This window comes from Maridesulfovibrio sp., from assembly GCF_963666665.1.
Taxonomy (GTDB): Bacteria; Desulfobacterota; Desulfovibrionia; order Desulfovibrionales; family Desulfovibrionaceae; genus Maridesulfovibrio.
In genome coordinates this window covers 3,014,266-3,071,936 of sequence record NZ_OY762999.1, presented here as the reverse complement: position 1 = coordinate 3,071,936, position 57,671 = coordinate 3,014,266, and the positions used below count along the sequence as shown (strand labels likewise).

General features: G+C 48.2%; 53 protein-coding genes and 1 tRNA gene (2 of these 54 only partly in view). 28 read left to right on the top strand and 26 right to left on the bottom strand.

From position 1 onward, the window contains the following. The 14 genes from ACKU40_RS14080 to modA (ACKU40_RS14015) form a co-directional block, all read right to left on the bottom strand. Nucleotides 1-576: the beginning of a DVU_1553 family AMP-dependent CoA ligase gene (locus tag ACKU40_RS14080; RefSeq protein ID WP_320173431.1), read on the bottom strand. Its footprint begins 759 nt before the window's first position; only the first 576 of its 1,335 coding nucleotides appear in the window; the start codon lies at nt 574-576; the stop codon falls past the left edge of the window. Continuing rightward, entirely contained in the window at nt 569-1,918 is a 1,350-nt protein-coding gene (gene trsS, locus ACKU40_RS14075; protein ID WP_320173430.1) for a radical SAM (seleno)protein TrsS, read from the bottom strand. The genes ACKU40_RS14080 and trsS overlap by 8 nt, the downstream gene beginning before the upstream one ends. Further along, entirely contained in the window at nt 1,908-2,372 is a 465-nt protein-coding gene (locus ACKU40_RS14070; RefSeq protein ID WP_320173429.1) for a DVU_1555 family C-GCAxxG-C-C protein, read from the bottom strand. The genes trsS and ACKU40_RS14070 overlap by 11 nt, the downstream gene beginning before the upstream one ends. Before the next feature lie 25 nt (nt 2,373-2,397). Continuing rightward, nucleotides 2,398-3,048: a DVU_1556 family methyltransferase gene (gene trsM, locus ACKU40_RS14065; protein ID WP_320173428.1), complete on the bottom strand. Its 651-nt coding sequence runs from the start codon at nt 3,046-3,048 to the stop codon at nt 2,398-2,400. Then, on the bottom strand, nt 3,048-3,263 hold the full coding sequence (locus ACKU40_RS14060) for a DVU_1557 family redox protein (RefSeq protein ID WP_320173427.1): 216 nt from the start codon (nt 3,261-3,263) through the stop codon (nt 3,048-3,050). Before ACKU40_RS14060 ends, trsM begins: the two co-directional genes overlap by 1 nt. After that, complete coding sequence (locus tag ACKU40_RS14055) at nt 3,260-5,539, bottom strand: pyridine nucleotide-disulfide oxidoreductase/dicluster-binding protein (RefSeq protein ID WP_320173426.1); 2,280 nt, start codon at nt 5,537-5,539, stop codon at nt 3,260-3,262. Before ACKU40_RS14055 ends, ACKU40_RS14060 begins: the two co-directional genes overlap by 4 nt. Nucleotides 5,540-5,639: 100 nt before the next feature. Beyond that, a complete protein-coding gene (locus ACKU40_RS14050; RefSeq protein WP_320173425.1) occupies nt 5,640-8,363 on the bottom strand; it encodes a molybdopterin-dependent aldehyde oxidoreductase in 2,724 nt (907 codons plus the stop codon). 66 nt (nt 8,364-8,429) lie between these two features. Continuing rightward, nucleotides 8,430-9,449, bottom strand: a complete 1,020-nt coding sequence (locus ACKU40_RS14045; RefSeq protein ID WP_320173424.1) for a molybdopterin-binding protein — start codon at nt 9,447-9,449, stop codon at nt 8,430-8,432. Between the two features lie 649 nt (nt 9,450-10,098). Beyond that, on the bottom strand, nt 10,099-10,830 hold the full coding sequence (locus ACKU40_RS14040) for a Rossmann-like domain-containing protein (RefSeq protein ID WP_320173423.1): 732 nt from the start codon (nt 10,828-10,830) through the stop codon (nt 10,099-10,101). Nucleotides 10,831-10,842: 12 nt separating this feature from the next. Further along, entirely contained in the window at nt 10,843-11,517 is a 675-nt protein-coding gene (locus ACKU40_RS14035) for an ABC transporter permease subunit (RefSeq protein WP_320173422.1), read from the bottom strand. Nucleotides 11,518-11,521: 4 nt separating this feature from the next. Continuing rightward, entirely contained in the window at nt 11,522-12,247 is a 726-nt protein-coding gene (gene modA, locus ACKU40_RS14030) for a molybdate ABC transporter substrate-binding protein (RefSeq protein ID WP_320173421.1), read from the bottom strand. Further along, nucleotides 12,247-12,951 (bottom strand): ATP-binding cassette domain-containing protein, encoded by a 705-nt coding sequence (locus ACKU40_RS14025; protein ID WP_320173420.1) that lies wholly within the window; start codon nt 12,949-12,951, stop codon nt 12,247-12,249. The genes modA (ACKU40_RS14030) and ACKU40_RS14025 overlap by 1 nt, the downstream gene beginning before the upstream one ends. Beyond that, nucleotides 12,948-13,613: a molybdate ABC transporter permease subunit gene (gene modB / locus ACKU40_RS14020; RefSeq protein WP_320173419.1), complete on the bottom strand. Its 666-nt coding sequence runs from the start codon at nt 13,611-13,613 to the stop codon at nt 12,948-12,950. Before modB ends, ACKU40_RS14025 begins: the two co-directional genes overlap by 4 nt. Next, nucleotides 13,613-14,359, bottom strand: a complete 747-nt coding sequence (modA, locus tag ACKU40_RS14015; RefSeq protein WP_320173418.1) for a molybdate ABC transporter substrate-binding protein — start codon at nt 14,357-14,359, stop codon at nt 13,613-13,615. Before modA (ACKU40_RS14015) ends, modB begins: the two co-directional genes overlap by 1 nt. 136 nt (nt 14,360-14,495) lie before the next feature. Between modA (ACKU40_RS14015) and ACKU40_RS14010 the strand changes: the two genes are divergently transcribed. The 15 genes from ACKU40_RS14010 to ACKU40_RS13940 all read left to right on the top strand — a co-directional run bounded on the left by ACKU40_RS14010 (nt 14,496) and on the right by ACKU40_RS13940 (nt 27,391). Continuing rightward, nucleotides 14,496-15,575, top strand: coding sequence for a TOBE domain-containing protein (locus ACKU40_RS14010; RefSeq protein WP_320173417.1), 1,080 nt, complete (start codon nt 14,496-14,498; stop codon nt 15,573-15,575). Between the two features lie 212 nt (nt 15,576-15,787). Beyond that, nucleotides 15,788-16,831, top strand: a complete 1,044-nt coding sequence (locus tag ACKU40_RS14005; RefSeq protein ID WP_320173416.1) for an ABC transporter substrate-binding protein — start codon at nt 15,788-15,790, stop codon at nt 16,829-16,831. Between the two features lie 92 nt (nt 16,832-16,923). Further along, a complete protein-coding gene (gene tpx / locus ACKU40_RS14000; protein ID WP_320173415.1) occupies nt 16,924-17,439 on the top strand; it encodes a thiol peroxidase in 516 nt (171 codons plus the stop codon). 115 nt (nt 17,440-17,554) lie between these two features. Continuing rightward, nucleotides 17,555-17,630, top strand: a tRNA-Thr gene (locus ACKU40_RS13995). 304 nt (nt 17,631-17,934) lie between these two features. Continuing rightward, nucleotides 17,935-18,981 (top strand): hypothetical protein, encoded by a 1,047-nt coding sequence (locus ACKU40_RS13990; protein ID WP_320173414.1) that lies wholly within the window; start codon nt 17,935-17,937, stop codon nt 18,979-18,981. Nucleotides 18,982-19,101: 120 nt separating this feature from the next. After that, entirely contained in the window at nt 19,102-19,353 is a 252-nt protein-coding gene (locus tag ACKU40_RS13985) for a hypothetical protein (RefSeq protein ID WP_320173413.1), read from the top strand. Continuing rightward, complete coding sequence (locus ACKU40_RS13980; RefSeq protein WP_320173412.1) at nt 19,340-20,326, top strand: hypothetical protein; 987 nt, start codon at nt 19,340-19,342, stop codon at nt 20,324-20,326. Before ACKU40_RS13985 ends, ACKU40_RS13980 begins: the two co-directional genes overlap by 14 nt. Then, complete coding sequence (locus tag ACKU40_RS13975; protein WP_320173411.1) at nt 20,313-20,630, top strand: hypothetical protein; 318 nt, start codon at nt 20,313-20,315, stop codon at nt 20,628-20,630. The genes ACKU40_RS13980 and ACKU40_RS13975 overlap by 14 nt, the downstream gene beginning before the upstream one ends. 611 nt (nt 20,631-21,241) lie before the next feature. Continuing rightward, entirely contained in the window at nt 21,242-21,610 is a 369-nt protein-coding gene (locus ACKU40_RS13970; RefSeq protein WP_320173410.1) for a hypothetical protein, read from the top strand. 50 nt (nt 21,611-21,660) lie between these two features. After that, nucleotides 21,661-22,566 (top strand): hypothetical protein, encoded by a 906-nt coding sequence (locus ACKU40_RS13965; protein ID WP_320173409.1) that lies wholly within the window; start codon nt 21,661-21,663, stop codon nt 22,564-22,566. Further along, nucleotides 22,566-23,570 carry a type IV secretion system protein gene (locus ACKU40_RS13960; RefSeq protein WP_320173408.1) on the top strand — a complete coding sequence of 335 codons (1,005 nt, stop codon included), beginning with the start codon at nt 22,566-22,568 and terminating at the stop codon, nt 23,568-23,570. The genes ACKU40_RS13965 and ACKU40_RS13960 overlap by 1 nt, the downstream gene beginning before the upstream one ends. Continuing rightward, nucleotides 23,571-23,933, top strand: a complete 363-nt coding sequence (mobC, locus tag ACKU40_RS13955) for a plasmid mobilization relaxosome protein MobC (RefSeq protein WP_320173407.1) — start codon at nt 23,571-23,573, stop codon at nt 23,931-23,933. It begins immediately after the preceding gene. A gap of 390 nt (nt 23,934-24,323) precedes the next feature. Then, entirely contained in the window at nt 24,324-24,782 is a 459-nt protein-coding gene (locus ACKU40_RS13950; RefSeq protein ID WP_320173406.1) for a hypothetical protein, read from the top strand. A gap of 309 nt (nt 24,783-25,091) precedes the next feature. Further along, nucleotides 25,092-26,954 (top strand): DEAD/DEAH box helicase family protein, encoded by a 1,863-nt coding sequence (locus ACKU40_RS13945; protein WP_320173405.1) that lies wholly within the window; start codon nt 25,092-25,094, stop codon nt 26,952-26,954. 8 nt (nt 26,955-26,962) lie between these two features. Beyond that, nucleotides 26,963-27,391 (top strand): hypothetical protein, encoded by a 429-nt coding sequence (locus tag ACKU40_RS13940; RefSeq protein WP_320173404.1) that lies wholly within the window; start codon nt 26,963-26,965, stop codon nt 27,389-27,391. Between the two features lie 109 nt (nt 27,392-27,500). On the opposite strand, the gene ACKU40_RS13935 is transcribed toward ACKU40_RS13940, so the two are convergent. Both ACKU40_RS13935 and ACKU40_RS13930 read right to left on the bottom strand, forming a co-directional pair. Further along, nucleotides 27,501-28,442 (bottom strand): hypothetical protein, encoded by a 942-nt coding sequence (locus tag ACKU40_RS13935; RefSeq protein ID WP_320173403.1) that lies wholly within the window; start codon nt 28,440-28,442, stop codon nt 27,501-27,503. 71 nt (nt 28,443-28,513) lie between these two features. Next, a complete protein-coding gene (locus tag ACKU40_RS13930) occupies nt 28,514-29,041 on the bottom strand; it encodes a hypothetical protein (RefSeq protein WP_320173402.1) in 528 nt (175 codons plus the stop codon). A 119-nt stretch (nt 29,042-29,160) separates the two neighbouring features. Here ACKU40_RS13930 and ACKU40_RS13925 point away from each other — a divergent pair, with 119 nt between their 5' ends. Both ACKU40_RS13925 and ACKU40_RS13920 read left to right on the top strand, forming a co-directional pair. Then, nucleotides 29,161-30,090, top strand: coding sequence for a hypothetical protein (locus ACKU40_RS13925; RefSeq protein WP_320173401.1), 930 nt, complete (start codon nt 29,161-29,163; stop codon nt 30,088-30,090). Next, nucleotides 30,065-30,775: a hypothetical protein gene (locus tag ACKU40_RS13920; RefSeq protein WP_320173400.1), complete on the top strand. Its 711-nt coding sequence runs from the start codon at nt 30,065-30,067 to the stop codon at nt 30,773-30,775. The genes ACKU40_RS13925 and ACKU40_RS13920 overlap by 26 nt, the downstream gene beginning before the upstream one ends. Here ACKU40_RS13920 and ACKU40_RS13915 read toward each other — a convergent pair whose 3' ends face one another. The 7 genes from ACKU40_RS13915 to ACKU40_RS13885 form a co-directional block, all read right to left on the bottom strand. After that, on the bottom strand, nt 30,776-31,972 hold the full coding sequence (locus tag ACKU40_RS13915) for a tyrosine-type recombinase/integrase (RefSeq protein ID WP_320173399.1): 1,197 nt from the start codon (nt 31,970-31,972) through the stop codon (nt 30,776-30,778). It lies immediately after the preceding gene. A gap of 481 nt (nt 31,973-32,453) precedes the next feature. Next, nucleotides 32,454-35,453, bottom strand: a complete 3,000-nt coding sequence (locus tag ACKU40_RS13910) for a hypothetical protein (protein WP_320173398.1) — start codon at nt 35,451-35,453, stop codon at nt 32,454-32,456. 60 nt (nt 35,454-35,513) lie between these two features. After that, on the bottom strand, nt 35,514-36,455 hold the full coding sequence (locus ACKU40_RS13905; protein ID WP_320173397.1) for a glycerophosphodiester phosphodiesterase family protein: 942 nt from the start codon (nt 36,453-36,455) through the stop codon (nt 35,514-35,516). A 14-nt stretch (nt 36,456-36,469) separates the two neighbouring features. Next, nucleotides 36,470-37,750 (bottom strand): TRAP transporter large permease, encoded by a 1,281-nt coding sequence (locus ACKU40_RS13900; RefSeq protein WP_320173396.1) that lies wholly within the window; start codon nt 37,748-37,750, stop codon nt 36,470-36,472. Nucleotides 37,751-37,753: 3 nt separating this feature from the next. After that, complete coding sequence (locus ACKU40_RS13895) at nt 37,754-38,251, bottom strand: TRAP transporter small permease (RefSeq protein WP_320173395.1); 498 nt, start codon at nt 38,249-38,251, stop codon at nt 37,754-37,756. Between the two features lie 58 nt (nt 38,252-38,309). Beyond that, complete coding sequence (locus tag ACKU40_RS13890; protein ID WP_320173394.1) at nt 38,310-39,311, bottom strand: C4-dicarboxylate TRAP transporter substrate-binding protein; 1,002 nt, start codon at nt 39,309-39,311, stop codon at nt 38,310-38,312. Between the two features lie 66 nt (nt 39,312-39,377). Next, nucleotides 39,378-40,415 (bottom strand): LacI family DNA-binding transcriptional regulator, encoded by a 1,038-nt coding sequence (locus tag ACKU40_RS13885; protein ID WP_320173393.1) that lies wholly within the window; start codon nt 40,413-40,415, stop codon nt 39,378-39,380. 207 nt (nt 40,416-40,622) lie between these two features. Between ACKU40_RS13885 and ACKU40_RS13880 the strand changes: the two genes are divergently transcribed. The 10 genes from ACKU40_RS13880 (at nt 40,623) to hydE (ending at nt 51,854) form a co-directional block, all read left to right on the top strand. Then, the gene (locus ACKU40_RS13880; RefSeq protein ID WP_320173392.1) at nt 40,623-41,909 is read left to right on the top strand and encodes an MBL fold metallo-hydrolase; all 1,287 of its coding nucleotides are present in this window, start codon (nt 40,623-40,625) and stop codon (nt 41,907-41,909) included. Further along, entirely contained in the window at nt 41,894-42,034 is a 141-nt protein-coding gene (locus ACKU40_RS13875; RefSeq protein ID WP_320173391.1) for a hypothetical protein, read from the top strand. Before ACKU40_RS13880 ends, ACKU40_RS13875 begins: the two co-directional genes overlap by 16 nt. Before the next feature lie 178 nt (nt 42,035-42,212). Beyond that, nucleotides 42,213-44,321, top strand: a complete 2,109-nt coding sequence (gene fdhF, locus ACKU40_RS13870; RefSeq protein WP_320173390.1) for a formate dehydrogenase subunit alpha — start codon at nt 42,213-42,215, stop codon at nt 44,319-44,321. Continuing rightward, nucleotides 44,306-44,896, top strand: a complete 591-nt coding sequence (locus tag ACKU40_RS13865) for a 4Fe-4S dicluster domain-containing protein (protein ID WP_320173389.1) — start codon at nt 44,306-44,308, stop codon at nt 44,894-44,896. Before fdhF ends, ACKU40_RS13865 begins: the two co-directional genes overlap by 16 nt. Further along, nucleotides 44,896-46,284: a [Fe-Fe] hydrogenase large subunit C-terminal domain-containing protein gene (locus ACKU40_RS13860; RefSeq protein ID WP_320173388.1), complete on the top strand. Its 1,389-nt coding sequence runs from the start codon at nt 44,896-44,898 to the stop codon at nt 46,282-46,284. The genes ACKU40_RS13865 and ACKU40_RS13860 overlap by 1 nt, the downstream gene beginning before the upstream one ends. 2 nt (nt 46,285-46,286) lie before the next feature. After that, complete coding sequence (locus tag ACKU40_RS13855) at nt 46,287-46,793, top strand: 4Fe-4S dicluster domain-containing protein (RefSeq protein ID WP_320173387.1); 507 nt, start codon at nt 46,287-46,289, stop codon at nt 46,791-46,793. Continuing rightward, the gene (locus ACKU40_RS13850; RefSeq protein WP_320173386.1) at nt 46,790-47,899 is read left to right on the top strand and encodes an ATP-binding protein; all 1,110 of its coding nucleotides are present in this window, start codon (nt 46,790-46,792) and stop codon (nt 47,897-47,899) included. The genes ACKU40_RS13855 and ACKU40_RS13850 overlap by 4 nt, the downstream gene beginning before the upstream one ends. A 5-nt stretch (nt 47,900-47,904) precedes the next feature. Beyond that, nucleotides 47,905-49,356 (top strand): sigma-54 dependent transcriptional regulator, encoded by a 1,452-nt coding sequence (locus ACKU40_RS13845; protein WP_320173385.1) that lies wholly within the window; start codon nt 47,905-47,907, stop codon nt 49,354-49,356. Nucleotides 49,357-49,391: 35 nt separating this feature from the next. Next, a complete protein-coding gene (gene hydG, locus ACKU40_RS13840; RefSeq protein ID WP_320173384.1) occupies nt 49,392-50,801 on the top strand; it encodes a [FeFe] hydrogenase H-cluster radical SAM maturase HydG in 1,410 nt (469 codons plus the stop codon). Between the two features lie 36 nt (nt 50,802-50,837). Further along, a complete protein-coding gene (hydE, locus tag ACKU40_RS13835) occupies nt 50,838-51,854 on the top strand; it encodes a [FeFe] hydrogenase H-cluster radical SAM maturase HydE (protein WP_320173383.1) in 1,017 nt (338 codons plus the stop codon). 155 nt (nt 51,855-52,009) lie between these two features. Here hydE and nhaB read toward each other — a convergent pair whose 3' ends face one another. The 3 genes from nhaB to ACKU40_RS13820 all read right to left on the bottom strand — a co-directional run bounded on the left by nhaB (nt 52,010) and on the right by ACKU40_RS13820 (nt 56,293). Further along, a complete protein-coding gene (gene nhaB / locus ACKU40_RS13830; RefSeq protein ID WP_320173382.1) occupies nt 52,010-53,632 on the bottom strand; it encodes a sodium/proton antiporter NhaB in 1,623 nt (540 codons plus the stop codon). A gap of 208 nt (nt 53,633-53,840) precedes the next feature. Continuing rightward, nucleotides 53,841-55,640 carry an SLC13 family permease gene (locus tag ACKU40_RS13825; RefSeq protein ID WP_320173381.1) on the bottom strand — a complete coding sequence of 600 codons (1,800 nt, stop codon included), beginning with the start codon at nt 55,638-55,640 and terminating at the stop codon, nt 53,841-53,843. 41 nt (nt 55,641-55,681) lie between these two features. Next, on the bottom strand, nt 55,682-56,293 hold the full coding sequence (locus ACKU40_RS13820) for a hypothetical protein (protein WP_320173380.1): 612 nt from the start codon (nt 56,291-56,293) through the stop codon (nt 55,682-55,684). A 501-nt stretch (nt 56,294-56,794) separates the two neighbouring features. Between ACKU40_RS13820 and ACKU40_RS13815 the strand changes: the two genes are divergently transcribed. Beyond that, nucleotides 56,795-57,671, top strand: the 5' end (the start) of a protein-coding gene (locus tag ACKU40_RS13815; RefSeq protein WP_320173379.1) for a S16 family serine protease. The gene runs 1,172 nt beyond the window's last position; 877 of the gene's 2,049 nt are visible here — the first part of the coding sequence; the start codon lies at nt 56,795-56,797; the stop codon falls past the right edge of the window.

Here is a 57,671-nt window from a genome sequence, read left to right as displayed (position 1 = left end):
TAAAATGCAGCTGGCATGGCTGTCGAGCAGCAGGTTGAGCAGGGTGCTGATATATGAAGGATTGACCGGAAGCACGGTTTCGCCGCCCAGTAGTGAAATTGATTCCGCGAAGAGTGAGCCTACTCCTCCGGGGCGGGAGTCAGGCAGGATTGCCAGAATGGTTTCCCCTTCCTTAAGCATGGGGGACATTCCGTACTGGAAAAATTCGATGGTCCGCTCAAGGTCTCCGGCTGTGAAAAATAGTCTTTTGGGCGGGCCGCTGGAGCCGGAGCTGGCCAGAGTGACGGCTCGGGCAACTTCGTCCTGTGAGACACAGAGAAAATTCTCGGGACCGTTGCGCAGGTCTTCCGCGGTGGTGAAGGGAAGTTTTTCGAGGTCCGCAGGATAGTGTACGGCTCCGGTTTGAACTCCGGCCAGTCGCTCATGATAGAAGGGACAGTTTCTTACTGCTTGAAACAGTGTCTGGCGCAAAGACGCAAACTGCCATTCCTGCAGTTCGCGCACAGAGACAGGTTGCATCTCGGGATCACGGCCCATGCGTAGATTGAGCCATTTACCCAGCGGGCGTTCAGTCATCAATCATCCTCCTGTATAAGGTGGAGCCGTCCATGGCAGTAAGATTGTAGGCACAGAAAGGAATAAGCCTGCCGTCGGGATCGGCCACGTGGATACAACACCCTTTTAAGCGGTCAAGGTCAAGTGTCCATGCATCTTGAAATGCCATTCCGGATATTGCCAGAATGTGGGTCTTGGCCCGGTTCAAAAAGCGGTCGAGATCGTCCAGCGGTTTTTGGCACTCGCAGGTTTCCCCCGGTGCTGACCACTGACGGCGCACGAAAGCCTTGGATTTATCTGCCCCTTCGGAAGCCGGTTTAGGGGTGCAGCAGCCTTCCTTTTTGGCGGACAGTTTTTTTAAGCTGCCGTCTTCCATTACCAGATAATTCGCGTGGAAGGAGCACAGGGAGTGTTCACAGCCCGGAGGCATGAAATCCTCCCGATGGACCAGCGTCCCGCTCTGTTCCTCTAAGGCGGTCATGATTTCGGGCAGGGTAATGCGCATGTCGTCTGAAGGCGGGGTGGGATAGCGTCCGAAATAACTGACCGGCTGGAAATGTACCCCGCGAACTCCCGGAGCGTATGAAACAGCCAGTTTCAGGATTTCTCCGATGTCATCGTCGTTTACGCCGGGAACAACCGTAGGCACCAGTACTACCCCGATCCCCGCCGCAGTGAGGTTCTCAATTGCTTTAATTTTCTCTTCCAGCAGGTTGCGGCCCCTGATGGTCTTGTAAATATGGTCATTGGTGCCGTCGAATTGCAAAAATGCGGAATCTACCCCGCTTGCAGACCAGCGTTTTGCCAATCCGGGGGCTTGGGCTACTCTCACTCCATTTGTATTGACCTGCACAAATGGAAAACCATGCCTTTTGGCCAGTTCGGCAATGCGTGGCAGATCGTCGCGTACAGCCGGTTCGCCGCCGGAAAGCTGCAGGTTGCACGGTCCGGCAGTGGCGCGGACTTTTTGCAGCAGTTTGTCCAGTTCAGGAATGGTCGGATCAGCCGGGACTTTCTGTCCTGCTGATGCAAAGCAGACCTTGCAGTTTAAATCGCAACGCCATGTTATTTCAACCAATGTGGTGCAGGTGTGCTGGTTGTGGTCCGGGCAAAGACCGCAATCAAAAGGACAACCCTTGCTTTCAGTTGTATCCATCACCGGGGGAGCCGAGGGGATTTTAGGACGTGACCAGCCGGAAATTGCGGGGTCACCCCGCCAGAAGGGAGTGCTGAATTTCCCGTGTTCCGGACATTCTTTTACAATGCGGCTTTCGCCGTTTTCAGTAACTCTATGCGCAGAAATTTTTTTCAGGCAGACCGGGCAGAGGGATTCTGTCGCAGCAACATCAAAACTAATATCCATCAGAATCATCCCTTCCAACAGCCGGATCAAATCCGTTTTCCAGTAAAATATTCACCAGTTGAGCATATGCTTCGCCGAGCAGAACTCCGCAACGGTCCGCCCTCGGTGCTCCGCATTCCCCGTCCAGAATATCGCTGCATTTTATGCCGCCGAATTCTGTGCTGACCCTTTCCTTGAACCATTCCCGAAAGGTTTCCACCAGCAGGGGATAATTATCTTCAGCCGTCTCAACGTCAGTTCCCTTGCCCGCATAAAGTCCCAGCGCGCAGAGACCTCCGCTCAATATGCCGCAGGTTCCGGCACAGTCGCCCATGCCCATGCATAAGCCTTGCGCTGCTCGCACAAGGTCAGGATTTTCCTGCTGCAGGTTATCAAGGCAGAGGATGATCATTATCTGGGCGCAGCAGTAACCAGCGCCGTTAAGTTGCATTATTCTGATATCTGTGTCGGTCATTTAGTAGTCTCCGGCGTCGAAGCCATTAATATTCAGCGATCAACAACATATAACCGGGGCGGTCGCAGCAATTCTGCCCTGCTGTGGGATTCTTTTCTCCGGCGAAAACCAATTTTGCGGCCAATTCAACCAGCAGTCTGGAATGGTCTTCGATTGTCGTTATCTGCATTTCGTTTTCTTTAAAAATCTGTTCTATGCGTCCCAGATAAAGCGGCGTACTGGCACATGATCCGTCACTGCATTTATTCTGCCCTTTTCCACGTTGGTAAAGGTCACTGATAATCAGTTTTCCACCTTTTGTGAGTACTCGCTTGAATTCTAGAATAGATTTTTCCTTACTAGGCATTAACGAGAGCACGCATTCGCAGAAAACGGCGTCAAAACAGGAGTCTGCATAGGGCAGGTTAGAGCCGTCAGCGCGGGTCAGCGGCAGATATGTCGGTGCTTCGGAAAGCTGGCGCGGGGAATAATCCATGCCGAAGGCTTTGAAACCGTGTCTGTCATGCAGATGTTCAACCGTTGCGCCCAGCCCACAGCCCACATCCAGAACCCGTGCACCGGGCTTCAGCCGGGACAACTTAGCGGCACGGTCGGTGAGGGTAAATCCTCCGGGGCGCAGGGTGTTTCCGGCGGCATTGCGGAGGATGGATTTTTCCCAGAGCGGCGTTCCGGTCATTATTTATCCTCCAGCATCCGTTCCACTTCAGCCATTTTGCCCAGTGCCAGTTCTTCGGGAATAAGTACCAATCCACAAGCAGGGCAGGCGGGTAATTCCACATTGAACCTGCTGTCCAGATATTCCAGCTCCACTGGTGATGGTTTCAGGTTGTGGCCGCATGTTGCACATTTCCATGAAGAAAAATCTTCATCCAGAACTTTTAAAGTACTCATGAACTACCTCCTATCCCCAACACCCGCATACGATGGGACCAGACCCGGTGAACCAGATAGGTCCCGCCATTCATTTCATATTCGATCCAGTAGGTAACCGTAACGGGCCGGAACTGAACAAGTTTGTGTCCGCTTTCTGTGTTCTCCAGCACTTTCGCTGAATCCTGCATTGCATGCAGTGTCTTCTGCACGTCTGATAAAAGGATGCGCCGTTCCTCCATCATCTTTGCGGCTTCAGCTGTGAATTCAACGGCAAGGGATTCATAATCGCTGCGCGGTTCGGGCTGTTCGTTCCATGTTTTGCGGAGCAGTGTTTCTTTCAGGCGGACCCTGTTTTCACGGCGGGCGGAAGATCCGGGCGCAATACGACCTGCCGGGTCTTTTTTGCCTTCAGGGAAAAGAATGTCGAGAATGTGCTGGCAGCGTTTTCCGGCTTTGGCGAGCATGTCCCGGCACATGGCACAGTAAGTTATGCCGTCATGGGCCAGTTTATCGGCCCTGCGCTCAGCAGTCTTGCGGGAAAGCGGTTCATTGGCATTGGCAAGAAGTCCGCCGAAGCCGCAGCATTCGGTATGCGTGCCGGAAAGTTCCGGTTCATCAAAAGCAATATCCAGTTCGCTGAGCAGTAAACGCACATCAGTCATAAGTTCATGATTGTCGCGTGCAGAACAGGGGTCCTGTAATGAAAGCAGTTCAGCTTCCGGGGATTGTTTAAAATGTCCGGCATTCGAGCTTAAGATCGCCCAGAGGGAAATGACATCCGCTTCGGGCAATCCCTTATGCAGGCTTTCCATACAGGATGGGCAGGCAGCGATAATCTGCGGGCGTCCAAGTGATTCCCAGTCCCGTTTCAGAGATTCCATTTTACGTTCAAACATTTCTTTCTGCCCGGCCCAGTCTGCGGGTGCACCGCAGCAGCGCAGCAGAAGTCCGGTTCCGCCATCCAGAGTGGAGCAGAGATGTTCGTATGTCCGTTCAATGGCTTCGGGGTCTGATGCACTCAGCTGGCAGCCGGGGAAGAAAACCCGGGAACTTGTAGATGTTCCCGGCTGGTGTCTGACCAGCGCACAGACTGAGGAATCTGCAAAATCCATATCGCGGAAGGCGAATTCATGAGCAGAAGGCGGCATATGTCCTTTAACAACAAGATCCTGCCGGGCTTCGAGACAGAGATCCTGCATGGCAAAATTTTCAGGACAGACTTTTTCACACAGTCCGCAGAGCATGCAGGAATTGATCATGGTGTTAGCCATGCGGGTGCCCATGACAATGGCGGCGTTGTTGTAAATCTGGCGGGCGTATGCCTTAGGGTAGCTCTTGAATTCTTTCAGATAAGCACAATTGTTCACGCATTCCATGCATTCACAGAGCATGCATCGGGAAGCTTCTTCACGGGCCTGTTCCGAAGAGAAACCTTCGGCAGGAACTTTTACCGGGGGAACAGCTTCAACCTTGCTGATATTGGTAAAAAGCCTTGTTTCAAAAGGGGCTTCGCGGTCCCGTCCGGCAGTGAGAGAGGCATTTTGTAATTTACGTTCAATGGAAAGGGCGCCCTTGCGACCGATGGCGAGAAGTTCGATGAGTGATTTTCCGTTTGCTTCCGGAGATGCGAACAGGAATTCAATGCTGGTTTGTAACGTGGCAGGGTCCACTTCACTTATTCCCAGCTGCGCACTGTTGTATACCAAGGGATCAATGAATACAGCATCGAAACTTTCGCAGGCGGCCATAATTGTTTGCGGGTCGGGTTTGCCGTGTTCCGCAAAGGAAACATTCATTTTGCTTAGCTGGGCCATTTCCTTTTCAATAACTTCATTGCTGACCCTGTCTGCCGGGAGACTTTCGAACCCTTGAAGCTTGTCTTCACAAAAAACAATAACGGTAAATCCCTTTTTGCCGAGGTCCCACGCAGCGGCCATACCTGCTAGATGGGCTCCGAAAACGGCAATGTTTTTGCCTTTGGGAGGCAATGCCCGGATCATGGGCGAGCGTTTGGCATTTTCTGCGGCAAAGCGCTCTAACGCGGCCAACTCAATACCGCCGCCTTTTTGAGAGCGCAGACAGTCGCTTTGACAGTCCCCCCCACAGATGCGGGCGGTGACCGCAGGAAAGGGCATGGTCTTGCAGAGTACGGCCCAAGCTTTATCTATCTGGTCTGCTGCCAATAAACGGCAAAATTCCCGACCATCCACATGCAGCGGACAGCGGGCTTTACATTTAGGCGGCTCTTCCTGAGTACACCTAGCTTCCCAGTCGCGTAAATTTTTTTGATCCATAGCGGCGAAGCCTCGATATAAAGTTTGATTCGTCTCGTCCTGAGGCAAAAAAAATCCAGATTCGGGTGCATGCACCCGAATCCGGATTACATTCAACTAATTAGCCTTTCATAGCAGCGAGAACCTTCTCGGGGCGAGCCGGGAGATGGGTTACGCGTGCGCCGCAGGCATTGTAGATAGCGTTGATAATGGAAGCGTGCGGGGTGGTCAGCGGAAGCTCACCAACACCGGAGGCACCGTGGGGGCCGTCGGGACGTTCGGTTTCAACGTATACCAGTTCGATATCATCGGGGATCTGCTGGATGTAGGGGAAGCCTGCACCGACCATGGTGGAGTGCTTCTTGATGTCTTCGTAGTCCTCAGTGAGGGCCAGACCGACACCCTGTGCCAGACCGCCGTACATCTGACCGTCAACAGCAAGTTTGTTGTTGATCTTACCGATGTCGGCAACGAGTTTCATCTTTTCAACCTGAACTTTACCGGTTGCAATTTCAACTTCTACGCCGGACATGAACAGACCGTACATGTAGCAGGCAAAGGGGCTACCCTGACCGTTTTCGTCACAATCGGTTGCCGGAGCTGACCATTTACCTTCGTAACGGAGAGCTTTGCCGGCTGCGACCATTTCGTCGTAGTTCATGTAGGAGTTGTCTGCCTTGCGCATGGCATCCATCAGGTTGCGGCATGCTGCGATGATAGCGTTACCTACAACAACCTGTGAGCGGCTACCGCCGGCGGGACCGCCGTTGGGGCAGTTGCGGGTGTCGTTCATGACCAGATGAATCTGCTCAGGCTTGAGGCCGAGGGGACGCAGGGTTTCGTGGGCAGTGCCCAGACAACCGATGTCTGCACCCTGACCGTGGTCATGCCAGCAGTTGAAGAGGGTTACGGAACCGTCTTTGTTCAGTTCGATTGCGGATTCTGCGGTGTCAGGACCGTCAAGACCGGAACCGTAGATACCTACTGCGATACCAACGCCGCGTTTGAAGCCTTCAGCAGCATCTTCAGCAGCCCATTTCTTCAGCTCTTCATACTTGGGGCGACCGGCGGTGAAGATGTCTTCCATGCAGTAAACCTCAGGTTTACAACCGGTGGGAGTGGTATCTCCCTGGCTTTCACGGTAGACGTTCTTTTCACGCAGATCGAAGGGGTCCATACCGATTTTTTCAGCCAGTTCGTCCATCATGACTTCGTAGCCGAATTCGGATTCAGGAGCACCGTAACCGCGGAAAGCGGAGCCCCAAGCGTGGTTGGTGCAGACTGTTTTACCGAGGCCGCGGATGTTTTCCAGTTTGTAACCGGCACCGATGAACTGAGCACCGCGCAGGGTCAGCAGGTCACCGAATTCGGAGTAGGGACCGTGGTCGCAGATCCAGTCGGTTTCCATGCCGAGCAGTTTACCGTCTTTGCTTGCGGCAAGGCGGATGTCGGTGAAGAAGGGAGAGCGTTTACCGGTGTACTGCTGCTGCTGTTCCCAAGTGTAGTTCAGGAATACAGGCTTTCCGGTTGCGAGGCAGGCTGCGCCGACCAGTGCTTCCATGGTGGGGGAGAACTTGTAACCGAAGGTACCGCCGGCGTAGTTCTGAACCATGATCAGGTTTTCCAACTCGATACCGAGACCGGGTGCGATCATGGCTGCGTGCAGATGCAGGCCGATGGATTTGGAGTGGATGTTGAGCTTGCCGTCATCATCGAGGAAAGCAAAACCTACGTCCGGCTCGATGGGCATGTGCGGCTGGCGCTGTACATAGTATGAACCTTCGAGAACAACGTCTGCTTTGTCGAAGATGGGAGCGGTTTCTTCGCCCTTAACGATCTTCTGTTCAAAGTAAACGTTGGGGGTGCCGGGATGAATTTCAATGGCGTCTTCAGCCATAGCGGAAGGAGCGTCCATGTATTCGGGCAGCTGTTCCAGCTCAACTTTAACTTTCTTGGCTGCTGCTTTCGCGATTTTTTCGGAAGTAGCGCAGACGATGGCGATAGCGTCACCGTACTGGAAGATTTTTTCATCTGCGAGGATGGGGCGATCCCAACCGTCACCTTTGTTGGTGGGGAAGGTGATCAGACCGGTAATGCGGTTTTTACCCTTGATGTCTTTGTAGGTAACAACTTTTTCAACGCCTTCCATTGCTTCTGCTTCGGAAGTATCAATGGAGATAACGTTGGCGTGGGAAACTTCAGCCTGTACCAGAGCGCATTTGAGGGAACCTTCAGGCATATTCAGGCCGAGGTCTGCACCGTATTCGAGAGTACCGGTAACTTTGGCAACTGCGGTGGGGCGGGGATATTTGGAGCCCCAGATGCGCTGGTCTTCGGGCATTTTGAACATCAGTTCTTCTTTGCTCATGTCGCCGCGCATAACTGCTGCTGCGTCCTGAACTGCGTCAACCAGCGGTTTGTAACCGGTGCAGCGGCAGGCGTTGCGATGCTTCTGGAACCATTCGCGGATATTTCCACGGGTCGGTTTGGGATTAGCGAGAAGCAGGGCATAGGTGGAAACAACAAAACCGGGGGTACAGAAACCGCACTGTGCGCCGCCGTGGGCAATCCATGCGAGCTGGATGGGGTGCAGATTGGTGGGGGTACCGATACCTTCAGTGGTGAGGATTTCGGTGAAATCTTCAACCCGTTTCATTTTGAGGGCGCAAGTACGCTTGAGTTTACCGTCGATGATGACGGAGCAGCTACCGCACTGTCCGGTTCCGCAACCGATTTTAACACTCAGCAGACCGAGCTTTTCGCGCAGAACACTGGCGAGAGTATCATCATTGTCGCAAATGATGAATTTCTCTACGCCGTTAACTTTTAGAGTCCGTTTGAGCATGGGGAGAACCTCCTTGAATTACTGCTGTTTATTAGCAGGCGTCCGAAAAGGACGTCGAACTATCCTCTATTTACCGAAAGAACACAGCGGGTAGCGGCAGGTATCGCAACCGGCACAGAAACCACCGTGGCCCAACTCGGCGATTTCCTTACGGGTGGGGCGTTCGCCAGCCACAATCCGCGGAACTATAAGGTCGAAAATACTGGCCCGGTAGTACATGACACAGCCCGGTAGACCTACGATGGGTACACCGTTCAGATAGCCGAGCATGAACATTACTCCGGGAAAGGTGGGCGAGCCGTAGGTGACTATTTCAGCACCTGTGGCCCGGATGGATGCCGGGGTCTGGTCGTCGGGGTCGACGCTCATGCCTCCGGTGAGCACCACCATTTGCGCTCCGTCATCAATTGCTTTGAGGATCGCAGTGCTGGTCATGTCGGGGTCATCGCTGACAAAGGTCTGGCCGATGACTTCCGAATTGAGTCTGGAAAATTTTTTACGGATAACCGGACCGAATTTGTCCTTGATACGTCCGTGATAAACTTCGCTTCCGGTTGTGATCAGACCCACTTTGAGATTGCGGAAAGGCTTCACGCTGACAATGGGACCGCATTCCCGACAGATTTCTTCAACCTGCTCGATCTTGCTTTCGTCGATAACCAGCGGAACAACCCTGGTTCCGGCAACTTCGCGTGATTCAGTGATCTGGATGCCGTTGTGCAGGGTGGCCAGCACAACTTCGTCAATACAGTTGATGCGGTTCAGGGCTTCCACGTTGATACAAAGCAGGCCCGGTGAAGCGATCATGTTAATACGCCCCTCGCTGATATCAGTGAGAGTAATCCCTGGTCCGGCGGCAGCTTTGGCAATGCGTCTTGCGGCATCGTTTTCGTGCAGCTGTCCGTCTTCGAGGGTAAGGATGTAAACATGCTCCTTGCCGATTTCTAAGAGTACCGGAATATCTTCCGGGGTGATGATATGTCCTTTCTTAAAGGCAGGGCCTTTGTATTCTCCGGGGACGATTCGGGTCATGTCATGACAGAGGACATTTCCGATGGAGTCCTGAACAGGAACAGTTTTCATCATGAGTTAAGGCTCCGGGTTGAATTTGTGAGTGACGGCTGTATTGCGATCTGAAGCAGCCTGATCCGTTCTTCGTTTCCGCTAAATCTTTTCCGATATATCAAAAAAGACATAATTTTAGGTGCTGGATCATCGAGAAACACTATGAATGTGACTCTATGAGCTTGGGGTTTATATGTCCAACTGGATACAATAAGTCAAGGAACACCAACATATTGGTGGTTTGGAATAGTTCCATTCAGGACAAACTTGCACAGCCTTTGATTCATAAGGGCTGTCTGGGACGCACCTCAATTGAATGGAATCTAGAGCAAAATTAGGTCCAAAATGATATAATTAATAAAAACAGGCAGTTGATAAAATTAGAGATTTCTGAACTGGATCAATATTTTTAAAAATAATTTTTACAGTGATTAATTCGTCTGCTATGATACTTGGTTTAATGTGCGAAAGTTCGCATAAAAAGTGGGTGCATCGGGGGTGTGTCATTTTGGGACAGCCGTTGTAAGGTAATGTGTCAGAAGATGACTGTGCAGAATTGAAACAATCTTAGATCAGGTAACAGGCGGGTTGTGCGGAGTTGCAACCTATGTGTGCAGAATGGAAACCTGCCGGAAAATGGGGGTAAATTCCGGCAGGTCATTTGGATTAATTAAGAACTCTGGCAGCAGAATCGTTGCCAGCCCATCATTTCTGCTGCCGCAGAGACGGTGGTTCCGAAGAAAATAGTCGGTTTGTCATCACGCAGGAAGTTGCCGATGGTATCGTTAACTATGGTTGACCCGGTGACAACCAACAGGTTTACATCATCGAGCACTTCCGTTGTGTTATCCGGTCCTTCCACATTGATTCCACACTTTACCGTTCCGATATTGTCAGGGTCGAGATCTACGATGCGCATTTCAAAACGACCGGAAAGAGCTTTGATCATGGCCGGTTGGTAGCCGATGAGTCCCAGTTTGGGGGTGCCGTATTCTTTTGCAATATAATCGCCTAATTTTGGAGCGCAGAGAGCCGGACCTTCGTCTTTACAGTGAATGGTCCGTTCGGCTTTGCCGAGGCTGCATTGCACAGCATTCAGCGCGGATACAAATATGGCCCGGCGAAAATTATTGGTCAGGTCCATTTCCGCTATTTCACGCAGGGTATTGCTGAAATTTCCATAGCGGTCGGTGAAGGCCTGTCCTTTGTAACCGCGGAACTCGGCTTCCATGAGTTTTTCCTTACCTCGCAGAAGCGGGAAGTCGTCACCCTCAGGATTGCCGATAGCTTCTTCAGTACTCAAGGTCCGTGCTTTCACTTCAATACTTTCGTCAAGTATGCCTTCCGATTTCCAGATGTCGTAGACCCGGGACTGGACCTCTTTCAAAATTGATTTACTCATTGTGGTTCCTGTTTATTCTGCGTCAGAAAATTTTTTCAACGCGCTGAAGATGGTTATGGAAGCGATGCCGATGATGGACGAGAGAACAGCCGCCCGTTCAAATTCACCGTTGAAGACCGCGTTGTATATTTCAAGAGAAAGGGTGTTGGTGCGTCCTATCACGTTGCCGCCAAGCATGAGGCTCATGCCTACTTCTCCAAGTGAACGGGCCAAGGCCAGCAGGGTTCCGGCTGCGATAGCCCTTTTGGTGCAGGGAAGCAGAACTTTCAGGAATATCTCTGTTTCGGATTTTCCTAAGACTGCTGCAACCTCATGCAATTTTGCTGCTTCGGCTGATTTCAAGGCTGCCTGCACCGGTTTGACCAAGAGCGGCAATCCGGCGATGAAAGCAGCCACCACCAGACCGGGAAAGCCGAAGATAATGCTGTCCCCGAAAAGTTCGGCTGCCGGGCCGCGTCTGCCGAGCAGGAAGAGGAGCACGAATCCCGTTGCCACCGGAGGAAATACCAGCGGCAGGGTCACGGCAGTATCCACGAAATTATGCAGCATCCCTTTGCTCCGCGAAAGCCAGAATGCCAACGGCACTCCTGCAATCAGCTGCAACACACCCGCTACCCCCATGACCTTGGCGGAGAGGGCTAGCGGGCTGAGTGTTGCGCTGTCGGAGATGATAGCCGCAATATCCATGCTGTTAGTCCTGCATACCGTGGGCTGCTACGATTTTGCGGGCTGTGTCAGATTTCAGGAAATCCATAAATGCAGTGCATTCAGCCTTGTTACCAGAGCTGCTCATCTGCTCCACTATAATGGTGATGGGCGAGTAGGCTGTTTCATCCACGATAACGAATCCGCCTATGGAATCCTTGATTTTGCGGGCATGGGTCAGGTTGATAAATGCATAATCAACTTCTCCGGCCACCACGTATGATGCAGATTGCGGCACAGTGGCAACCATGAGCAGTTTGGGCTCAAGGCTGGCGAGAAGGTTTTTGTTCTTCAGGTATTGCTGTGCTGCTTTGCCGTAAATTGCCCGTTTGGTATCTGGTAATGCAATGCGTGAGACGTCTTTAGAAAGAAGGTCGTCCGCGCCGTTAAAGCTTTTGCCTTTGGGATAGGCGATAACCAGTCGTCCCCGGCCTACTTTCTGGGTCGCGCAGCAATCCAGTTTGGACTTTTCCAGAAAAGATTTGTCGCCGAGGACCATATCAACAGAACCGCTGTTGCGGGCCTGAGCAGTAACCCGGGCCATGTTTCCGTATACACGTTCAACCTCGTTTCCTGATTGGTCCGTATAGGTTGCAGTCAGTTTGTCCACCAGTGAACGGTATCCCGCCCCTGAAGCAATGACAATTTTAGCTTGGGCTGCAGCGGGTACAGCGAGCAGGATCAGAAGCAGCAGGGCAGATATTTTTTTCATTACATATTACCTACAAGTTCAAGATGTGGATGGGGTTTAGGCTCAGGGCAGAATCGGTTGCGCTGACGTTCAAGCCACTGCGGTGATTCCTGTCCGTTTTCGAGCACAAAGATGGAGTCGGCCAGATAGTAGGCTTCCTCCAAATCATGGGTCACATGGATAATGGGGATGTTCAGCTCACTTTTCAGCTCGCGTAATTCCCTACGCAGTCCTTCGCGGGTGGCAATATCCAGCGCTGAAAACGGTTCATCAAGCAACAGCAGTACAGGTTCGCGGGCCAGAGCCTGACAAAAGGCTGCTCTCTGGCGTTCTCCGCCGGAGATATTGGACGGTTTGCTTTCCGCAATATGGGAGATTCCGAATTTCTTCAGCAAACCGTGAACGCATCCTTTGTCCTTTGCTGCAAAGGCTACGTTTTTGCGCACATTCAGATGCGGGAACAGGGTGTATTCTTGAAAAACAAGCCCCAGTCCCCGCTGTTGGGGTTTGGCAAAGTTTTGAGTCGCTGTATCTATCCAGACATTGCCGGCAAGTGAGATGCTTCCGCTGTCCGGTCTTTCCAATCCGGCGATGATGCGTACCAATGTGCTTTTTCCTGCACCTGATGGCCCCACGATAGCGGTCAGGGTGCCGGGTTTACAGTCCAGAGCAACGTCCAGCGCAAAATTAGGCAGCTGTTTTCGGATATTAATTTTCAGGGTCATGATCTGCTCCGGCTGACTTTGTTGAGTCGGTTTATGGCTAAGAGGGCCAGAAAACTGACCGGGATGATTGCCAGCGACATGTACAAGGCGTCGCCATAACGCATGGCTTCTACTGCTTCGTAAATGGCGATGGAGGCGACCTTTGTTGAGCCGGGAATGGAACCGCCGACCATGAGGATTACTCCGAATTCGCCAAGGCTGTGGGCAAAGACCAGCATGGCCGAGGCCGCTAGTCCGGGTAGGCTGTTGGGAAGCACTACCCGGAAAAAGGTGGCTGTAGAAGAAAGGCCCAGCACAGCCGCGTTTTCCAGCAGCCGTATATCCAGTTTTTCAAAAGCCGCACGCATGGGCTGCACCGCAAAGGGCAGGTTATACACCAGCGAAGCCAGCAATATTCCGGAAAAGCTGAATACCATGCGTTCTCCGGTAAGGTCATTCCAGAATCCTCCCAGCGGTCCTTGCGGACCCATGACTATGAGCAGTCCGAAGCCGAGGACCGTGGGAGGAAGCACCATGGGGAGAGAAACAACAGCATCAATCAAGCTTTTGCCTTTGAAATCAACGAAAGCAAGGATGTAAGCAATAGGCGCGGCTACAACTGGAATAAACAAGGTTGTAGCCACAGCCAGTTTAGCCGAGATATAGAGCGGGTAAAAATCCATTAGTCATACCCGTATTTTTTCTTGATGGCAGTAGCCTCGGGGCCGGACAGAAATTCAACAAATTTTATGGCCGCAATTTTGTGTTCGGATGATTTGAGAACGCAGGCAGCCTGAATTACCGGAGGCGCTTCTTTTACTACTGCAAAACCGCCTTCTTTGCCTGTGGGGGTGAACATGGATGAATAAGCACAGAATCCGGCGTCTGCTGCTTCCGTAGATGCAAACTGGAAAGTCTGAGCAATAGACTGGGCATAAACAAGTTCAGGTTTGACCAGATCCCAGAGCTTTGCCTTCTGTAATGCCACCATGGCTGCTGTGCCGTATGGAGCTGTCTCTGTATTGGCAATAGCAATTTTTTTGAGTTTGCCGTCCATGATGGTTTTTTGCCAGTTCTCTTCAATTTTAGTTTTGTCTTTGGACCAGAGAACTACTTTGCCTTTAGCATAGACAAAAGGAGTTTCAGCTAAGCCGTCATTAAAAAGTTTTTTAGGACGACGTTCATCTGCAGCCAGAAATACGTCAAAAGGGGCACCGTTCACTATCTGCCCATAGAGTTTTCCTGTGGAAGTATAAGTCGCTTGTACTTCAATACCGCTCGCTTTTTTGAAAGCCGGAATGATTTCTTTCATGGCGGGCATAAAGTTGGCTGCCTGTGCGATCATAAGGTCGGCAGCGTTTGCTTTAAGCGGTAAAGCAAGCAACAGGGTTAGAAGCGGGGTGAGGATGAGGGCACTGATTCTTTTCATTATCTGTTCTCCATTTTGAAATTGAGGTCTTCCTGAATTGGCTTTATCAGTATCTTATGCTTATGCAGGGAGCGGTAAAAATTTCAAATCGGTCACGCATTCTTATAAAAACGTGACTGCTCGAAGGGTTATTCAAGTGCAGAATAAAGGAACCGGAAATAAGAAATCTCAGGCCGGAGAAAGCAGGTTAGCTCTTGCGGAAGTATTTGATGTTCCTGAGAATATTCTCCATCTTGACGGTCGTGAACTTTCGGCCCTCGAAGATGAATTCCGCCGTTGGAAGAACGGGGGTACACGCGCTGATTACGTCCGGTCCCGCACAAGGGTTTACTGCTTGTTTTTGGTTTTGCGGCATACCGGAGCCAAACTTGGCGAGATTCTCGGACTTGATGAGCGCAAAAATATTGATCTTTCCAAGGCCGTTGTCAGGCTCGGCAGGGACGGACATGAACGGGAAGTTCCCTTGCCGCAATCGGTCTGTCGTGAGCTTAAAGGGTTAATTGACGGTCCCATGGGGGCTGGTCTTGAGGGTGGAATTTTTCATTTGGACCCCGGCTATGTGCGGAGAATTTTTTATGAGCGGGCAGGTGCCTGCGGTTTGGAGCGTAAAAAAGGTGCACCATCGGTGCTGCGCCGTTCAAGGGCTGTGGAATTATTGCGTAACGGTGTACCGCTGGGAGTAGTTCGCAAAGTTCTCGGACAGTCTTCCGCCGATCTTGCTGCGGTATATCAGGAATGGTCTTCCGGTGATGTGAAGAACATTGTCCGCCGCATGGCCCTTGAGGAGACCTCGCTTAAATCCAGTGCCCGTAATACTTTTATCGGTCAGGTGAGTTCTGTGCGTCGGGACGGTGTGCTGGCTGATGTAGAATTTGAGACCGCCGAAGGTTTCACCATCAGTTCGGTCATCACCCTTGAAAGTCTATACAAGCTTGATCTGGAGGCCGGAGTATCCGTTTCGGCTACAGTTAAAGCCCCGCTGGTGGCGGTTCGCCCGTTGAAGGGAGAGGGTACGAGTTCGCGAAATTGTGTTCCCGCCAAAGTCACATCAATTAAGCAGACAGAAATTTTGGCAGAAGTTTCCGGTGAATCTAAAGGCGGGGTCCAGATGTGCGCACTGGTGACCTCGTGGTCAGTTGAAGAAGAAGGTTTGGTTGAGGGTGCTGATGTGGAATTTTGCTTTAAGGCTTTATCTGTAGTTCTGCATGCAGTCTGATTTTTATTTATCCCCTGCTTATGTTATAATGTCATATTGAGTTTATTTGGGCATATAATGTTCATTTGTATTGATGGATAATTGTCTTTTCATGTGAGCAGCAGGTGGTGCGCGTGCGTTATTTTTTCTTTCTATTTGTTACGCTTTGCGTTTCTTTTTTTACCCTCCCTACGACAGCTTCTTGTGAGGTTGGCAAAGAATCGACTGGCAGGATGGAAGTCGTCTTCTTAAATCCCGGTAAGTCTGATCCAAGTGACCCCACTGGTGGATTCTGGCGGGAGGTCAGCTCTTTTATGCAGGCCGCTGCAGAGGATCTGGGTATTGATTTGGAAGTCCTCTATTCTGAACGTAACCATGTGCTGATGGTTAAAGAGGCTGAGGAAGTACTTAGTCGCGAGCACCTTCCAGATTATCTGATAGTGGTCAACGAGAAGCTTGCTGCAGGGAAGATACTTGCCCATGCTGATGCAAAAGGTGTTAAAGTTTTCAACTTGTTATTGGATTTTTACGGAGATCAGGCCGAGACCTTGGGCGTTCCGAGGGGAAAATTTAAAAATTGGATTGGCGGTCTGGTCCCTGATAACCGTTGGGCCGGATACAATCTGGCGAAGAAACTGATAGAAAAAGCAGCAGAGCAGGGGATTGCTGAAAATGATGTAAAGCTTTTGCCCATTGCCGGAGACTATGTCACTCAGTCAACCCTGCTCAGGAATGCTGGATTGGGTTATGCTCGTGCTGATTTCTTTGAAGCAAAAATTCTTCCTGAGATTCATTGCTTGTGGCGTGAGGACAAAGCCTTTGATCTGGTTAGCAAATTTTTAGTACGTGACCCAAAAGTAAATGTTATCTGGTCCGCTAATGATCCTATGGCGCTGGGTGCTATCGAGGGTATTAAAAAGAACGGTTTGATTCCTGGCAAGGATGTCTTGGTAGGTGGAATAAATTGGGATAAGCCGGCTCTGGAGGCAGTAAAAGAAGGCTCTCTAGCTTTTTCCGTGGGCGGTCATTTTATGACAGGAGGCTGGGGGCTGGTCATGCTTTACGACTACCATCACGGCTATGATTTTATTGGAAAAGCCGGACCGTTGATCAGGAAGAGGATATTTTGCGTCATTGGTGAAAATAATGTGGAGCGCTTTTTAGATAGGTTCGGTTCCCGTGACTGGTCCAATATAGATTTCAGGAAATTTTCAAAGGCATACAATAAGACAAACGCTGATTACGATTTTTCAGTGAAGGCTTTATTAAAGAATTAGGGCTGTGATTATTAATTTCGGATGGTTGTTGTCGGAATTTCCCGGTTGTGCTATCGGTTAATCAACTAGAAATAAATCAATGGAGTTGAACCATGAATGAAAGAACAGGAATAATTACTTTTCAGGGTAATCCCCTGACCCTTCTTGGCAATGAAATTAAAGTGGGCGACAAAGCTCCCCAATTCAATGTGACTGATAACGGCCTTGCTCCTAAAGCTCTGGCGGACTTTGCAGGTAAAGTTTTGATCATCAGTGCCGTTCCCTCCCTTGATACCCCGGTCTGTGATATGGAGACCCGCAGGTTTAACAACGAGGCCGCGGCTCTTGGTGAAGATATCAAGATCCTGACTCTGTCAATGGACCTGCCCTTTGCTCAGGCCCGCTGGTGCGGTGCTGCCGGAGTCGAAGCGGTGCAGACCCTTTCCGATTACAAAGAATCCTCTTTTGGAGAAGCTTACGGCGTGTTGATCAAAGAACTGCGCCTCCTCAGCCGTGCTGTTTTTGTAGTCGATAAGTCCGGTGAAGTTCAGTACGTGCAGTATGTAAATGAAATCACTGAGGAACCTGATTACGATGCAGCCCTCGATGCTGCGAAAAAACTGGTTTAGCTCTAAGCATAAAAAACTTAAAAGCCTCTGTCCGTATTCCCGGTAGAGGCTTTTTATGTCAGCTTTAGACTTGACCACAAAATATGTACTGATATAAAGACTACTTCAACCAAAAGCCAACGTAGCTCAGTCGGTAGAGCAGCTGATTCGTAACCAGCAGGTCGTCGGTTCAATTCCGATCGTTGGCTCCATAATAAAATCAAGGGCTTACACTTAATGTGTAAGCCCTTTTGTTTTGCCTAAAATATGAGTTGTCCCCGTTTTTGTCCCCTTTTTTGTTGTGGGTTTCGTATTTGTCGATTAATAATGCATTTGAACTCACTAAATAGAGTGGCGTGATGTGAAGCGTTATTTAGATGTAGACTGAGATCAAATATCGCAGCACAAAGTGAATGCAAATGAAATAGATAAATTTGATGAACGCCTCTTTTGGCATTTAGATGGTATTGATACTGACCATGAAAATATATGTGTAGGTTTAGTATGAGAATGAAATTGACTAAGATAGAAATTGAAAAATTCAAATATTTCAGAAAATTTTTGCTGCTAAGTGAAAACTATAAGTCACTTTGCTTATTGGTGAATGAAAAAAAGAAGGCATTCCCATTTGAAGACGAACTCATTCGATCATGGTGTCCAGCAACAGGGGAGATGAATGATAAAAAGCAGTTGATGCGTCCTTTTGAAGATTGGGTTTATCAAGCTTTTGAGGATGAGGAACTTGATCAAATTTATTGTGAAGGAATGACAATTAAGGATGCACTGAAAGGTGTTTATCCTTTGTTTCAGGATATTTTCAATGAAGATTTTGAATATTTATTGCACCGACTTAAGTTGTTTTATGAGATTCACACATTCAAGGGAATTGAGCCTGCGAAAGACAATATTAAAGGCATGATATATGAAGCATATCGCTTACTTGATTCTGATCCAGAAAGAATTTCGGCAAAATTTTTTTATGATAAATTATATGACTACATAGATGGTTGTTGCGTGAGTGACTTTAGTTCGGGAGAGAGAATTGATCCCGATATAGAAAGTTATTTGCAGGTAGATCTGATGGCTCCAATTGATCAAATTAGGAAAGATTTTGATAGGTTTTTAAAAGAAAATTATAAGAGTCGAATAGGTAGAAGTTATTACATTGGACAAAGGCCATTTTTTACTACCGGGAACAGATCCCCAGCTTTTTGGGAAAATATTTTAGAGGTACATGAACTCTTTCTGGAGTGTGGAACTAAAGATAGCACAATTGAACGACAAGCCGGAGTTAGTAAGGATTTTAATGAAGATTATGTGTCAATGCGAGCAACTTTAGATAATAATATTAATGCGGTAGATAGTTTTATTGAGCAGGCGGAGCGTGGAGTGTTTCCTGAGGCGCAGAAAGATAAGAAGAAAGAAAAAGGAAAGAAGAATGCGAAGGGAAGTAAGGTGAAAAACCCTGAATACTCAAAGATTGAACATCTTATTAAGGTCAAAGAAGAGGCTAAAAGTAAAAGGACTATTAGGAGGTATCCCATTGAAAGTTATTTTAGGTAACTTTGGTAAACCAAAATTTAAAATTTTGGTTTAGGTGCGCCTTCATATTAATTTTGCCATACGGTTTCAAACACCCACAGTTTCCCTACGGAGACACAGGGAAAAACAAAAGGAAATCGTATGGCAAAAGTTCAAACTTCCCTTATCGATCTGGCAGATAAACTGCCTCCCATCATTAGCCGTAGCCATGTTGAAAAGTTCCTTGGCGGGGTAATATCCTCTAAGAGCCTTGCGAATCTCGATAGCCTTGGCGAAGGCCCTCCCAGAATCAAAGTCAGCGGTAGAGTTGCCTACCGAACCGAAGAGCTGCTTACGTGGTTAAGCGCAAGAAGCTTTGCCATTGAAAAGGGGAATGCTCATGCCCCAAGGTAAGCTTAAAATTGTTCGAACAAATGTTGGTTCGACTGTTCAAACCAAGGGCATCGTTAGAGCAATCGTTGCAGCTAACGAAGGAACAGCGGATAGAACCGATGAAGAAGCACTAAAATCAATTTTTACGTGTCTCAGTAGGAATATGAAGGAGATCTTGTCCCTTCTGGTTCAGGAGTATGGGACGGGTGCGAGCTTTAAAACTAGCTGCACAAACATCAATCGCGTGACAGGTATACATAGCGGTAGTGTGCAGAGAATATTAACAAAATTCGTCGCGGAAGGATATCTCACGAAACAAAGATGTCGTGAGGGATCATTTCAGGGATTTGAGATTCGCCTGAAACCTGTTTGCAATTATTTCCACAACTTCATTTTGAATGAAGCGTTTTTTGTTCGAACAACCGTTCCAACAGTTTCGCCTAGTATAGTAAGTAGTATTAATAAATCTACTTACTCTGAAGAGGCATTGAAAATTCTTGCGGTGACTGATGAAGAGATAGAACGCAAATATCCTGTGCTTGCGGGAATTGGATTTGGAACTAGCCAATTGCAGCAAATCGTCAAGGAAAGAGACAAATCCGGAGAGCCTCTTCATATGCTGCTGATGTCTTTAGAATTCGTGAACTATAAGCTTAAAAAAGGGGAATTCAAAGACAGCAAGGGTAACCTTGTTGAAAAGCCCCTTGGCTATATTTTTAAAGCTCTTCTGATCTCGGGAGAGGTGGACAAGCCTCAAGGATTCAAAACTGCTGAAGAGCAAGCCGCTGATGCTGCTGAAGAACGATTGAGAGTCCTTAAGGAGGCCAAGAAGCGGGAAATGGATGCTCAGTATGAAATCTGGTTGCTCGAATTGTCCGCAGAGGAACGAGAGGAAATTCTTAAAAATAAAATTGGCCCTGAAGGTCCTTTCTTAAAGACTTACTGGAAAAAGAATGTCTGGAGCAAGCGGGGAGGTGGTAATGACAGAGCGTAAAAGCATCACCCTCTTCGTGGATCTACCGGAACATCTACGCGCCAAAGAAATGATCGCGGAGTCCTGCGGAGCAATGTTTTGGCTATTTCAAAAGTATCCCAGATTCCCTGAAATTCCAGAATACCGGGATAAGGATTTGAAGACCACGCGCATAAATCTCAGTCCGGCGGCGCAAAGGTATTATAATCTTATGCGCCCAGATTTTGAGACTGAACGCCAGCTATTCATAACGGCATTCACGATTCTTTCAAAGATGAACAGCGTGGAGTGGAAACTTGATCTCGATAAGTACTACCCCAAGTAATTGAAAAAAAATGCTTGGTACCTCAAAGCTTAATTTTGAGGCCTGTAAGCATCTTTTGTGGAAAAAGTAGCCCCTACGGTTTTTAGCAGTGCCACCACGCTTAGAAATGGGGGGCCTACAAGAAATAAAGTAGCCCCCACGCGTAAAAAGAGCGTCCCCACATCAAAAAAAGATACCCCCACGTTTTTGGGTATGTAGATAATTTGCACTGTAAAGTTAATCATTACAGCTTCTTGCGCTCTATTTGCAGGTGGTGAGGCTGAAAATAATCGAATTTATCCCAGATGGAAAGGGTAAATCGCACGTAATAATGCGCTTAGGTGTCATGGCAGGATACGCATTTTGTATGACAAAATGCCTCGGCGTTGCCTCGTCCTGCTCTTGCTGGCGCAAGAGATGGGTTTCACCCCCCTGAGGGGCCCCCGTTTCCGCCTTCCCTAAAGGGACCCGGCGGGAAAGGCACAACCATACGTTACACTTTCGCTGAAACCGTAACTTATGGAGTTTTGAGGTACCAAATCTCGTTCCGAGATTTAGGCCCTGAAAAAGACAGATCGTGCCCTTCAAGACAACGCCCCAAAAATGAGCGCAACAGAAATGCAGGAGAAATTATGGCTATTTCATCACTGTGTGCTCTTTCATTCGAAGAGCTTCTTATAAAGTTTTCAAATAGAACAACTGAGTTTGTCAGAATCCTTCATGCCCTTTGTCAGAGCGACAAAGGACCTTTTCTGTACGAGAATGAGCTTATTGAATGCGCAGAGATAAACGAACAGTTGAGGCGAATCAGAAGGGAAGAAAAAGAACTCGATAGGGAACTGGCAAAGCGACACGGAAAAGAGGGTGTTGCAAAACTGAACGCACTGGCAAGCGATATTGTCAACAGAAGCGATGGCGAACCAACGGGGACAGACTTAGAAGAAGCTGTTGCAGAAATGCAAGCACTGTCCATGGATATTGTCAGCAGAAGAAGTGCGTAATATCTGCCGGAAGATCCCCGGCCTTCGAAAATCCCTTACAGGAGGCGTTTATGATTTCTCTCGATATATATGCAGTTACTACAAAAAAATATGTGGCTGCTTGTGCAGTGTTCTTTATTTTTCTGGGCTTCTTTCCAATGCAAGCTGAAGCCATGACCGTCAGCGATCCCGGTTCATATGGCTACTACGTGCAGCAATTGCAAAAGGCACAGCAACAGATCAAAGAGCAGATGAAACAATTCGAAGTCTTGCAGCAAAGCTATTCCATGCTGCAGGAGCAGTTCAAGGAGCTGCAAGACATTAAGGATCAGGTCAAAGGCTACTATGACCAAGGAAAGGCTTTTGTTGGCAAAATTCAAAATATCAAGAGCCAGATTGAGGCAATACCAAGCAGTGTTGTGGGCCGTGTAAAAGAGATCTCCAGCTTGCTTGAAGATATCGGGGAATTTACAGAAGCAACTGATATGCTGGATGGTATTTTCGGTGATCCACGCTCACCAAATTACAACCCATGGAAACAATTAGCCCCCAAATATCAACTGCGGCAGCAGGGGCTTAAGGATACTATTGAAAAGTCTGAAAAGCTTCTAGCCGGAATGAAGGATCGGTTTGCAGTCCTGGAGGATCTGACCAATAAAATTGATTCCACCGAGAACATCAAAGAAGCTCAGGATCTAACGAATGTCTTTCTGGCTCAGATAATCAGCATTCTTTCTGAGCAGCTGGCTTTAACTGCCCAGATAGGTGAAGCGCAGGCCCTTATGAACTTCAGTGGTGTTAAAGACGATGAACTGAGGAGAATGCAAGCCGAGAGAGAGCAGAAGAAAGCAAAGTACGAAGAAGCTAAACAAAAATACCTTGCGCCTTATGAAGCTATGAAAAGCCAAGGTGTAGATCTTGAAAATCCATCCTCTGATACGCTGCTTCAAATCATTGACCTGAAAGGAGGTGTCTAATGGAGTTGACACCTTTAGCTACAAAGATTCTTGCGCTAACACTTTCGTCATTACAAGATTATATTATTGAGATGTCGCAATTAATGCAGCAAAATGCAAAAGGTGCTGCTATCGCCTTTACAACATTGTATCTAATGTGGATCGGTGTTGAGGCTATGGTTGGAAGGCTCTCATCCGATAGAATAAAGGAGCTTTTTTATTCAGCTTTAATATTAATGTCTATTGTTTCTGCTGTGCTTGGAAGTTCATTCTATGTCAACAATATAGTCATTCCATACGTTAAAGGATTGATAAATACGGCAAGTTGGTTTGCTTCAAAAGGTAGTGTAAATAATTTTATAGGCATATTTAACCATTTAGATAATGGCTTTGCATTAATTTACACTCAGCTGATGAATAAAATCCCAGATGGTAACCTTATGACTAATGCCGGGGAGTATATTAGTGCTTGGGTTGCTGTTGGGGTGTTTAGCGTTAGCTACGGCCTCATGTATATATGTTTTCTTGTGTTAATTATCCTGTCCCTTTTCGTGATTTATGTTCTATTTGTGATTGGCATAGTGTGCATATTCCTGTCCGCATTTAAGGAAACAAGGCATGTGTTCTGGGCATGGGTAAAGGCGATAGCAAACTATTCAATGATGATGGTTTTTGCTGCTATCGTCATGAGCGTTGCCTACCAAGGGGTAGAGTCGTCATTAAGTCTATATGCAAACATCCTTGTAGAACAAGGCGTGTTTAATGCTGAATTTGCTTCACTTGTCGTTTGGTCGCTGGTCTGCTTTGGAATACTCCTTAAGGTCCCCGATCTTGCTTCAGCACTGACTGGAGGTGTTGCAGGGGCGACAACTGGAATCGCTTCCATTGGATCTCTTGCCGGAGCTGCTGTCTTTTCTTCTGTGCTACGCTCCAGATCTAGCTCATCGTCCAGCAGATCCGGTAACTCCATGCTTAGTAATATTAGAGGAAAGGCCAGTAAGTATTGGAAAAAGGCAGGTGAATAAATGAAAGATAAGAGAGAGATATTCAGGCTTGATGAAGAACTGGCCACTTGTTTGAAAGAAAGAGCCAATGAAAAAGGGCAAAACAAATCCGCACTGATTCGAGATCTGGTTAAATCTGGTCTTTATGATTTAGATGAGCCTGCGATTGAACAGTTAAAGCTGATTTTTAAAACGCTTTTGGAGCTTAAGCTGGGCTTCAGCCAGATCGGGGGCAACCTGAACCAAATAGCTTACCACTTAAATTCAGAAGGAAAGCTTGTCCCCGCGGAGCTGCAAGAAAACCATAAGGAACTTCAGGAGCTTTTCGCTGAAACGGTGGGTAGCGTAGATGAAGCATTCAGAGAGATCCGAAAACTAATATGAATCGTGGCTGATTCAAGCGCGGTTTATTATTGCCGGTTTACCTGATAACTCCTTTCAGGTGAGCCAGCTTTTTACGACTACCAAATTCACGTCAGCGTCTAAATTGAATATAACTCAATTGTTGGGGCTGAGATTAAGAAATTAATTCAGAGAAAAGCCTTGAAAATATTGAATTTTTATTTTCAGCTATTGAGTAGGCTTTTCGAAAGTCTTAGATTAAGCAAGTTTTAAAACTACCAAATTCACGTTTAAAACTACCAAATTCACGTCAAAAAATTGAATCGAATGGGAAGGATTATCATGCCGGAATATCGCTGGTCGCACTATTTAACGGCTCCATGGGAATTGCTTGACGAATGGTATCGAGCAGTAAAATTTGGAATACGCAATTTGTATCAATGGTTCCCCGTAATATGGTCTGATCGTCATTACACTTCTGATGGGCTGTTCAAGGTCATGCAGCACAAACTTGTGCTTATGCAAGGTGAGCTGCGGCGTAACCCTTACTATGTGGGAGCCGACCGGGATTTGCATACAATGCATGTCTGCGAAATGCTCTTGGAGCGATACTTCGCTCATAATTATGCTGATAAGTGCCGTGAGCACCATAGGGAGAAATGGGGGGAGATGCGCAGTTTTTTTGAACCCTCATACGACAATTCGACCGGGGATGTTGAGCCAGATGCTTGTCGTTGGTTCACAGATTGGCCCAGAGCAACCAACCCGAAGTTGGAAGCAAAAGCTAAGAAAGAGTTGCGCAGGTGTCTTGAGCAGGAACGAGAGCTTGCAGATCAGGATATTCAGTACTTGTTTAAGCTGTTGAGCAAGCATTATCGGAGCTGGGATTAAGAGCTGGTGAGGGCGCGAATATTATAACGGATAGCTTTGCCGTAGATGCGACACAATGCTTGACCGTCACCGAAACCAGAGCTTCGGTAGCAATCTGTGACCGTGGCTGCAGAGGCTCAAAGAAAGTTGGTAATGTAGAAATCCTGAGTCCCATGCCTCCCAAGAAAAGAGTCAAACTTTTAACATTCTCTAGAGATTGCTAGACACAACCTAATATAGTGTGATTTATTCTAGGAATTATATATGTGTTTGGGGTTGGGGTGAATTAAAAAATAGTCGCGATTTATCTAACTGATATTAAGGATAAAAATGAGTTACTTCAAAAAGACCGCTGTAAATATAGAGGGAAATAAAAACTTACGAAACCCACAAATTGAAGCATGTCTTAGCATTAGAGAATATTTTGAGCAAAACCCCTGTGGAGAAGCTTTAGTTGTTCTTCCCACAGGAACGGGCAAAACAGGCGTGGCACTAATTTCTCCGTATGGAGTTTCCAATGGCAGAGTTTTAATTATAACTCCAGGGCTAGTGACTAATAATTCGATCAAAAAGGAATCTGCTGTTCTACAAGATAACTTTTGGGTTAATCAGGACATAATATTTAATCCTGCAAGTATTCCAGTGGTAAGTGAATATGATGCTTCAATTTCTCAAGAGCATTTAGAACAAAGTCATTTTGTACATTGCAATATACATAAAATTGTTGGTGATAGAAACTCCTCGCTCATAACACGGGTAGCTCCTGATTTTTTTGATATGATTATTATCGATGAAGCTCATCACGCTCCAGCAAAAAGCTGGCAAGATGTTCTAGATTATTTTTCTAATTCTAAGAAGCTACACCTGACGGGAACTCCATACAGAGGAGATGGACAACCTGTACAAGGCGATAAAATTCATGAGACTAAGCTCTCTGAAGTCATGAGAGATCGTCACATTAAGTTACTTAGAAAAGAAACAGTTAATGCTAATAAATTGTATTTCACACTTCCAGAAAAACCAAATGTCCAATTAAATTTACAAGCTGTTTTAGAATTAAAAGATACAGAGTGGATTGAAAAAAGCGTGGCATTGTCAGAAAATTGCTCCAAGGACGTTATACAACACAGTATATTAAAGCTTACTGAACTCAACAAAATATCACCCAATGTTCCCCATAAAATCCTTGCAGTAGGTTGTAGTATTAAACATGCAGAAGACTTGCATTTGTGGTATCAAGAAGCGGGCTTAGAGAGTGTAATTGTTCATAGTAAAATGGAAGATGAGGCGCAGCTTGCAGCATTTAAAAGCATTGATCTAAATTTGTGCCAAGTTGTAATTTCAGTAAACATGTTAATGGAAGGTTACGATCATAAGTACTTGACTATATTGGCCCTATTTAGGCCTTATCGTAGCGAAAATGCTTTTGCTCAAGTTGTGGGTCGTGTTTTAAGGGCTATTCCTGAATCTGAAATTTATGAACACGAAATTGATAATAATGCAGTGGTGATTTTTCACGAAGAAACTGGATTAAATCGAATGTGGGATCGGTTTCAACATGAAGTTGATCGGGCAACAATTAGAATGGTTAAAGACTTTCAATATTCAGATCGTGATTATGAAGAACGAGGAAAGGAAATTGCGGGCGTTTCCTCAGAAGATGCTTTTGTAAGTCAACAAGATTCTTACTTACATGACGTAGATTGTCATAAGTTATTTGAACAAGCTCGCGAAAAGATAGCTGATAAAAAGAGAATTGTAGAGGAAAGTTTAAAAAAAGCTGGTTTATCCGATGAACTTATTTCTGCAGCAGTTGAGGCCGCTGGAAAAGAAGAGACAAATAATCTTGCTCGGGATTTTATCGACCCACAGCTGATTGAGAAAAGGCCCGCTGAAGCTCGAAAGAAAATGCGTGAAATTTTAACAAAAAAAAATCAAGATTATGCAGTAGACTTACTTAGTGACTTTGATCTTGACCCTAAAGAATCCAACTTGTACCCTTTAATAGGTAGATTTGTCCCTTATGCAAAAAGTTCTGATGCAAACGATGGACTTATCGTAAGATATGTTAACGCAAAGTTGGCAAAAAAGTTTGGAGCTGTTAAAGATAGGGATAATACAAATCTTTACCATTCACTTAGGTATGTAGACGTTATTTATGAAGAATTAAAAAGGATTCTTGCTAACATATAGGAATAAAAATGATTTTTACTAAAAAAGCATTGAATTTATTAAATAAACTGGTCGCTGTTCATATTACAAAAGGAGTTCAACCTTCAGACTTAGCTGATGCTATTTTTGAAAATGATTACTCCAGCATTGAAGTCAAACGTAAAGCTGGTGATATTCAGGTTATTGTTACGTTTTGCGACAGCGAGTTTGGTGGAGTAATAAATAAAATGAAATATATTTATGACAAAGATAAATACCTTCAAAGTATCGATCAGAAAATTGGAAGTTCTAGATATAAAAAGCAATGGGATCGCTCCGAGAATATAAACAAATTAATTAGAGAACTTACTCCACTGCTTGAAAGGAATAATTCACTGAAAGATATAGAAGATTTTTTTCAAAATATTCCTAAAAGCGAAAGAGAGGCTCTTTTTTCAAGATTAGAACTTGTTGCCTAATACACCTAATATTTAAAATTCAAAGTTTGTACCCGGCGGTCTGACCTTCATGGTTGGGCCGCTTGTTTTTGCAACCCCTCCTCATCTTAAAACTGCTAGCTGCCTAGAACTACATAAGCTCTTCATCTCTATGAATAGCACGACCAACTTCAATTAATTTATCTTTCAGCCGGAGTACTCCATCTCTTAACAGCAAGAAATCTTCATCAGAACGATACAATTGACCTGTGACCATCATCATTTTTACTGCTCCAAAACACCAAATAATTGCAGCAAGATACAAGTCGAAATCAAAGATTAGCCCGTCTTCGGGAGCTAACATTTTTCGTATTGCAAATACGGATATGATAAATGCAGGAGTATCAATGCTGCTAACCTTGCTGTCGCCTGAGGCCATTGTGATAATGGGGATTAGCACGAGCATGCATGCAAGTAAAAAATAGCATTTGAACCATGGCTGCCGTTCGATTTGTAGTAAAACCTCGTCACTCGCTACAACCGTCCTGCCGCTCCCAAGCTTTTTAGGGATTTCCTTTAGCTCTGTAATTTTGAAAGTTTCATCTAAGTAGACGCTATAGACAAATTCATCTGGCAAAACAGTCTGTTCTCCATTTTCAGAGATAAGGACAATCTTGGCCTTACTTGAAATGAAATGCTCATCGAAAGGGTAGTTATCAAATAACCCATGCCCGTGGTAATCAATATAAGCAGACTCATAGTAGGTGTTTTTTTCAGATCTACGAATTGCTTTTAAATCAAGCTCCTCAAAGAGGAGCATTCCTGCAAGTCTATCATTCAAGTCTACGTATGCAGATTTAAAATCGAAGCCATTGCTGATCCATGCTGATGCTTTAACTCTAAAATAACCATTCTCTATGTCGTCAACAGTGATCCAGATTGCATTTTCCTTTGCATCACTCCTAAATCCTGTATGCGCAATGTTGGATGTTTCATAGAACTCTTGACTCGTATAGATTTTAACTCCATATACAAAAATACCAACTAAAAAGCATAAAAAAATAATGGATAACAACAATATGGGTTTCCGCATTAAGCACTCCAGCAAATAATATTTATATCAGATAAATCACGGCAACTTCATCAATCAAATTGCAGCAAAATTTAGTAACCAACAATCGTAAGGCAATAAGGCATCACTATCCTAGAATGCCCATAAAGAGCTTCCGCAATCGCGACAGCCTTGTTGTAATCACGGGTTATGCTTTTGGCCCCATATCTGTACTCATTTGGAACCGCCACTATCAAATATTTCAGATCGACTAAAACTAAAGCCTGAACAATATCTCTGTATAAAGCATTGCCACCCAAGGCACGTGCGGCCTCTACTTCAAGGCCAACATTCCACTTGGCGTGATATGCGTCTATTTCATATTGAAGCGATGGTTCTGCGTTTTCTCCGTAGAAAACAGGTCGTTTAACTTTTTGGTTTTTCTTTTTTCCGTTTTCAACTTCAAAACCAATTCCCTCTAAATCTTTGCAGATAATTTTTAAAACGTCATTGCTGACTAAATTTTTATCAAGTTTAGTTGTGGAAATTTTGTCTTCGTGAGCTCTGAATATGTTTACGATTTTTTCAAGAAATGGTGGGGGAGCTTGTGTTCGTGGGAAAGTTGAAAATTTGATGTGCATTTTGCCGTGTCCTCGTTGAGCAGTTGTCACTTGTTGATTAGGGTGCTAGTTGTCACGTGTGTTTTTTCTTTATTGTATTTTGAAAAACTAGCCTAGATTTTTTTGTTTTGGGGCATAAAATGAATGAAGATTTTATAGTTAGAAATTGGGACTTGCTCGTAGGTTTTACATTAGGGTCAATTTTCACAATTGTCTGTTTAGGACTGCGAGGAAGTGTCGTGACCTATTGGAAAAAATTTCCATATAAAGCCAAAATTATAGTGGCCTCTTTACTGGTCCTTCTGTTCTCGCTTTTCTTGTTGTTTCTGTCGAAATATAAAACTGATAGCGATGTTTATGCATGGTTTTTGTCTACGCTCGCTGCAATTTTTATTTCTGGATCAGTTATGAGTTTACTATCAGAGTTGTTTTTTAAAGAGCAGCTTCAGAAAGAGATTAATGATACTGTCTTTAATAATTTTGAAATCAATAAGTCTATTCAGGAATTTTCTCTTAGTCGCATAGATCGACGGTGGAGCATTGGTAAAACGATAGAAAGGATATTAGAGTCTAGAGATTGTATAGTTATTGGATTGTACAATAAAAATATTGTTGAGGATTGTCAGAATGAATTGAGAAAACATTTGGTGAAAAATAAAGTTACCATGGTGATGATTGATCCTGAGCATGAAAATGCAATAGCCTATCTGGATGATAAGTTTAGCAAGGACGGTAAATTAAAAGAACTTATTGAGGGAGTTGCAAGGACTAGTTTCGATTTTAAAAAAGAATTAAATGAGCATGGTAAAAATTTCATAATCAAGAAATTTAAATATATTGTCACCTACTCAGCATATCTGTTTGATGAAAAAGAGATATGGATAATTCCGAATACCTCGCTACCTGAAAAATTTTTTCTTCCTGTTTTGGTTTTTAAATTTACTGGATCTGAGATTAACAATTCCCCCTTTTTTGTTGAGTTGAATCGGATTGTAGAAACTTCACAAGAACTGAAAGAGTTGAGCTCCCCTGTTGGGGGTGAAAGTGCTGGAAATGATGAGTCAAGTTAATAGTACGGTGCAACTCTTTGACGTTGCTTCTGCTCTTCAAGAGCAACTTGCAAAATTAGTTGTTTCCTCTAACACGCTTTGGCGTTTTGTCGAGGAGTTGCAGGGGCTTGGCCCTCTGTTTCTTTTTGGTGGGGCCATAAGAGATACTTTTCATTCTATGCTTTATGAAGATGTAGAAATTTCAGATTTTGATTTCGTTTTAGACTCAGATGTGTTGCCTTGTGGTGACAATATTGAGCGTAATTCATTCGGTGGGTGTAAGACTTTTCTTGCAGATGGAACAAAAGTTGATGTCTGGCTTTTAAAAGATACCTATGCGTTCAAAGTGGGACAATTTCAAAAAGAGTACGGGCAGCTTCCTAACACAGCCGTATTTTCAATAAACGCTTGTATTTATAATGTGGCAAATGGAGAGTTTGTTGAATCAGGTTTTTTTGAGTCCATCCTAGAAAGGAGAATATCTTTTACTTGTACCGACTATCTTTATGATTTTCCTGAACTGCAAGCGATAAGAGTATTTAATTACGTTTCAAAGTTAAAATATGATTTAGATGCTGAGGTTGAAGGATTTGTACGGAATGTAGTCTCTTCGCAGTCAATGGATTCTTTTTTGGCGAATTTAAATAAGTCCTCTAAACGTTACGATGTAGAAAATATTGGAAGGCTGTACCGTCAATATTCCTGATCAAAGGAGTCTTGTTAAAATTTCCTCCCACACCCCCATAACCTCCAATTTCTCAGCCAAATGTGAAGACTTGTCATAATGCTTTTCGCCGACTTCCTGCTTACCGTGGTTGAAGTGGATGTTGAGCAAATAGCTTGGCACTTGCTGGTCGGCGAGCATGGTTCTGACTGTGCGGCGCAGGTCGCGCGGGGTCCAGTGTTTCATGTCTACACGTTTGCAAAATCTGGTTACGGCGCGGCCTAAGCTAGGGATCTCGCGTGGATCACTGGGGCGGCCTGCATTGGGGAATAGGTGCAGGTATTTTGATTTTCTGGATATGACTATTTCTTTAGCCCTTTCTGTCAGCGGTACAACGTGTTCACGCCCATTCTTGACTCTTTCGGCGGGGATAATCCAAAGATTTTCATCAAGGTCAAATTCAGTTCTCTTGCATTCCAGAATTTCAAGCACACGCTGACCACCAGTAGCAATAATCAGTTTGATTGCTGGCTGGTTGCACTCATGCCAGACGATTTTAAGTTCTTCAGGCGTAAGAACTCGTTCACCAACTTTTTCAGCCTTTGAATCTTTGGGGATAGCGGCAACGGGGTTGTTGCTGATGTCGAAAGTGATTTCCTGCGCAGCGCGGGTGTAATCGTGTTCTCGGACAATCCCATAACTAAAAGCACTGTGCAGGTAGCCCCGGAGGTGTGAGGCCATGGACGGGCCGCGCTTATATGTTTCCTTCAAAAGGGCTTGTATATGCTTCGGTGTAATGTGCTTGGCTTTTACGTCCCGGCCTATGAAGTTTACCGCGGCATACTTGCCAGTGAGCAGGGCGCGTTGAACCTCTTTCCATGATTTTTTACCCTTGCCCTTGAGATCGGCAACGTAAGCGTTGAAAAGCTGGTCTATGGAGCCTTTGAGGGATTCTTCAAGCTCGGCTTGGATCTGGGCTTCTTTTTCATGTCTGAGGCGAAAATTGGTTTCCCCGGCACGGGCCTTTGCTTTCAGCTCTTTAGCTTTTTCAATGGCCATCTTTTCAGATATACCATTTGAAGCCCAGCCGTAGCCCTCTTCAACACGCTTGCCGTTCACCTGAAACCGAATGGCGTAATATCTGTCAGCCATGATTCCATGCTTGCGGGTTTCGTGTGTGCGGTAGCGTACACCGCAGTTTTTGCCGAACTCATCCTTAACACTGATCCACTTTGCCATTTTCACTTCCTTTGAATGGGGACTGTCCCCGTTTTCTGTCCCCACTTTGGTCGGGACGGGTGGGGATAGTAAATGTGCTTTAGGGAAGTCTATAGCATGGTTAGTCCTTTTAAACAAATGGATTAATGGAAGTGTTGGGAAGCTGTGGGAAAATTGTCGGTAAAGATTCGTAACCAGCAGGTCGTCGGTTCAATTCCGATCGTTGGCTCCATAAAAAATTAAAGCCTCACAGTGTGTTATCGCATTGTGAGGCTTCTTTAGTTTGTGGCGAAAAGTGAGGGTGTCCGCAAAATTAATTTTCAGATCATCCTAACAATTGCGTATGCAACAACTTTTTTTCGCCTCCACCCCATGATATCTCTTTGTGGATTACTGACTGTCCAGAAAAGTGCGGCATGATCACCTGTTTATTTGTCTTTACAGCAGTCTTTTAGGGAGCGTTAAGGTGTAGAGTTCACGCTCGTATGAGCGAATCCTTTTTTTATTCTCTTCTCCCCAGTTTTTCCATATCCGCAAGGTATTGCGGTGACTGGTCAAGATAGAAGGAAAGGGCTTTGGAAAAATCCTTACCTACCAATCCGTCCACAAAGACCTGACTGATTTCCTTGTGCCGCTTCAGGATCAGCTGTGAGCGGTAGAAAATCAGCCATTCCTCGCGGGACATGCTTTGCAGTAGAGTTGATAATGCTTTGCGTGATCGCGGTTGGTAAAGCCAGAAGTACATCAGGTCAAGGGCGTTTACGATGATCAGCTTTTCCAAGTCCCTTGCTTCTTTGCTCAGGGTACGCATCATGATTTTCGGACTCTGCAGCATCTCAAGCACATCCTCTTCCGGAAACATGAGATCCAGTTTCGAGAAAACCGAGAAGAGCTGCGTAATCTTCATTTTATAACCGGCTATTCTGGCCTTGATGTTGGCCTGTCTGTCGGCAAGTCCTTCGATAAAGGCTGCAACCCCGTCTGATGCAAATTTGGAAATGATTGCCGCCCACTTCTGCAGGATTCCGGTGGCATCCGGTATACCGGCCATGCCCAGCAGGGCACCGATCAGTCCGCTTAAGGCGACCGCTACGGGAATGGCCAGAATGGACCTGAAAAAGTTGCCCACGGTGGCCCCTTTGGGCAGCCCGCGAATAGCGTTATGGCTGGAGAGGTATATCCCGTTGGCCAGTCCCATTACCGAGTAAAGCAGTATGGGGTTGGTAGAAGTGGTCACCCCGAAGGTATTATCCAGCAGCAGTGTTTTGACCAGATAGTCCAAAAGCGGAACTGAGAATCCGGTATAAAGCAGGGAGTCTGAAATGCGGCTCCAGCTGACCAGCGAGTTCCACGGCAGAAGGGGAGAACGCCGTAACCCTCCACCGCCGAGTACCGACTGGATAATATTGCGTGAGCCGGTGATGGCAAACCAGATTACCGCACCGAAATATGACAGCAGCCACCAGTCCTTGGTCAGGTAAAAGGTCAGGAAAGCTGGTATAAAGCCCAGCAGAACCTTGGCGGTATTCTTGATGTTGGTATTCAGGTAATTCCATGAGTTACCCAGTGAATCCGTATCCTGTTTGCGTTCAACGCTGTTATCGGGCTGGATATGCAGTCCGCCCAATGTGCCGATATTACCCAGTTTGCCTGCGTGTATTTTGAAGGAATCAAGGGTCCATTTTAACTGACGCCCGGCCTTGTCTTCAGGAAGGCGTGATAATTCACGGCGGCTGAGGCCCACCTTGCTGTTGACGCTTTTGGTCATCAGGGCGCTTACAGGAATTCGGTTGCACCCTTCACCGCAACTGTTGCGATAAAAGGGTTTGCGCGCCCGGGCCGGAAGAGTGTCGATAACCACGAAACCCATGCCGTGCCTGTGTTCCGCCTGACCTGTTGAGCCTGACCCGATGCGGGATCTCAGGCTGCGCTTGCTGTAGATAGTATGAAATTTTTCAAGATCAGAAAGGATGGCAACAAGCTCCGGCTTACGCCTTTGCATGACTTTGAAAGATTCTGCTTCAAAGTCTGCTTTTATCTTTTCGAGCTGGTCATCGTAGTCATAAATGATCTCGCGGATGGCGCTTTTAAGAGTGATAACGCTGTCTTCATTGAGAGCTTTTTGTAACCTGCCGATGAGCTTGTAATGTTTTTCCTGTCCGGTAAGTTGGGTTCTTTGCTCTTCGACGCAGATATCTTTGAGGTTGTAGGCTTCGATATGGGTGATCATGCCGCCGCCGTCGTAGAGCAGTTCCAGAGTATCCTGAGCGGTGAGGTTGGCAAGGTTGAGGGTGAATTTTGAACTGGAGTGAAGACGCAGCAAACGGGTCATCAATTCATTTATATTGCAGCGCAGCAGTTCCGGCAGTTCAGTATCTTTATGCGGTTCCGCAGGATCATGCAGCAGCGGATTTTTTGCCGGAGCCAGATATTCATCAATGATGGTTCGTACGGTCAGGGTGCGGAGCAATCCTTTTTGCGCAGGAGTGAGTTTAGTCTCTTCCTTATCCTCGGCATATACGGCGAGTTTGTTGTGGATGAATCGTCCAAGATGCAGGATTGAAGGTTGTCCGGTTCCCACGAAACTGAGAAATTCATCCTGATTCAGCAGGGGCAGTTTTAAATCCAGCTGTTTGCCGAGATCGTTGCGGTGTCTGCTGTTAAATTCATTAAGTACGTCAAAAACGTATTTTTGCTGGTAACGTGAAACCTCTCTTCCTTCTTCAAAGAGTTCAATGACACGTTCTTTTTCCATAAATTTTTGGAAGGTGGGAGTGTCGGAGAGTACATTCGGTTCCCAAGTGAAGCGAACGAATTTATCACGGAAACGTGCAGATAGTTCAATGCCTACATGAACCTTGATGTCGAGTATGCTGCCTGCTTCAAGCAGTTCTTCGATAACCTGCGGACGCACGTAGTTGTAGTAAACAACAGTAATTTCGCGGATGCCTTTGATCCATGCATCCATGATCAGGTGGGTCGGGGATTTCCTGCCTTTGGTGTTGGCATCATGTACATGATCATCAAAGGCGTATTGGTTCCATTCTTCAGGCATTTCAACCAGATGATATTTAGCCAGCTCTTTTCTGATCATGCGCGGATTTCCAGCCGAAACCATACGGAAATCGTGGGCCAGTTTAAGCCTGTTCAGTTCAGTATTGCCGGGGCGGACCAGCTTTTTCATGATCTGCAGCAGTACCCGGGCCGTATTTTTGCGGTAAAATCCTGAAGAAGAGAGAAATACTTCGTCACGTAAGGAACGCAAGGCTTTCAGGCGGTCATGGGCTATGCCGTTCTCAAAGCTGCCCAGCAGGCTGATTACGGCATAAGCAATGCGCAGTCCCTGCGGTGCAGCCATTTCCTTGATCCCGTGGGGATGCATGTATTCAACAAAAAGGGAGCGGAAGGCGCGGGATTTATTACCGCGCATGAGGACGTCATCAACAATCTGCAGCAGCTGATAGTCGAGCTTATCGAAGAAAAGAGAAGAAATTCTGGTCATAGCATGGAGTTGGTTCGGGGTCGGCGGAAGCCTAAAGCCCCGTACCTGACCCCGTATGGGTTAAATTTTATAATCAGTCAGCGTGTCTGCAGCCTCCGCATAAAAATCAGTGAAGATTCCGTCAACTCCTGCTTTTGCAAGAGCTTCCCATTCTTCAGGCTGGTTGGCGGTATAAACAAAGACAGCAAGATTGCGTGCATGTGCTTTTTCAATGAATTCAGGCACAATGGTCCGATACCAGAGGTTCACTGAAGTTGCATTCATTGCTGTGGCAGTATCCAGCAATTCGTCAGTGTAGTAGCGTCCGTCGAGGCAGTCCTTCAGCTCCTGTTTAAGAAGGCTGTGGATATCCTGATCTTCACAGATTTTATCAAGAAGCACCAGATTTTCCGCTAAAGCAGGAAAACGCGGCAGCATGTAGTCTTCATTGCCGTATGCGAAAAGCTCTGCAAAGTATTTTTCTGCTTCCGGCCCTGTTTTATCCAGCAGCAGGTTACGGCGGATTGCTCCATCCAGCAGGGCTATCTTGGCTTCAGGGCATACTTTGCGGAGAGCTTTCAGTTCCTCCCAGTTGAAGGAGCTGACCAGCAGGTCGGATATGTTGAGCTTTCCGGCAGCAACGTATTTATTGAAGAGCTCTCCTGCCTGTTTTCCGGTATTGTTTCCTTTCAGCTCCATGTGGATGGAAGGACGAGTGTCCTCAGCGCATGAAGCAAAGAAGTCGAAAACTTCATCAAGAAATGGAATACGGTCTTCGCCCTGTGCAGGATCTCCGGCGAAGAGGGATTTCAGTGTTACTGAATCTGTGCTGGAGACCTCGCCCTTGCCTGTGGAAACTTCCTCAAGGTCAAGGTTGTGGACTACCACCAGCTCTTTATCTGAACTGAGCTGCACATCAAATTCAATGGCCGGAACACCTTCTGAAGTGACTTTTTCAAAGGCACGAATGGTGTTCTGGTTGTATCCGGGGTATTTGCAACCCCGGTGTCCTATTAGCATCATTGGAAATCTCCATTCTATATCAAATTGGGCAGGAACATGACCACTGCGGGCATGTAAGTAACAATGAGCAATACTGCAAGCAGGGCCAGAATAAAGGGCCATATCTCACGACAGAACTCTCCCACCGTCGATCCGGTGATGGCACAGGTCGTGAACATCATCGATCCGAAGGGCGGTGTGATGCCTCCGATCATGATGTTTACGATCATAATCAGGCCGAAGTGAATCAGGTCGATACCCATTCCTTTAACCAGCGGAACCAGAAGCGGGGCAACAATAATCAGCAGTGCGCCGCCCTCAAGGAACATGCCCAGCAAGAGGAGCAGGACGTTGATGACTACCAGAATTAACCACGGGGAATCGGAGATAGCCAGAATCGCCTTGGTCAACTGGTGGGGAATGCGTTCCCAGCTCATGTATTGCCCGAATACGGACGCAGCGATAATAATCAGCATGACTGAACTGGTTCCCAGAATGGTGTTCTTCATGATGATGGGGAAATGTTCCCATCTGAGCTGCTTGTAAAGAAACGCACCGATAATGATGCAGAAAAGCACAGCCATGGCTCCGGCTTCAGTTGGTGTGAACACACCGAAGCGGATACCTGCGATAATGCCCAGAGGCAGGAGCAGACCCCAGATTGATTCACGGAACTGGGCGAAGATTTCCTTGCCGGTGGCCATTTTTTCGCGTGAGGGTTTGTAGCCCCTCTTGCAGGCGATGAAATGTACGGTAAGCATCAGGCCCAGGCACATGAGTACACCCGGAGTATAGCCCCCGATGAACATTTTGGCCACGGAGACCTGAGCGATAAGTGCGTAAATGATCAGGTTGATGCCCGGTGGAATTACCGGAGCGATTGCGGATGATGCAGCGGTGATGGCAGTGGCAAAAGGTGCGCTGTACCCGCGCTTGGTCATTTGCGGGACGATGATCTTGGACTGCATGGCTGCGTCAGCATTTGCAGAGCCGGAGATACCACCCATCAGGGTGGAAAGCAGGACGTTTACCTGAGCCAGCCCGCCGCGTAGGTGTCCGGTCAGAACTTCTGCCATTTTCATGAGACTGGCACTGATCCCTGAGAAGTTCATGATTTCACCGGCCATGATGAAAAACGGAATGGCCAGTAAAGGAAAGGATGCGGTGGATGTGATGAATTTCTGCAGGATCAGGTCCGGCGGTGTGCCAACATCGCCGAAAGTGAAATATGCGAGGCCTGCGGCCAAAAGGGCAAAGGCAATGGGAATGCTGGTGAAATACAGCGCCATTACAATGGTTACGGGAAATGTAAGCATGGTTTATTCTCCTTCTTCTGCCTGTTTGCCGAAAAGTTTTCCTAAATCCTGATACAGGAAAGACAGTGCGTAGACAGCCATCAGGGAGAAACCGACCGTAAGTGCCAGATTCACGTAAATGGCGGGAATGTCGAGAACAGGTGTGCGTTTCAGCTTGTTTGCCTGAATGTAAAGAATGCTGAGATAGACGATGTATCCGTTGATGATGAACATCAGCAGGTCAATGACCACAGCAATGAATTTGCGCCAGATTGGGGGACCGACCTTGCTGATCATATCAATGCCGATGTGCAATTTGTATCGGTATGCAGCGGCGGAACCAACGAAAACGGACCAGATAAATGAGGTTGTAGCCACTTCTTCGGCCCAGAAAAGCCCGCCTTGAAATAGATAGCGCAGCCCGACATTGATGATGACCACCCCAACGGTAATACAAAGGAAAAAACCGCTGATGATAAGGTCGAAATTTTTGAACAGAAATTTGGATGCTGTAGTAGACATTGTTCACCACCAAAAGCAGGGCATGGAAGCGCAGGCTCCCATGCCCTGAATTAATTGTTTATCTCATTGCGTCGAGTTCTTTGAAGATAGACTGGTAGATACCGGTAGTCATACCTTTCTGCTCTTCGTAGAGAGGCTTGAGAGCTGCGCGGAAAGCGTCGCCGTCAACTTCGTTGAACTTTACGCCATAGGATTCCAGCTCTTTAACAACACCACCGTGCTGGGACTTGAGCAGGTTAACCATGTGGTTTGCACCGTTGGTGAATTCATCCTGAATGATTTTCTGGTACTTGGCAGGAATTTCGTTCCAAACCTTGGTGGAGATGTAAACTCCGCAAGTGCCGAGGATGTGGCGGGTGTTGGCTACGTTTTTGGTCGGGCCTTCGTATACTTTGGTGCCGATGTTGGTGAATTCGGAACCCTCGAGACCGTCAACAACACCCTGCTGTACTGCGGAGAGGGTTTCACCCCAGGGCAGGGGAGTTGCAACAGCGCCCATGGCGGTGAGGGTGTCGATGTAGGATTTGGAACCGGGAGTACGGATTTTCATGCCCTTGAGATCGGCAGGAGTCTTGATGACTTTCTGGGTAATCAGGTTACGGAAACCGTAAATGTAGTCGAGTGCAAGAATTTTGATGCCCTGCTTTTCCGCTTCAGCCTGCATTTTCTTAACGAGGTCGGACTGGGTCAGGTTCACGTATTCGTCAAAGCTGCGGTACAGCATGGGAGCGTAAAGAGCTTTGAAATCAGGAACATAGTCGCCGATGAAAGAGGGGTCTTCAACGGAGATGAATTTAGCTCCGCGAACAACCTGTTCTACGCCTTCCTTGTATGCGGGCAGCTGTGCCTGCGGAAAAGTCTGGATGTTGATAGCGCCGTCGGTTTTCTCGTAGATGGATTCGGCTACAGCATCCATGGATTTGGAAAGCTGCTCTGCTGGGCTGAAAACGTGGCTCAGTTTCAGGGTCAGTTTATAGTCGTCCGCCATACACATTGTGCCCATGGACAGGACCAGAACAGCTCCTGCACAAAGCACGGAAAGGGTCTTCTTGAAGCTCATTTTACTTTTCCTCCTAAAGGTTCCTTACTTATCAGGATTGCGGCAACAATTGCCAAAATCCTTTTGCTACTGTCTGTCCCCGCCATCCTCTGCTTCCGTGTCACGTTGGACGGCGGCAGTAGATTCGCGGACAATCAGCTTGGTCTCCATCATATGTTGTTCCGGTTTTTCCGGATTTTCCATCTTTTGCAGCAAGAGTTCACAGGCGCGTCTGCCCATTTCATAGGCCGGCTGGCGGACAGTGGTCAGTGCCGGGACCATGTATGAGGCCGTAGGCATGTCATCAAAGCCCACTATGGACAGGTCTTCGGGCAGGGATAATCCCGATTCCCGCGCTCCCTTGATTGCACCGAGGGCAATGTAGTCGTTAGAACAGAAAACCGCGCTCGGCGGGTACTCCTGTTCAAGGAGCTGCTTGATCGAGTCCCGGCCTCCGGTAAGGGAGTACTCGGTCTGGACCAGCAGGTCTTTGTCGTAGGGAATCCCGTTATCCTTAAGGCATTGGCGGTAGCCATGCCAGCGGTGATAGGATCTGTCTGTCACGGTAAAGCTGCCCGCGATCATACCTATCCTGCGGTGTCCGAGGGAAATAAGGTGTTCGGTGGCAACGTACCCGCCGCGATAGTTATCTACCCCAACGGCGGAAAACGGTCCGCCTTTGACCGTGCTGAAGAGCAGCACGAAGGGGAACCCTTCATCTGTAAGAGTCTTGATTATTTCGCCCTTGGGATTGGTCGTGGTGATGATCAGTCCGTCCACCTGACTTTCGCGCAATGCTTTGATCAGGCTTTCTTCCTGTGATATTTTGTATGATGTGTTGCCGAGGATTACTTTGATTTGTTTTTCTTCGGCATATTCCTGAACCCCAAGTGTGGATTCGGCAAAGACGGGGTTGTTGATGTTGGGAATGATCAGCCCGATGGTGTTGGACTTCTTGGTGGCAAAACCGCGTGCGAGGGCATTGTATTTATAGTTGCACATCTTCATGGCCCGGAGAACTTTCTCACGGGTTTTCTCTCGCACGGAATCCGGGGAATTAATAACCCGGGAAACCGTGGCGGTGGAAACTTGCGCTAAGCGGGCAACATCACGAATAGTACTCACAGACAACCTCACCATGTAAACGTTTACATTTTGTTAGCAGCTTGATAACAATTGTGTCAACAAATTGATGAATAATGAAATTTAAGCTTGTTTTTATTGAATTTGTAGTTTTGAAAATATGAAACATTAACAGCTTTAAGTGACATTATGATCTCGCTAGTGTCATTTGAATGTAAACATATACATTGTGAGTGAAGGGAGTATCGGATGACTACCAGTGCCTTACAAAAGCTGACAGAACAGGTTCAGCGCATTGAATACTGCGGGATGTATGTTGACCTTGTGAGTACTTCAGCCGGAACAGTGCGGGTAGGCAGTATGCCTGATGTTGCTAAGTTCCTGACTGAACATGGTTTTCGGGAGGAAGTTGTCGTTGTGCCGCCGTGGGAGGTTTCACTTTCAGGTGATAACCGCACAGGAGAGGAATTCATACTATGGCAGGCTCAAATCAGGGGCGGAATTCTTAAAGAATACGTCGGTCTTAAACAGGATGTGGAGCTGCTCCACAGTAATCTTGAGTGTATATTCCCGTATTTTTTTGATGATAAGAATCTCAAGGTCGTACGTAAGGACTGGCTTGGAAAATGGTTTCATTACAACGTTGCCAATCCCTGTTACCGCAAGGGCAGTCTTGAGATCTGCTGTGAAGGCGGCAATGTTGTAGTCTCCGATGGCGGCGCTGTGTTGTATGACCGCAACTCCCATGCCCCTGCCGGTAGTCCCGACAAGGAAATAGAGGCTCTGCTGGAAACGATCCCCAGAGGCGGCAGAATCAGAGATGTTTTGGAAGTCCTTCCCATCGGCTGCGGAAACGGTGTTTTCGGCACGGTTGCCAACACCATTGTGCGTTACGGTGAATACGTAATCTGGATAGATCCTTGCGGATATCCGGCACAAGCCCTTGCCCGCTGCAATATTCATTGGGATGATATTACCCACTGTCTATTTACTCATAATCATGAGGATCATGTGCAGGGTTTTAGCGCCTGCATGTATCGGGCATGCAAATCTAATCGAAAGTTGAAGTTGATCCTTGCCGATAATGTTTTCCGGGTGCTGTCTGATCTTTATTCGCCGCTTTTTCCCTCGATGAGAGAGCATGTGGAGGTACTCTCATTGATGCCCGGAATCCCGTTGCAAGTAGGCCCAATTCAAATAGACAGCCGCTGGAATCACCATATCCTGCCTTATGGAACCATCGGTCTTAAAATCTCTGCCGGAGGCAGCAGTTTCGGCTATTCAGGGGATACTAAGTACGATGAGCGGATTAATAAAATTCTGAACCGTCCTGAACTTGAAGCCGAATGGTTTGCCTCCTGTGATTTGGTTTTCCACGAAATAGAATTTGATAATCCGGACAGCGTGCATACCCACTGGAAGCAGGTCGAGTCTTTGCAAAGTAAAATCAAAGGCAAAGTTCTCGGTTATCATTGTCCTTTTCTGACGAACAGCCCTTTCCCGCTGGCGGAAGAGGGGAAATGTTACGTACTTTAATGGTGCTTGCAGGTTTGCTTGCAGAACGTGGTAATTCAACTGTTTCAGGGCTGGAATTACTTCCTGTAGGCTTCCCGTTTGATGCGGAAACTGTTCTGCCTGCGGTTGCCTCCATGGGAGCTTGAACGTCAGAAATATACAAATTGCATGCAGTCTTTGCATAATTGCATGCAATTTGTGTCTGCAAAAAGCCTGTTTTCGCGAAGTATGTTTTGTTTAAACTTGTAAAGGCTATTTTTCCAGTATGTTATGATTTTTGGGCCTGTGATTGGTTTATGGCATGTCTTATGCTAAATGGGCCGCATGCAACCTATAACTACAACATGTCCTTACTGCGGTGCCGGATGCTCTCTTTCTTTGGAAGTAGAGAATGGGCGCATTGTCAGTGTTTCTCCCGGACCGGAACCATCGGTTAATCAGGGCGCACTGTGCTCCAAGGGGCGGTTCGGATTCGATTTTGTTCATCATCGTGATCGGCTGACTACTCCGCTGATACGTAAGAACGGCGAGCTGGTTCCTGCTTCATGGGATGAGGCGTTGGGGCTTGTGGCAAGCCGCTTAAGCTCCATTGTTTCTGAACATGGTCCGCAGACTGTTGGCGGTTTCAGCAGTGCCCGCTGCACCAATGAAGAGAATTACCTTTTCCAGAAATTTTTCCGCGCAGGGCTCGGCAGTAATAATGTCGACCATTGCGCACGTCTCTGACACGCTCCCACGGTGGCCGGTCTGGCTGCATCATTAGGAAGCGGTTCCATGACAAACTCCATCCGTGAGCTTTGGGATATGGGAAGAGGCGACTGTGTTTGCGCCATCGGCACCAACACTACCGAATGTCATCCCATCATCGGTATCGGCATGATGGAAGCTAAGCGTAACGGAGCAGGGCTTATCGTCATTGATCCCCGTGAGATCGATCTTGCGCGTCAGGCCGATGTCTGGCTCAGACTCCGTCCGGGGACAGATACTCCGCTGCTTTCGTCCATTGCCAAGGTTATTCTGGATGAAGGACTGGCTGACGTTGAAGCCCTTGTCGCAGCTACCGAAGATTTCGCTTCTTTCCGGGAAGGTCTGCAGGCTTTCGATCCTGAAAGTGTTGCTGCCATTGCTGAAGTCCCAGCGGCTGATATTCGTAAGGCTGCGCGGCTTATCGGAAAGTCCGCCAATGCCGCCTTCTACTACACAATGGGTGTGACCCAGCACACTACCGGAACCAATAACGTACTTGCCGTTTCCAACCTTGCGCTGCTTAGCGGAAATATCGGGCGGCCCAAGACAGGTGTTAACCCGTTGCGCGGGCAGAACAACGTTCAGGGTGCATGTGATATGGGAGCCCTGCCCAACGTGCTGACCGGATACCGTCCGGTAACTGATGATGCGGTGCGGGAAACATTTGAATCTGGCTGGGGAGTGAAACTTTCTGCTGAACCGGGGCTGACCATTCCCAAGATGTTGCATGCTGTTGAAGAAGACCGCCTTAAGGGACTATTTGTTTTCGGCGAAAACCCCATGCGCAGCGACCCGGATATCAGTCACGTGGAGCATTGCCTGCGTCATGTGGATTTTCTTGTTGTTCAGGACCTTTTCCTTACCGAAACAGCCGCGCTGGCTGATGTTGTCCTGCCCGGAGCCAGTTTTGCTGAGAAGGACGGAACTTTTACCAGCACAGAGCGGCGTGTACAGCGTGTCCGTAAGGCAGTAGACCCCATCGGGCAGAGTCGCCCGGACTGGGAAATATTGGCTGATTTGCTGGCCCGTCTTGGCCGTTCCGAGCGGTACGCAAGTGCTTCAGATATTTTTGATGAAATGCGTACTTTGACCCCGACCCATGCAGGCATAAGCTATGAACGTCTGGAGGCTGGCGGTATTCAATGGCCCTGTCCAGCTGAAACGCATCCGGGGACTCCAATTCTGCACGTTGGGGGCTGCATGCGCGGTCCCGGTAAATTCGTACCCCTTGAACATCGCGAGCCGGCAGAATTGCCTGATGCGCAGTATCCGTTGACCCTGACCACCGGAAGGGTGGTTGCTCATTACCACACTGCCACCATGACCCGTCGTTGTTTCGGGTTGGAAGGTACCTGGCCGGAGGAACTGGTGGAGATTCATCCTGCTGATGCCGCAGCATACGGTGTAGAGGATGGCGAACTGGTAGAAATCAGCTCCCGCCGGGGAACAGTCAAGGCGCGGGCATGGGGTACCAAACGGGTCCGGCGCGGTCTGGTTTTCATGACTTTCCACTTTTCTGAAAGTCCGGCCAACCTGCTGACTACTTCGGCAGCAGACCCGGTTACCGGAACTCCGCAGCTGAAAGTCTGTGCTGTTTCCATTCGTAAATTCAAGGAACCTGAGAAGTCAGTAGACGCACAGGTTTCCGCATCCACAAAGGAAGAAATTTCATGTCATCACGTTTAAGCCCCTTTGTCCTTGCCAATGCTGCAAAGTGCATCGGTTGCCGGGCCTGTGAACTGGCCTGCGCTGCTGCTCACCTGCAGGGCGGTGTTTCTGTGGGAAGCTTGCAGGGATCGCTTTCTCCCCGTCTTTACCTGATCCGCGCAGAAGAAGTCTGTGTCCCGGTGGGCTGCCGTCATTGCGAGGACGCACCATGCGCTGCAGTCTGTCCTAATGGTGCTATCCAGCGCACTGATTCCGGAGTGCAGGTGGATGAGGAACGCTGTGTTGGTTGCAAGACCTGCCTTGCAGCCTGTCCTTTTGGAGCTATGGAAATGGCCCAGATCTGGAAAGATGGTCGTCCCGCCCTGCGCAGGGTGGTTGATCCGCATAATCCTGATTCTTACATTGTTGAACCCGCACTTCTAGCCAGCAAATGCGACCTCTGCCACGAACGTGAAGAAGGCCCGGCCTGTGTGGAAGCCTGTCCTAAAGACGCTTTGACTTTGATTGATCCCATGAAAATTAAGAAACGCCGCAATATTGAAGCTGCATTGGCCCTTGCCGGAGTCGGAGCCAGAGCTGGGGAGGAAATGTAATGATGGATGATTCTCAAGTAGTGGCAATTGATTCCGCGGTCTGTACCGGTTGTCGCCGCTGCGCCGAAGTCTGCCCTGTAGATGCTATTGTCGGTGCTGAAGGTGAAGCCCAGACCATTGATACTTCTAAATGTGTTATCTGCGGTCAGTGCGTATTGACCTGTTCCGCATTTGTTTCTCCTTTTGACGATGCGGCGGATGAGTTGCCCGCCATGCGCAGAGCGCGCGGCCTTGCTGACGATGACAGTGCACCTCTGTTTGCTGCTCATTTTCGCAACGATACCAAAAAAGTTGCGGAACTGCTTGCTGATCCGGCTAAGAAATCCATGGTTCAGTGTGCTCCGGCGGTACGTACTTCCATTGCTGAAGAATACGGTCTTGCTCCGGGAACCCTGACTCCGGGACAGCTTGCGGCTTCCCTGCGCCGTCTTGGTTTTGATGCTGTTTACGATACTATTTTCGCGGCGGATGTGACCATCATGGAAGAGTCTTCGGAGTTGCTGGACCGGATTAAGTCCGGCGGAACGATGCCCATGTTCACTTCCTGTTGTCCCGGTTGGGTGCGTTACATGGAGACAGCATGGCCTGATCTGACCGATCATCTTTCCAGCTGCAAATCCCCGCAGCAGATGGCCGGAGCGCTCTTCAAAACTTACGGGGCAGAAATCGTCGGAGTCGGCGCAGAGTCTATCGCCAGTGTAGCGGTCATGCCCTGCACAGCCAAAAAGCATGAGGCTGCCCGTCCTGAAATGCAGTCCAGCGGACAGCCGGACGTTGATGCAGTGCTTACCGTGACTGAACTTGCCGCCATGCTGAAGGAGAAAGGCATCAACTTTGCTGAAATGCCTGAAGAGGATTTTGATGTTCCCATGGGCCTCTATTCCGGGGCCGGGGTTATCTTCGGAGCCACCGGAGGAGTCATGGAAGCTGCTTTGCGAACAGCCATTGCCGTTACCAGCGGTAAGGATGTCTGTGAGAGCGGGGTTGTGTTCTCCCCGGCAGGAGAGGGTATCCGCAGGGCATTCATAGAGGTTGCCGGAAAAACTGTTCGTGCGGTGATCGTTTCCGGTCTGGCTAATGCCGCCCCGCTTCTTGAAGATGTCCGTGCCGGAAAGGCCGATTTTGATTTCATGGAAGTAATGTGCTGCCCCGGAGGTTGCGTTGCCGGAGGGGGCCAGCCGAAACTTCTGCCCGGAATTGACCGTGCCGAGGTGATTGCCAAGCGCCGTGGCGGATTACACCGTCATGATAAGGAACTTCCGGTTCGTGCTTCGCATAAAAACGAGGCAGTTGCGGCTTTGTATGATAAATATCTGGGTGAACCTCTCGGACACAAATCTCATGAACTTCTGCACACCCATTATGGGACCGGGAGCGGGGGACATTAGCCATGAATGCTTTTGTGCTGGCTGTGCCTTCCCGTTGCATAGGTTGCCGTGCTTGCGAGATCGCCTGTGTTGACGCTCATATGGGAGCTGACATGGGACAGGCCATGGAAAACGGCCTTCCATTTAGGCCCCGTATTTCTGTTGTGCGCGAATCCGGTGTTACCGCACCGATTCAGTGCCGTCAGTGCGAGGACGCACCTTGTGCCGCTGCCTGTCCGGTGGGAGCGATCGGTTACAGCGGAAAGGCTGTGGTCATTGATGCCGAACGTTGTTTCGGCTGCAAGGCTTGTCTGGCGGCGTGTCCTTTCGGAGCCATGCAGGTCGGCATAATCAATGCTGAATGTGAAGCTCCGGTAGCGCATAAGTGTGATCTCTGCGAAGGGCATCGCGATAAACCGGCTTGTGTTTCCGTGTGTCCGGCCGGGGCGTTGAGTCTTTTTTCCAGCGAGTCTTTGAAAAAACTCTCAGCTGATAAGCGGCGGGTAAGTGCGCGGAGCACATCATTATGACAGATTCCATATATCGAAGCGTGGTCGAGGACCAGACGGAGCTTATCCGGCGTTTCCGTCCCGACGGGAAGCTGACCTTCGTTAACAGTGCTTTTTGCCGTTTCTACGGCATGAGTGCAGACGAGTTACTTACGTCTCATTTTCAGGAACTTTTGCATCCTGATGAGCGCGAGAGAATTGTCCGTATGCTCTATTCACTGACACCAGAGAATCCGGAAATCGTCACTGAACCAAGTTTTACTGATGCTGCCGGAGAGGTCCATCATGTCCAGTATGTGACCCGCGCAATTTTTGATGATGATGGGAATGTTGTTGAATATCAGTCGGTAGGCCGTGATGTTACGGCCCAGCGGCAGGCAGAGGCGACTCTGGAAGAAGCACGCTCCGCCATGGAACGGGCCAGCAGGGTGACGACTTTTGCCGTTGTGGGCGGAGGCATAGCCCATGAAATCAATCAGCCGCTGAATGCAATACGTCTGCTTGCCGCATCTGCTTTGCTGCTCAAGGACCGCTCCGAGAATCCTGATAAAAAAATCGTCCGTATTCTGCAGAATATTGCCGGACAGGTGGATCGTATTGATTCCATCGTCAATCATCTGCGCGAGCACCTGCGAAATAACCAGACCGTGACAGGTGAACTCTGCAACCTTGGAAAAGCCGTGCAGTCTGCGCTGTCCCTGATGAGGGCCCAGATGGTTGCCAGAGGCATAGGTTTGGAACTTACCGTAGACCCTGAGATAAAGCTTGTGGTCGGAACCTGTATCAGATTTGAAGAGCTGGTCATGAATCTTGTTGCCAATGCCATGCAGGCTCTTGAAACCTGCGACACCTGCCAGAAAACCATTTCCATCCGGGTTGTACCTCAAGGCGCCGATTCCGTGGAGCTCAGTGTGGCAGATAACGGTCCGGGATTTGATCCGAAATTGGCGGAGGAGCTCTTTGAACCGTTTTTTTCAACTAAGTCACCGGGCTCTTCCATGGGACTCGGGCTGTCTATAGTACGCACAATCGTGCAATCCGCAGGCGGATCCGTCGTTGCGGAGAACCGTCCCGAAGGCGGGGCATTGCTGCGGGTCATACTGCCCGCTGAATCCGGGGGAGTCTAAAGGCGATGCGTATTTTACTCGTGGACGATGATGCCCCGACCCGTGATTCTCTAGCCGAATATCTGGCTTTGCTGGGACATGCTGTCACTCCGTGTGCAGAGGCTGTTTCCGCCCTTAATATTTGCCGCAACCATGATTTTGAAATGGTCCTTTCAGATATCCAGATGCCGGGCAGAACCGGAATCGAGCTGGTGCGTGATATCAAAGGGCTTTCATTTAGCACTGCGCCGGACGTGGTTCTTTACACCGGGCACGCTGATCTTGAACTTGCCATCGGAGCTTTGCGGGCCGGAGCCTACGACTACCTAACCAAGCCCATTAATCTGGGAGAGATCGCCGCGGTGCTGGATCGAGTGGCCGAGCATCAGTCGCTTCTGCGGGAAAATGAAAAGCTGACAGATCATTTTGAAGAGGTTGTCGCCGAGGCTACCAGTGATATGCGAGCCGAATTATCGCAATTGCGCCAGCAGTTCGCCCAACAGGCCGGACTGGATAATATCGGTTTCTTTTCCGAAGCCATGTGGGAGGTTGTCAGTCAGGCCCGCTTATATCATGACGATCGTGATCTGCCCGTGCTAATTCAGGGAGAGACCGGAGTCGGCAAGGATATCGTAGCCAAGCTGATCCACTACGGCGAGGACAGTTCCCGTTCGCCGCGACCGTTTGTGGACATCAACTGTGCCGCCCTTCCGGCCAATCTTTTTGAAAGTGAATTGTTCGGTTACGAGGCCGGGGCTTTTACCGGAAGTGCCACCCGTGGTGCACGGGGCAAGATTGACCTTGCTAAGGGCGGGACTCTTTTTCTGGACGAGATTGGTGAAATCCCGGTTGAGTTGCAGGCTAAGCTTCTGCGGGTCATTGAGAATAAAAGTTTTTACCGTGTCGGCGGGCTTACTAAAGTCGAGACCGACATACGCATCATTGCCGCTACGAACCTCGACCTGACTGAACGAATTAAAAAAGGGCTTTTCCGCAGTGATCTTTATTATCGTCTACGGGTCGGCAATATCGTCGTTCCTCCGCTTCGTGAACGTCCTGATGATATTGTCCCCTTGGCGCTCTCGTTCTTGAGAGCTTTTGCCGCAAAAAGAGGCAAGGCATTTACGGAGATCAGCCCTGAGGCGGCCGCAGTCCTGTTGGATCAGCCGTGGTCGGGCAATGTGCGGGAACTCAAGAATGCCATGGAATGGGTTTCGGTCATGCATGATGCACGAGTGCTGCAGTCCGAGCATTTGTCCGGATTTTTCGGGGGGATGCAAAAGAGTTCTCCCGTAAATGAAAGAACTTTCGCAGCCCGGAAGTCAGATCAATCTAAAAAAGTAAGACCTACTGAACAGGATATAGATGCTGCTCTTGCTGCAACTGGCGGTAACAAAACCAAGGCCGCCGCGCGATTGGGGATTTCCATTCGCATGCTTTATTACCGGCTTGCAGCCATTGAACAAAACGAAAGGTAAAAAGCTTTCGCTACAGATCAGATAACGGAGATTCTATGAAGCCGGATAGTACAGGACTAATGGATTTTATTGACGGTGAAAAAATCTGGGAGACAGTGAATTCCACTCCCCGGACCGATGCCGCTCAAGTTCAGGATATTTTGGATAAAGCTGTTCAGGCAAAGGGGCTGTCCCTTGAGGAGACCGCAAGACTTTTGCAGGTCGAAGACCCGGAGCTGAACGAATCCATTTTTGAGACCGCCCGCAAAGTAAAACAGGGCATTTACGGCAATCGTCTGGTGCTGTTTGCTCCGCTCTATGTGACCAACGAGTGCGGTAACCGTTGTGCCTATTGCGGATTCAAAGACACGAATAAGGAGTTGCTTCGCCGGACCCTGAGTGCTGATGAAATCCGGCAGGAAGTTACCGTGCTGGAAAATCAGGGTCATAAACGGCTGCTTCTGGTTTACGGTGAGCATCCCAAATTCGGCGCTGAGTGGATAGCTGAAACCGTCCGCAATGTATATGACACTGTTTCGGAAAAGAGCGGCGAAATCAGGCGGGTGAACATCAACTGCGCCCCTCTGGATGTTGAAGGATTCCGTAAACTGCACGAGGTGGGTATCGGTACCTATCAGTGCTTTCAGGAAACCTATCACCGTGAAACTTATGCCGAACTTCATCCTACCGGATACAAGAAAGATTACCTCTGGCGTTTGCATGCCATGCATCGGGCCATGGAAGCGGGCATCGATGATGTCGGTATGGGTACGCTGCTTGGGCTTTATGACTACCGTTTTGATACCATTGCCTTACTTGCCCATGCCGCAGAACTGGAATCAAGGTTCGGAGTGGGTCCGCATACCCTCTCTTTTCCCCGGCTGGAACCGGCCCTTAATGCCGAGATAGCCTTTAATCCGCCTTACCAGATTTCTGATGAGCAGTTCAAACGGCTGGTTGCTGTGCTGCGTCTTGCAGTTCCTTATACCGGGCTGATTCTCAGTACCCGCGAGAACCGGGAAATGCGCCGTGAACTGCTCGACCTCGGAATCTCGCAGCTCAGTGCCGGATCTCGAACTTATCCCGGTGCGTACAGCGATCAAGACTATGACCGCCCGGATGTGCAGCAATTCTGCATCGGAGATAACCGCAGTCTTGAAGAGGTTATCGGAGAGATTGTTGAGCATGGCTATGTACCTTCATGGTGCACTGCCTGCTATCGTGCTGGCAGGACCGGAGAACACTTCATGGAGCTGGCAAAGAAAGGGTTCATTCAGGAATTCTGCCATCCCAATGCTCTGCTGACTTTCAAGGAATACCTGCTGGATTACGCCCAGGCGGAAACGCAGGAGCTGGGCATTTCGCTGATCAGCCATGAGCTGGAAAGACTTGCCGAAAAACGCAGGGCTGCTGTTGCAGATAGGCTTAACCGTATCGAAAACGGTGAGCGGGATTTGTATCTTTGATTCATTCGCAGGCCGATTAGCTCGACGATATCATTTATGACCGTAAAAGAAATATTGCACGCCCTTAAGGCGGATAATCCTGAAGCGTTATTTGCCCAAGCCCGTGGAATCCGTAATTCCGTGTTCGGTGATGATGTTTTTCAGCGCGGAGTTGTTGAATTCTCCAACAAGTGCCGCAAGAACTGCCATTATTGCGGACTTCGCTGCTGCAACGGACAAGTGGAGCGTTATTCCCTTGATGCGGACTCAATTCTCTCAGCTGCCCGCTGCGCCATTGATGCGGGGCTGGGAACTGTGGTCCTGCAGTCAGGCGATGATAAAAATATGGATCCGCGTTTCATCGGAGAGATCGTTCAATCCATCAAGGCTTATGCCGATGTATCGGTAACCCTGTGCCTTGGCGATCATGACCGCGATACATATAAATACTGGCGGGATTGCGGAGCAGACCGTTATCTCTTGAAAATGGAGACCTTCAACAGTGAACTGCACGCCCGACTCCGGCCCGGACAGAGTGTCTCCGAACGTCTTGCACGTTTGGAAACATTATGCAGCCTTGGTTATGAAGCTGGTTCCGGTCTGATTACAGGCTTACCCGGCATGACTCCGGAAATTCTGGCTGAGGATTTGTGGCGACTGAGTTTATTGCCGCTGGATATGATAGCGGTGGGTCCGTTTATTCCGCATCCGGATACACCTCTAGGCCGTTTTTGGGCTGGAAGTCTCGATGAAGCTTTGCGGGCAACGGCGCTGGTGCGGATCATGAATCCGAAGGTTAATATCCCGGCAACCAGCGCCTTGGATGCTCTGGTTGCAAATGGACGGGAGCAGGGGCTTGAGGCCGGAGCCAACGTGGTTATGCCTTCTGTTACCCCGGAGTCCGTCCGTTCGGAATACAGTATTTATCCCGGAAAGAACTTATCAGCGGATTCTGTTTTGAAAAATGTTGTCCGGATGCAGCGGAGATTGAAAATAGCGGGTTTCCGTCCCTCCTCCACCTGCGGTCAGTCTCCGCTGCGGACAATTAAGGACAAGGAATGTCTTCATGCGTGACAAAGCGCCCGCAGAGTTGTGTCTGGGGATCAACCTGTGTGGCAGGCTTAATGTCGGAACGTTTTGAGATATGGAAGAGTTCTTCCCCCTTCTTTCCCCGGCAGTGGAGAGTCTGCCGGAGAAAAAGGGGTGCCGCTTAAGTGCGGCGCGGCAGTTTACAAGAAGTAATTAACTGCCGCGAGGCCGGTCAGGGACATTGTGATGGTGTATGGTAATGCCAGCATTACCATCCGGCCATATGAGAGGCGTATAACCGGAGCAAGAGCGGATGTCAGGAGAAAGAGGAAGGCTGCCTGACCGTTAGGGGTCGCCACACTGGGGATGTTGGTTCCAGTGTTAATGGCAACGGCCAGCTTGTCGAAGTGATGCATGGTTTCAAGTACTTTCGTAGCGGTAGCCTGAGGCATGCCTGCGACAACATCGATCCTCGCCAGATGAGGATCGGTAAGCTTTTCCATCAGAGCCTGAGCGCTCATACCGATGTCAGGGAGAGTCCCCAGCAGTTTGATAAAGTGAAGTTTTGTTTCCGATATATAGACAGTAGCAACAAATACGTTGTCTGAGATTGCGGAGAGCAATCCGTTGGCAATGTAGTATGCTGCAAGCTGTGTATGTCCTTGCATGCTGAGAACGAATTCAATGATCGGGTGGAATATTTCCTGATCATGAATGACAGCTACAATGGAGAAGAATACGACCAGCAGGGCAGTAAAAGGAAGTGCTTCTTCAAAAGCCTTACCAAGCTGGTGTTCTTCGATGTAACCGTTCATGGAAGTAAGGAAGATGATGACGGAAAGTCCGATGATACCTACTGCTGCAAGGTGGAAAGCAAGAGCCACAACCAGCCAGACACCGGTCAGGGATTGGATGATCAGTCTGGTTTTACCCGCCTGTCCCTGTTTTTCTTCCATTTTTACCGCTGTTTCAAGCAGGTGTGAACGGATGTTTCCGGGCAGCTTTGCGCCATAGCCGAAAAGATGAAATTTTTCCACGGTCATACAGGTCAGCAGCCCTACTGCCAGTACAGGCATTGATACGGGCATGACTTCCAGAAAGAATTCCACAAAATGCCAGCCCATCTCACCGCCGATAAGCAGGTTCTGGGGTTCACCAACCAGCGTACATACTCCGCCTAATGCGGTTCCTACTGCTCCGTGCATCATCAGGTTGCGCAGGAAGGCCCGGAACTCTTTCAGGTCTGAGCGGTTCTTTTCAATTACCGCCTGATCGCTGCAGAGGTCGTGCTCGCAATGCAGGGTCTTGCCGGAGGCAAACCTGTGGTAGATATTGTAGAAACTGTAGGCTACGGCAATGATGACCGCAGTAACTGTGAGGGCGTCCAGAAATGCAGAGAGGAATGCTCCGGCAAAGCAGAACATCAGCGAGATAGCAATTTTGGAGTGAACCCGGACCAGAATGCGGGTAAAGGTGAATTGTAGGAATTCCTTCATGAAATAGATACCCGCAACCATGAAGATAAGCAGCAGGATAACTTCAAAGTTGTTCAGTGCTTCGTGGTAGATGGTCTCTGTTGAAGTCAGGCCCATGACGACAGCTTCAATTGCCAGCAGTCCGCCGGCGGGCAGGGGGTAGCATTTCAGTGCCATTGCCAGTGTGAAAATGAATTCGGCAATCAGCGCCCAGCCTGCAACCTGTGGTCCGGCTGTGAACATGAGTATGGGATTGATGATCAGAAAGGCCAGAATAACTTGCTTGTACCATTTTGGAGCATGGCCGAGGAAGTTGGTTCCGAGTGATTGCAGGAATGTCTGCTGCATCAGAATCTCCTTTTAAAAAATTCATGCCGGATATCGCGCGGCAATATCCGGTTGTCGTGCTTAATTCCGGTATAGGTTAAGGGTAGATTCCCGTTAGGAGGAGGAAGATCCATAAATTTGCTGGACGGATCTTCCTCCGGGGGAGTGCTAGCGTAAGGTCCTATAGTTTGCTCTACGGTTCATATTTATGAACCGCACTGGCTCAGTGCTAATAAAGTAACATCAGAGCGGAGATCATGACGGCCATATACAGGATGGTCATACCGGTCCCGGCACGAACGTAGTCGATTGTTTTGTATCCTCCGGGGCGCATGATCAGGGCGTTGACCTGATGGGTGGGCAGAACGAAGGTGTTCGAAGCTGCAACGGCCACGGTCAGGGCTGCAATACGCGGATCAACTCCTGCGTTCAGCGCCATGTTCATGGACAGGGGCACCAGAAGGACTGTTGCGCCGACGTTTGATGCAACCAGAGTGAAGAACGAGGTCAGCGCTCCGATTACAGTCAGCAGGATCAGGGCCGAGGGTTGTCCCAGTGCGGCCATGATGGTGTCGGCAATGTATTTTGCAGCTCCGGTGTTTTCAAAAGCCATACCCAGCGGAATAAGCCCGCCGAGCAGGAATACGGTCATCCAGTCAACAGACTGGTAAGCCTCATCAATGCTCAGGACTTTGGTCAGGACCATTCCCAGTGCACCGGTCAGCAGGGCGATTGAGAGCTGGATGTGCAGGCCGAGGATCATGAACAGCGATACCGCCAGCCACATGAGAGCCAGTTTGGCCTTTTCTGTGCGCAGGATTTCGCCTTTTACCTCTTCGGTGAAGACAAAGTCCGGACGGTCTTTGAGCATGTGGAACATTTCCCAGCGGCCATGAAGCAACAACGCGTCACCGGATTCAAGGCGCAGGTCGGTCAACCCGCTGATGAACAGCTTCTCACCCCTGAAAATAGCTATCGGGGAAACCTGAAAGCGGTTCCGGATGCCCAGTGTGCGCAGGGTTTCACCTACAAGTTCGGAGCGGGGGGTGATGATACCTTCCATGAGTCCGGCATTGTTGGGTGAAAGTTCCTCGGCAAAGGTTTCAAGATCATCCTTAAGAGACCAGCCGTAGTCAGCAGCCATGCGCTGCACAGATTCGATCGGGCCGACCACTGCAAGATGGTCACCGGGCAGGATTACTTCATGTGCATCCGGGGCGATCTTGTGGTTCTTGCCGCGTTCGCGTGCAATGGCGACAATGGTTGAAAAATATATGGGCCGCAGCTCAAGGTTCATGAGATCGTGGTCGCAAGTCCATGTTTCAGGAACATGCATCTCATACAGGGAACCGATGCCGCCGTATGTGTTGGCGAGCAGTTCCGACATGGGACCTGAGGCTTCATCTACGTTTTTGCTGGGCAGGATAAAACGGCCCAGAATAACGAAATAAATAAGTGCGGCAACAAGAAGACATATGCCGATGGGGGTTACCCCGAACATTCCGAAGGGTTCGTAATGCTTGCCGCCTACAATCATGAGGTCGTTGAGCAGGATGAGGGGGCTGGAGCCAACAAGGGTCAGGCAGCCGCCGATGATGGCGCAGAATCCCATAGGCATGAGCAGTCTGCCAACAGGAACTCCGGTCTGGTTGCCGATGCGTTTGGCCGCAGGCAGGAACAGGGCGGCGGCCCCGATATTCTGCATAAAGCCTGAAATCAAGGCTACAGTCCCGGCTATGAGTGACATGATCCGGGTTTCGCTTTTTCCTGCAAATTTAAGGATAACCCGGGCTAGGGAGTTCATCACGCCGGTCTTGTCCAGTCCGGCTCCGATGATGATTACCGCAATGATGGAGACGACGGCGTTACTGCTTAAGCCGCTGATAGCCTGTTTAGGTGTAACAAGCCCGAGCAGGGGCAGTAAAACCATCATGATGATGCCGACTACGTCGACCCTCACCCATTCGAATATGAAAAGCAGTACCGCGAAGGCCAGTACTGCCATTACTAGAAGAATTTCTGGAGTCATAAGTATCCCTTTTCTCTTTGAAACAGCAAAAAAGTCCGGGGTTACCCGACTCTAAGTGTCGCTCGCGTATATACGGGAATAGCCGCGCTTGCTGATTTGTTGCGAGCGTTGTCTTCCATTACATAGCGAAGTTTTTCGTCCTGATGGTGCAGTTCGGCCACAACGGAATCTTCAGCGCCTTGTTTTACAACATGGGCGAAAAGGAGACCTGCTTCCTCTGCTTTTGCAGAGAAATGTGTGATGTTCTGTTCTGATTGGGAACAGAAATCACTGAAATTTGAACCTCTTTCATCCAGATTCAAAGCGATAAGGCTGCTTTGAGTTCTGGCTGCCATTTCAACAGCATAGTTCACGACTCTTCCTGAGAAAGCGGCTCCCTTGCTTACCACAAGAATTTTGCCACCTTCATTGGTGCATTCAGAAAGGTTATTTACCAGTTCTTCGTTTTCCTCTTGGGAAACTTCGGGTTTCCCACTGTTGGTTAAGAAACGGTTTAATAAAGTTTTCAAGAAAACCTCCCGCGATTTAGGTTCAGGCGAAGCCTGATCCCGGTTGATGGCCCACGTTCCTACATTACAGGTGTTGCTTTGATTCGCTGCCTTTGCTGCATAATAGCGTTCCAAAAGACCGAAAAATCCTTGTTCTGTGGCCATGGTGCCTCCTGATTGTTGTTTCCTTCCTTGAACTTTCTCCCTATAGATCAATATCCATGCCAAGGTTTTTTTTGAGCATAAATTCTTTAAAATCAATATGTTAGTCTTGTGATGGTTTGAGGGTGCTTTTACTTCCGTTGCTTTATGCAACATAGGTCTGAGGATCGATGTTGGTATTTAAAGGTCGGGCAGAAATGTGTCCAAAAGGCATGTTGCTATCTGCAACGTTAAAAGCCTCTATTTCGGTAGGAAACTTGTCTGTTTTCAGGTGCGTTATTAAGTTTGCTTTTGAAAATAAAATTACTATTAACTCATTATTACAGTATGTTATATGTAAAAGCATAAAGATTGTGCAAAAAAGAACAGAGTCACAGGGTGTTGTTTCAACATGCAACATTAACAGAGTTATATATTAATGATATTGGGTAGATAATACTTAAGGATATCCTGTGTATGGAGGTCCGGGTTTATAAAATTGGCAAATATTATCCGGAGGATATTATGAAATGGTTTGGCAGGAAGAGTGCTGAGAAAACGCGCTCTGAAGAGAATAAAGCTGAAACCCATTCCGGGCTGAAGAACGTAACTGAAAGTGTAGCTGACGATATCTGCAGGCGTGTGGAGGAAGCTGACCTTCCCGCCCACATACTTGATGCTGTCCGTGATGAATGTGAACGTCTTCTCAAGCTGGATAATTCATCTCCGGAGTTTGCTATTAGTTATAGTTATTTGGAATTTATCCTTTCACTTCCGTGGAATGAAACCACCAAGGACGACTTGGATATTCAAAGGGCCAAGGACGTTTTGGATGCCCGTCACTACGGCTTGAACAGCGTTAAAGAACGTATCCTTGAGTTCCTTGCGGTTAAAAATTTGCGCAGCCGGATCAGGCCGAACCTGATTATTGCAGACGATGAGATTATTGCCCGGGAAAATTTATCCATAATATTCGAGCACGAGGGCTTTGTTGTACGGACTGTTGGCAACGGATTGGAAGCTGTTGCAGCTATGGAAGAAGAGCCTGCGGATATCGTAATTACCGATTTGAAGATGGATGGAATGGACGGTCTTGAGCTGCTGGAGGTTCTTCGAAGCCGCTGGCCTGATACCGGAGTGATAATGCTTACCGGTTACGCCACGGTTAAGACCGCTGTTGAAGCCATGAAAAACGGGGCTGATCAATATCTCGGAAAGCCGGTTAACCTGACTCGTTTGCGTGAGCATGTTCAGGATTTGCTGGGCCGCAATCAGCGTATTCAGGGATTGCAGGGACCGGTTCTGTGTTTCAGCGGTCCTCCCGGGACCGGGAAAACCTCTATTGGCCGGGGCATTGCAGAATCATTAGGGCGTGAGTTTATTTGCATGTCGTTGGCAGGGT

Excerpts from the sequence above, each read along its gene's own strand:
- trsS (WP_320173430.1), bottom strand. The coding sequence starts at position 1,918 with ATGGATATTAGTTTTGATGTTGCTGCGACAGAATCCCTCTGCCCGGTC.
- ACKU40_RS14070 (WP_320173429.1), bottom strand. The coding sequence starts at position 2,372 with ATGACCGACACAGATATCAGAATAATGCAACTTAACGGCGCTGGTTAC.
- trsM (WP_320173428.1), bottom strand. The coding sequence starts at position 3,048 with ATGACCGGAACGCCGCTCTGGGAAAAATCCATCCTCCGCAATGCCGCC.
- ACKU40_RS14060 (WP_320173427.1), bottom strand. The coding sequence starts at position 3,263 with ATGAGTACTTTAAAAGTTCTGGATGAAGATTTTTCTTCATGGAAATGT.
- ACKU40_RS14055 (WP_320173426.1), bottom strand. The coding sequence starts at position 5,539 with ATGGATCAAAAAAATTTACGCGACTGGGAAGCTAGGTGTACTCAGGAA.
- ACKU40_RS14050 (WP_320173425.1), bottom strand. The coding sequence starts at position 8,363 with ATGCTCAAACGGACTCTAAAAGTTAACGGCGTAGAGAAATTCATCATT.
- ACKU40_RS14045 (WP_320173424.1), bottom strand. The coding sequence starts at position 9,449 with ATGATGAAAACTGTTCCTGTTCAGGACTCCATCGGAAATGTCCTCTGT.
- ACKU40_RS14040 (WP_320173423.1), bottom strand. The coding sequence starts at position 10,830 with ATGAGTAAATCAATTTTGAAAGAGGTCCAGTCCCGGGTCTACGACATC.
- ACKU40_RS14035 (WP_320173422.1), bottom strand. The coding sequence starts at position 11,517 with ATGGATATTGCGGCTATCATCTCCGACAGCGCAACACTCAGCCCGCTA.
- modA (WP_320173421.1), bottom strand. The coding sequence starts at position 12,247 with ATGAAAAAAATATCTGCCCTGCTGCTTCTGATCCTGCTCGCTGTACCC.
- ACKU40_RS14025 (WP_320173420.1), bottom strand. The coding sequence starts at position 12,951 with ATGACCCTGAAAATTAATATCCGAAAACAGCTGCCTAATTTTGCGCTG.
- modB (WP_320173419.1), bottom strand. The coding sequence starts at position 13,613 with ATGGATTTTTACCCGCTCTATATCTCGGCTAAACTGGCTGTGGCTACA.
- modA (WP_320173418.1), bottom strand. The coding sequence starts at position 14,359 with ATGAAAAGAATCAGTGCCCTCATCCTCACCCCGCTTCTAACCCTGTTG.
- ACKU40_RS14005 (WP_320173416.1), top strand. The coding sequence starts at position 15,788 with ATGGAAGTCGTCTTCTTAAATCCCGGTAAGTCTGATCCAAGTGACCCC.
- tpx (WP_320173415.1), top strand. The coding sequence starts at position 16,924 with ATGAATGAAAGAACAGGAATAATTACTTTTCAGGGTAATCCCCTGACC.
- ACKU40_RS13985 (WP_320173413.1), top strand. The coding sequence starts at position 19,102 with ATGGCAAAAGTTCAAACTTCCCTTATCGATCTGGCAGATAAACTGCCT.
- ACKU40_RS13980 (WP_320173412.1), top strand. The coding sequence starts at position 19,340 with ATGCCCCAAGGTAAGCTTAAAATTGTTCGAACAAATGTTGGTTCGACT.
- ACKU40_RS13975 (WP_320173411.1), top strand. The coding sequence starts at position 20,313 with ATGACAGAGCGTAAAAGCATCACCCTCTTCGTGGATCTACCGGAACAT.
- ACKU40_RS13970 (WP_320173410.1), top strand. The coding sequence starts at position 21,242 with ATGGCTATTTCATCACTGTGTGCTCTTTCATTCGAAGAGCTTCTTATA.
- ACKU40_RS13965 (WP_320173409.1), top strand. The coding sequence starts at position 21,661 with ATGATTTCTCTCGATATATATGCAGTTACTACAAAAAAATATGTGGCT.
- ACKU40_RS13960 (WP_320173408.1), top strand. The coding sequence starts at position 22,566 with ATGGAGTTGACACCTTTAGCTACAAAGATTCTTGCGCTAACACTTTCG.
- mobC (WP_320173407.1), top strand. The coding sequence starts at position 23,571 with ATGAAAGATAAGAGAGAGATATTCAGGCTTGATGAAGAACTGGCCACT.
- ACKU40_RS13945 (WP_320173405.1), top strand. The coding sequence starts at position 25,092 with ATGAGTTACTTCAAAAAGACCGCTGTAAATATAGAGGGAAATAAAAAC.
- ACKU40_RS13940 (WP_320173404.1), top strand. The coding sequence starts at position 26,963 with ATGATTTTTACTAAAAAAGCATTGAATTTATTAAATAAACTGGTCGCT.
- ACKU40_RS13935 (WP_320173403.1), bottom strand. The coding sequence starts at position 28,442 with ATGCGGAAACCCATATTGTTGTTATCCATTATTTTTTTATGCTTTTTA.
- ACKU40_RS13930 (WP_320173402.1), bottom strand. The coding sequence starts at position 29,041 with ATGCACATCAAATTTTCAACTTTCCCACGAACACAAGCTCCCCCACCA.
- ACKU40_RS13925 (WP_320173401.1), top strand. The coding sequence starts at position 29,161 with ATGAATGAAGATTTTATAGTTAGAAATTGGGACTTGCTCGTAGGTTTT.
- ACKU40_RS13915 (WP_320173399.1), bottom strand. The coding sequence starts at position 31,972 with ATGGCAAAGTGGATCAGTGTTAAGGATGAGTTCGGCAAAAACTGCGGT.
- ACKU40_RS13910 (WP_320173398.1), bottom strand. The coding sequence starts at position 35,453 with ATGACCAGAATTTCTTCTCTTTTCTTCGATAAGCTCGACTATCAGCTG.
- ACKU40_RS13905 (WP_320173397.1), bottom strand. The coding sequence starts at position 36,455 with ATGATGCTAATAGGACACCGGGGTTGCAAATACCCCGGATACAACCAG.
- ACKU40_RS13900 (WP_320173396.1), bottom strand. The coding sequence starts at position 37,750 with ATGCTTACATTTCCCGTAACCATTGTAATGGCGCTGTATTTCACCAGC.
- ACKU40_RS13895 (WP_320173395.1), bottom strand. The coding sequence starts at position 38,251 with ATGTCTACTACAGCATCCAAATTTCTGTTCAAAAATTTCGACCTTATC.
- ACKU40_RS13890 (WP_320173394.1), bottom strand. The coding sequence starts at position 39,311 with ATGAGCTTCAAGAAGACCCTTTCCGTGCTTTGTGCAGGAGCTGTTCTG.
- ACKU40_RS13880 (WP_320173392.1), top strand. The coding sequence starts at position 40,623 with ATGACTACCAGTGCCTTACAAAAGCTGACAGAACAGGTTCAGCGCATT.
- ACKU40_RS13875 (WP_320173391.1), top strand. The coding sequence starts at position 41,894 with ATGTTACGTACTTTAATGGTGCTTGCAGGTTTGCTTGCAGAACGTGGT.
- ACKU40_RS13865 (WP_320173389.1), top strand. The coding sequence starts at position 44,306 with ATGTCATCACGTTTAAGCCCCTTTGTCCTTGCCAATGCTGCAAAGTGC.
- ACKU40_RS13860 (WP_320173388.1), top strand. The coding sequence starts at position 44,896 with ATGATGGATGATTCTCAAGTAGTGGCAATTGATTCCGCGGTCTGTACC.
- ACKU40_RS13855 (WP_320173387.1), top strand. The coding sequence starts at position 46,287 with ATGAATGCTTTTGTGCTGGCTGTGCCTTCCCGTTGCATAGGTTGCCGT.
- ACKU40_RS13850 (WP_320173386.1), top strand. The coding sequence starts at position 46,790 with ATGACAGATTCCATATATCGAAGCGTGGTCGAGGACCAGACGGAGCTT.
- ACKU40_RS13845 (WP_320173385.1), top strand. The coding sequence starts at position 47,905 with ATGCGTATTTTACTCGTGGACGATGATGCCCCGACCCGTGATTCTCTA.
- hydG (WP_320173384.1), top strand. The coding sequence starts at position 49,392 with ATGAAGCCGGATAGTACAGGACTAATGGATTTTATTGACGGTGAAAAA.
- hydE (WP_320173383.1), top strand. The coding sequence starts at position 50,838 with ATGACCGTAAAAGAAATATTGCACGCCCTTAAGGCGGATAATCCTGAA.
- nhaB (WP_320173382.1), bottom strand. The coding sequence starts at position 53,632 with ATGCAGCAGACATTCCTGCAATCACTCGGAACCAACTTCCTCGGCCAT.
- ACKU40_RS13825 (WP_320173381.1), bottom strand. The coding sequence starts at position 55,640 with ATGACTCCAGAAATTCTTCTAGTAATGGCAGTACTGGCCTTCGCGGTA.
- ACKU40_RS13820 (WP_320173380.1), bottom strand. The coding sequence starts at position 56,293 with ATGGCCACAGAACAAGGATTTTTCGGTCTTTTGGAACGCTATTATGCA.